The following is a 43,187-nucleotide window of genomic DNA, read 5'->3' as shown; positions in this document are numbered from 1 at the left end:
GTTGAATCACACTGAAGCGTTTCATGTCCTGTTCAGAGTAGCAGACTGACTGTGACATGCCGCCAGCATAGCGGCCGACACGCCAGGGTATGACATAATCGCTCTGCCATTAGCCTATGACATTATCGCTCTGCGGCCACATACTGCCCGGCGGTTATTGACCGAACGTCTTTTCGGGCTATTCTAACAGTCCGCTAAACCCGAACTGATGGATACCTTTCAGCGACCGATGGCGTCCGGCTGCTTGATGCGGCCCGCGTCCGGGGTCGCTTCTTTTTCTCAGGAGACTGGAGGCTAGCGTGGAGATTGCGGTTTGCCTGAAGCGGGTCCCGGATACCGCTGAGGCCGACGTCAAGGTGGACGCCTCGGGCAAGGATATTGTCCGGGACAAGCTGGCGTTCACCATCAACGAGGCGGACAACTACGCCCTCGAAGAGGCGCTCCTTGCCAAAGAGAAGCACAACGCCAATGTGACTCTCGTCTCGGTTGGCGCCAAGGAGTCGGAAGAGGTCCTCCGGATGGGACTCGCCAAGGGCGCGACCGCGGCGGCGCGCATCGACAGCGCCGGCCTGGGCGAGACCGACGGAATCGGGATTGCGCGGGTGCTGGCGGGGTGGTTCCAGGGCAAGACGTTCGATCTGATCGTTACCGGTGCTATCGCGTCGGACGACGGCAATTCGCAGGTCGGCCCGGCCCTGGCCGAGCTTCTCGGCCTGCCGCACGCGGCCTACGTGACGAAGCTCGACATCCAGGCCGGCACGGCGACTGTGAAGCGTGAGCTTGAGGGCGGGTTCCTCGAGGTGAAGGAGCTGGCCACTCCGTGCGTCGTGACCATCCAGACCGGCGGGAACGCGCCGCGCTATGCCTCGATCATGGGCATCAAGCGGGCCGGGGCCAAGCCGATTGAGCAGGCTGCGCCTGCCAAGGCGGAGTCGAAGACCCAGCTCATCAAGGTCTACGTGCCGGAGATCGTCGGCGCGGCACAGATGGTTGAAGGAACGGTGGACGAGAAGGCGCTGAAGATAGCACAGCTTCTGAAGGAGAAGGGAGCTGTCTGATGCGAATTCCTAATTGCCGATTTCTAATTCCTAGTCAAGTGTCCAAGGTCCAACGTCCAAAGTCCTGCCGGAGGCCGGCATGAGCAACAGCATCATGGTTCTGGTCGAGCATCGTCAGGGAGCTATCCGCGACGTGTCGTTCGAGATGCTGACTGCGGCGCGGAAGCTGGGCGCGGGAAATGTCGAAGCGGTACTGATGGCCGAGAGCTGCGACCTCCTGGCCCCAGCTATCGCTCCGCACGCGAACAAGGTCGTCTGTGTCTCCGGACCGATATTCAGAGATTTCAACTACGAGCCGTATCAGAAAGCACTGGTGAAGCTGGCGGCCGAGCGCAAGCCGGCGGCGATCCTGATTGCCAACTCGGCGTTCGGTACTGACCTGGGGCCGAGCCTGGCAGTCGCCTTGAACGCCGGGCTCGTTTCCGATGCGGTCGCGTGCACCAAGGCGGATAGCGGGTTTTCCGTTTCCCGCGGAATGTACGCGGGCAAGCTGGTTGCGGACTGGGCCGTCAGGTCCGAGCCGTCGGTCATCATGGTCCGGCAGTCGAACTTCAAAGCGGAGCCGGCCAGTCTCGGCGGCACGGTCGAGAAGTGGGACGCCGGGGACGTGGTTTCCGGGGCGAAGACGAAGTTCCTTAGCCTCGAGGAAGTGCCGACCACCGGCATCGATATCACCAAGGCGACGATCGTGGTCGGCATCGGCCGCGGCATCAAGGAAGCGAAGAACATGCCGCTGGCGCAGGAGTTCGCGCAGGACATCGGCGCGGTGCTCGCGGCCTCGCGGCCGGTAGTAGACGCGGGCTGGCTGCCCAAGGAAGTGCAGATTGGCTCCTCGGGCAAGACCATCAAGCCGAAGCTGTACATCGCTCTCGGTATCTCGGGCGCGTTCCAGCACATCGCCGGTATGAAAGGCGCGGATACGATCATCGCCGTGAACAAGGACCCAAAGGCGCCGATTTTCTCGGTGGCTCACTACGGCATCGTGGACGACCTGCACAAAGTGGTCCCCGCGCTGCGGACGAAGATCAAGGAAATGAAGACGTAATGGCGGGATTGGACAGTCCAGAGCTCAGAAACCAGAGACCAGAGCTCAGAACTGAGAGCGGGGAGTAGGTATGGCGAAGAACGCTCCGAAGATAGGCGTCTATGTCTGCCACTGCGGCATCAACATTGCCCAGACCGTCGACGTGAAGGCGGTGGCCGAGTACGCGATGACCCTGCCCAACGTCGTCATCGGCCGCGACTACATGTACATGTGCTCGGATCCGGGCCAGGACCTGGTCAAGAGAGACATCAAGGAGTTGGGGCTGACCCGCGTCGTCGTGGCGGCCTGTTCTCCGCGCATGCACGAGCCGACGTTCCGCGGCGCGGTGTTCGGCTCCGGAATGAACCCGTACCTCTTCGAGATGTGCAATATCCGCGAGCAGTGTTCGTGGGTGCACGTAGACAGGGCTGAGGCGACCGAGAAGGCGAAGGACCTGGTCCGCAGTTCGGTGGCGCGGGCGAACCTGCTCGAGCCGCTGGAGGACCGATACGCGGATGTGACCAAGGCGGTGATGGTGGTCGGGGCGGGCATTTCCGGCATCCAGGCTGCCCTCGACATCGCCGAGGCCGGGCACAAGGTCTACCTGGTCGAGAAAGAACCGTCCATCGGCGGGCACATGGCCCAGCTCGACAAGACCTTTCCGACCCTCGACTGCTCGGCCTGCATTCTCACGCCGAAGATGGTGGATGTATCGCGCCACCCGAATGTAGAACTGCTGACGCTGTCGACCGTGAAGAAGGTCTCCGGATTCGTCGGCAACTTCACGGTAACCGTGCACCAGAAGGCGCGGTTCGTGGACGTGAAGCAGTGCACGGCGTGCGGGGACTGCGCCAAGGTCTGCCCGCAGCGGTTCCCGAACGAGTTCGACCTGGGGCTGGCGACCCGCACCGCCGTCTACCAGCCGTTCCCTCAGGCGGTGCCGTCGGCCTTCGTGCGGAATGAGAAACAGTGCCTGGGCAGCCTGCCGCTGGCTTGCGGCAAGTGCCTGCAGGCCTGCGAGAAGAAGTGCATTGACTTCGACCAGAAGGACGTTGACCGCGAGATCGAGGTCGGGGCTATAGTGATAGCAACCGGGACCGATGTGTTCGACGCCACGACCCTGCCCGAGTACGGGTACGGCAAGTACCCGGACGTTCTGACATCGCTTGAGTTCGAGCGGCTCAGCTCGGCGGGCGGGCCTACCGGCGGCCACATCACGAAGATCAGCGACGGCGAGGAGCCGAAAGACGTGGTTTTCATCCACTGCGTCGGCTCGCGCGACAAGGCGGTAGGCAACGAGTACTGCTCGCGCGTCTGTTGCATGTTCGTTATCAAGCAGGCCCATCTGCTCAAGGACAAGATGCCCGGCTGCGAAGTCACCAGCTACTACATGGACATTCGCGCCTACGGCAAGGGATTCGAGGAGTTCTACGACCGGGTGAGAGATGAGGGCGTCAGGTTCAAGCGCGGCAAGCCATCCGAGATATTCCGGCGCAAGGGCAAGCTCGTGGTGCGAGTGGATGACACCCTGCTCGGCAAGGTCATCGAGCACGAGACCGACATGGTCGTGCTCGGGGTCGGGCTGGTCCCGGCCGAAGGCTACCTGGAGCTCGCCCAGACCCTCAAGCTCTCGCTTTCGTCGGACCGGTTCTATCTCGAGGCCCATCCCAAGCTGCGGCCCGTGGATACCAACATCGACGGCGTCTACCTCGCCGGGTGCGCCCAGGGGCCCAAGGATATCCCGGATACGGTGGCCCAGGCCAAGGGTGCGGCGTCGTCCGCCATAGGTCTGCTCAACAAGGGCAAGGTGAAGGTTGATCCGATCGTAGCTGAGATCAAGGAAGAGGCTTGTTCGTCCTGCCACATCTGCGAGGCGCTCTGTCCCTATCAGGCGCTTGTCTACGACGAGCAGAAGCACGTGATGACAGTGAACCAGATTCTCTGCAAGGGCTGCGGCGTCTGCCCGGCGGCCTGCCCGTCCGCGGCCATCACGCTGAAGCACTACACCAGCGTGCAAATCGACGCGCAGCTTGACGCTTTGCTGAGCAAGGCGGCTGGCAGTGAGCAGCTGGCAGTCAGCGGTACGGGGACGGAGGCGTAGATGGCTGAGTTCAACCCTACAATCATCGGTTTCGCCTGTAACTGGTGCTGCTACGCGGGCGCCGACCTGGCCGGGACATCGCGCATGAAGTACCCGGCCAACCTGCGCATCATCCGCGTGATGTGCTCGGGCAGGATTGACCCGCAGTTCCTGCTCAAGGCATTCAAAGACGGTGCGGACGGCGTTTTCATCGGCGGCTGCCATCCCGGTGACTGCCACTACGTTTCCGGCAACTACAAGACCGAGAAGCGGGTATTCCTGCTCAAGAACCTGCTGGACGGGCTCGGCATCGAGCCGGAGCGGCTGGAGCTCAACTGGGTGTCGGCGTCCGAAGGTCAACGGTTCGCGGATGCCGTTACCGCGTTCACGACCCGTATCCGGGAACTTGGGCCGCTGGGGCTTAACCAGCCCCAGCTAGTGGTTCACGGCTAGCGGCCGTCTGTTCCCGGATTCCGGAACCGAGTCCGCCTTCAGATTGTCTCGGGTGGGACGAGCGAATCGAGCAGGTTGATGAGTTCCGGGATGCGCTGAGTGGCGTACAGCCACAGACGCTCTACCAGTACCTCACCATAATCGTGCGCCAGCACGTTACGCAGTCCGACGACGCCGCGCCACGGCACTTCCGGATGCTGTTCCCGGAACTCGGGCGAGATCTGCCGCGCAGCCTCACCGATGATGAGGAACTGGCGTTCGACCGCGGAACGTACCATCTTGTCGCCCTCGAACTTGACAAAGCTCACGCCCAGCATGAACGTGCCGATGGCGTGCGCCGCCTCGCGCATGTCCCAGAGCAGGGCCGCGTCCTTATCCTCAGGACGCATACACGAGCTCGGCAGTATCCAGAATGGACTTTTTCCGGAACGGGTTGCGCAGGCCGGCCTTCTCGACGAGGTCTACATCCCGGCCCACCATCTCCTTCAGTTCCTCGCTCATCTCCGCCAGGTCGAAGAGGCTCGGGCGGGCATCGGGTTCGAACTCGACCAGCACGTCAACGTCCGAGTCCGGCCGGAAATCGTCCCGGAGGACCGATCCGAAAACGGCCAGGCTCCGGACGTGATGTTTCCGACAGAGCTGGGCGATCTTCCCTCGGTCAAACTGAATACGTGGGTTCACGGGTCTAGTCTATGTGCATTCCCTGCCAGCGTCAAGCGCGTCCGGCAGTTCGGCCTACTCGCCTTGACTGAGCCGGCAACGCGTACTGACGCTCTCTCAGTCGCGTCGCGAGTCATCCTCGCAGTCGCCTTCGAGGTGGCTCGGCAAACCGCATTCCCGTTCTAGCCGGAAGTCGCCGCCGCAATCCTCCCGCGACTGACTTTGCGAGTTCACTCGCGAATCGCCGCGGAAATCGCCCTGCTCGTGCATCTCCAAATCGCACGGCAACAGGCCCCGTCCGTGCCCATCAGAATAGCCGCGCAAGTCCCTGCTGGAGGGGTCTTCCGAACCGCCTCCCGAACCGTTCCGGGAACGGTTCCCAAGGCGATTCCAGAGATCGCCGCTTAGGCTACGTTGCCCGCGTCTAACGGCTTGCTTGTCAGCCAGTTAGGTATGCTGCAGCGCGCCTAACCACATGAAGAAGCGCGCCGGACACGCTAGGCTCACCATCGGCGTATTACCTCGGTCGGGTCGCCGCGGAAGTATGACGGCCATCCGGGGTCGCTACGTTGCCGACTCCGTCCCCTCGCGGCCGTCCGTGCGCGTCAGGGTGGAGGTACTTGCCCCGCTCGCCGTCCGACTTGGCTACCTCCACCTGCACACGGTGGGCATTCGCGTATGGGTCCTTTCTGATGCCCGTCACCTGCCAGGATACTGCGGTCAGTGGTACGCTCGTCCGGATGACGAACGCGTTGTTCTTCACCCCCCGCACGACCTTGGCCTGCGCGAACCCGTCGCCGTCACCTTCATCAATCACCGTCAACTGGTAGCGGAAGTCTCGGTTCAGCGCCTCGAACCAGTCCGGTAGAGCGACTGTGGCATGCCCGGAAGCATCCGTCCGAGTGTTGCCGTTGTAGATGTTCATCATGTCCGGGCTCTCGACAAAGGAGTGGAACAGGTATTTGTTCTCGGGGTCGAGCGGGTGGTCGATCTGGAATGAGCCACCGCCCTTGGAGAGATTGCCTGTGACCGTGACGTCGCCGCTGAAGTAGCCGGCGTAGTTCGACGCCCCGCCGCTTGCGGTTCCGTACACGCCACAGTTGGAGCCGATGCCCGTTGCTTCTCCATACAGACCGTAGCTGTTGCCACCGCTTGCAGAGCCGCGCACGCCATAGTTGGAGCTGCCGCCGGAGGCGTCGCCCCTGACGGCATAGTTGATAAGACTCCCGTCGGCCAAACCACGTGCGCCGGTGCAGGTGCCTCCGCCGTTAGCGTGCCCAAACACTCCGGTACCTCCGCTCCCGTGCGCGATTCCCGCCACGCCGCTCTGGTTTGTCCCTGCGGTCGCGCCGTAGACGCCAGTGGAGCTGCCACTCGAGTCATAGGCGCCGTAGGAGCCCATGCTTATGCCTGCAACGCCAGGACCGGTGGCACTTCTACCGATGACGCCGTAGCCGGCGTTGCTTTTGCCGTACACACCACTGCTGTCGTAACTGACACCGTACACACCATGCCCCAGGCTGTCTTCGCCCCAGACGCCATACCCGGCACCACTCGCAGTTGACTTGCCGTGCACGCCGGCACAGCCGGCTGCGATTGACGTTCCATAGACTCCATCGTTGCCAGTGCTCTGGCCGGCTACTCCGCAACTGCCTGAGCTCGCACCGTGGATGCCATAGCCGCCGGAGCTCCCGCCGTAGACACCATCGCCGCTGTTGCTGTTGCCGACCACGCCATGGCTGCTGCCGCTGCTTCCGTATACGCCCGGGCCGGAGGTAGCCGAACCGAAGACGCCCCGGCCGGTGATACTGCTGCCGTAGACGCCGAGATTGTCGGTGCTGCTGCCCCAGACGCCATAGCCAGTGGGGCTGGCGTTTGTACCCTTGAGCGCGCCATCGCCTGCCGAGTTGGCCGAACAAGACCCTTGACCGGCGATGCGCCAACTGGCGAACTGATTCGACGCGAACTGGTTCTTGATATAGCGGCTGTCGCCGTAGGACGTGTCGAATCTCACTGTACCAGAGTCGGTAATGGGGTTGGGCGAGCACACAACGCCGGTGGACTGCACCACCTTCCTGACCGTTCCGTTGCCACCGGTACCCACGCTGTCGTTGCGCGGAGCCCAAGCCGAGCCGGTCCATTTCATCACCTGCCCTGTTGCTGCCCCCATCTGGTCAAGGTCAGTCGCAACAATCGTCCCGTCGACGAGCATGCCGGTCGTAACCGAGTTGACCTGCCCGGTCCGTACGAACGCGGTCGTGTCCTTGCCTTGGAGCAGGTCGGTATTCGCTGATTTGCCGGCAAGGTAGCTGTAGGCGCTGCCGACCAGCCGCAGGCGCGGCGATAGCTCCGCCCCACCGGCGACAGCCATGCCGAGATACAGTTTGCCCGAGATCGGAACCGACTCTATCTGTGCGACCGAGCCGAGCAGGGCCGAAAATAGCCCGCCCCGGGTCCGCACCGTCTGCGTCTCGTTCCAGAACCAAACGCCGCCGGTCGCAACGGTATAGAGCCGGAACGTAGCCTGATAGGTCGTATCGCCCACCGGCACGCCCAAGGTGTCGGTCAGCTTGCCCTGATACGACAGCATCTGCGGAATCGTGATCGACTCCGCTCCGTAGCTTGTGGTCTGGAGTCTGTGGATTGCGTCTGTCTGCGGCGAAACCCCTGGGCTATCCGCAGCGACGGCGAAGGAGCTGGTGAACACTAGCAGCGTAAGCACACTTCTCATTGGCCCTCCCACATGCAATGGTCTCCTGGTACCGTGGCGACTGACCTCTTCATGGACGAGCCGGGGACGCCGCCATTGGGGACTTCGGGGACAGGCGGTCGTGGTAGCCGGCGTGTCATCTGAACCTCGCTAGGATTCTAGACCGCGCCGAGCGATCGTCAACAGCAGCGCCGGCGTTGACCTTGGAACCGCAGCGAAGGACTCAGTTGGTTGACCCACGACGACGCGCGGATAGAATCAAGCAGTGAAAGCTGAGCAGCACAAGGCCACGCGGAAGCTGGACGAGGGCGCGCTGGAGCGGGCATTGCTCAGCCGGGTGAACAACCTTGTCATCGAGCTCTGCGAGACCCGCAGGACAATCAACCTGATGGAGGTCTGCGGCACGCACACGATGGCGATCTCCGGATTCGGCATCCGGCGGGCGGTGGACCCGCGCCTGCGGCTGCTATCCGGACCGGGGTGTCCGGTCTGCGTGACCGCGCAGGCGGAGATTGACGCGGCAATCGGCATCGCCGGCGAGCAGGGCGTGGCAGTTGTCACATTCGGAGATATGATGCGGGTGCCGGGCACACGGACCTCGCTGGAGCACGAGAAGGCGATAGGAGCCGACGTCCGCGTTGTGTATTCGCCGCTCGATGCCATGCGTCTAGCCGAGGCCGAGCCGGACCGGCAGTTCGTCTTTCTCGGGGTGGGTTTTGAAACGACCGCTCCGACCGTGGCCGCGACCGTAATCGCGGCACAGGAATCGAAGGTCTCGAACTTCTACGTACTGTCTATGTTCAAGACCATTCCGCGCGCGCTAGAAGCCATTGCATCTTCTGACCGCGTGAACGTGGACGGGTTCATCCTGCCCGGTCACGTCTCGACCATCATCGGGACTCGGCCCTACGAGTTCCTACGCGACAAGTACCACCTGCCGAGTTGTGTGGTCGGGTTCGAGGCGCTGGACGTGCTGCAGGGGATTCACATGCTGCTCGAGCAGGTGAAGTCCGGTCCGAGAGTGGAGATTCAGTACACCCGGAGCGTGAAGCCGGAAGGTAACCGGACGGCGATACAGGTAATGGAAACGGTTTTCGAGCCCGGTGACGCGGAGTGGCGCGGGCTCGGCACGATACGCGGCAGTGGTCTCGGGTTCCGGCAGGGATTCCGCGAGTTCGATGCCCGGAAGCGGTTCAGAATCGCCGAACTCCGAACGCCAAACGCCAAACGCCAGACGCGCTGCCGGTGCGGCGACGTGATGCTCGGAGTCATCGTGCCGCCGGAGTGCAAGCTTTTTGCCAAGACGTGCTCGCCGGAGTCGCCGGTCGGGCCGTGCATGGTGTCGACCGAGGGGGCTTGTGCTGCGTACTACAAATATGAGAGATAGCTTTCGGTGTGGAGTTCGCGGCGCGCTTGGGACACGATCCGAAATCGCCGGATGGGGACAGTCCCCGCCGCGCAGGAACGCGGCGCAATCCGTTACAGTCCCCGCGATTTCGGTCATGTCCCTTCGCGTGTGCGGCGTACTACAAGTATGAGCGGGCGTAGTAACGCAAGTCCGAAGTCCAAAGTGGAAATGACGAAGTTGGCCGAGCCGGAGTGGAATCCGCCGGTGATAGTGGGCGACATCGTTGACTCGCGTATCGTGATGGGGCACGGCGCCGGTGGCAAGAAGATGCACCGACTGATAAAGAATGTGTTCGTGAAGCACTTCGGCAGTCCGGCGCTGCGGAATCTCGCCGATGCCGCGGTCCTGCCTGGACTGCAAGTGAAAACGGGGACAGTCCCCCGGAGCACGAGGACGCGCGGTACAGTCCCCGTTTTCGGTGAGCTGGTGATGACGACGGATTCATACGTCGTGCAGCCGATCTTCTTCCCGGGCGGCGACATCGGCAAGCTCGCGGTCTGCGGCACGGTCAACGACCTGGCGGTGATGGGGGCGAAGCCCCGCTTCATCTCGCTGGCGTTCGTGCTCCGCGAGGGTCTCGAGGTCACGAAGCTCGAAGCCATCTGCCGTTCGATTGCGGCGGAGTGTCGGAAGGCGGGCATCCAGGTCGTGACCGGCGACACCAAGGTGATTGAGCGGGGAGAGGCCGACGAGTTGTACATCAACACAACGGGAATCGGTACGCGGCTGCCCGGCGCGCAACTTGGGCCGGAGCAGGTGAAGCCGGGTGATGTGATTCTCATCAACGGGCCGATCGGCGAGCACGAAGCCGCGATTGCGGTTGCGCGCGGGGCATATCGTTTCAAGGGCAAGGCGGAGAGTGACTGCGCCGCGCTCGACGGCCTGGTTCTGCCGCTGCTCGCAAAGCCGGGCGTGAGGCTGATGCGGGACCCGACAAGAGGCGGGCTGGCCACGACCCTTAACGAGTTCGCGGAGGCGACCGGGCGCGGGTTCGTAGTCGACGAAGCGGCCCTGCCGGTATCGAAGCACGTGCTTGGCGTTGCCGAGTTGCTCGGACTGAGCCCATTCTACATGGCGAATGAGGGTAAGGTCGTCGTGGTTGCTGACCCAAAGGCTGAGGCGAGAGTTCTGGGCGGTATGCGACGGCACCGGCTCGGCAGGCAGGCTGCAATGATCGGTGAGGTCGTGAAGAAGCCGGAAGGCGTCTGGCTCAGAACCCGGATCGGGTCGCTGCGGCCCTTGATAATGCTCGAGGCAGAGCAGTTGCCGAGAATCTGCTAGATACAAGAGACAAAGCGATCAAGGGATCAAGTGACCGAGTCTCTGCGGGTGGGAGCGCAGTCAAATACCTATGCCTCCTGACGAACAGCTAGTTGCCGAAGGCCGCGAGTTCAGCTTAGACGATTTGAGCCGGTATATGCAGATTGAAGGCATCCGGGGTAATCGGATAACCGGGCGCATACACGAACCGGTGGCCGAGAACCTTGCCGCGATCAAGAGGGTGTTCCGGGATGCCGGCAGCATCGCCTGTTTCGAGCTGACGCCGGAAGGCCATGCCATAACATGGGGCTACGCTCCGCCGAAGCGCAAGCGCGGGCTGTGGGTGAACTTGCTGTTGTTTGCGCTTACCATTGTCACGACCTTGCTCGTCGGTTCAATCAACAACGGCGGAGATCCCTTCCGGCGTCCGCTCGACATGTTGCTGCTGGGATGGCCGTTTTCCCTGAGCATCATCCTGGTGCTCGGGAGCCACGAACTGGCGCACTACTTCACAGCCCGACGCCTTGGGGTTGCCGCCACGCCTCCGTACTTCCTGCCGGTTCCGCATCCCATGACCGGAACCATGGGCGCGTTCATCCGTATAGACTCGCCAGTCCCGACCAAGAGTGCGCTGGTGCGGGTCGGAGTTTCCGGGCCGCTGATCGGGTTCCTAGTTGCGCTGCCCGTCTGCTTCATCGGGCTGATGCTGTCGAAGCCCGTTGACGTCATCGCGTCAAAGGGGATACAGCTTGGTTCCCCTCTCATCTTCTGGGCGATATCGGAACTGCTCCATCCCAACCTCGGGCCGGGCAAGGACCTGATGCTGCACCCGGCAGCATTCGCCGGCTGGCTCGGGTTGTTCGTGACCGCGATGAACCTGCTACCTATCGGGCAGCTCGACGGCGGGCATGTCGCCTATGCGGTGTTCGGCCGGCGTTGGCGCAAACTGAGCTGGTTCGTTATCGCCGCCCTGGTTCTGATGGGTTTCTTCTGGGCGGGGTGGCCGTTCTGGGCCGTGCTGGCAGTCATGCTTGGATTGAGACACCCGCCGCCGCTCGACGATATCACTCCGCTGAACAGAGCAGATTGGCGGCTCGTCGCGGTCGCAGTGATCATCATCGTGCTGACGCTGACGCCCGCGCCGTTCGGCTCGGTCCGGTTCTAGTACGCTTGACGCATCACGCACAACGCATGACGCCCAAGTTTGGCGTATCGCGTGATGCTTGCAGCGTTGCGCGCGTGTCCCCTTTTCTTGACTAGCATGGCCTTCTGCCTAGGATAGAGTCTGATGTTCCCCACAGTTCTGAGGCTCGGCAACCTGCACATCTACTCCTATGGCGTCATGCTCTTCATATCGTTCGTATGCGGCATCGCGATAGTCGAGCACCGGGCGAAGAAGTTCGGCGTCGACCCAAAGAAGGTGACCGACCTCGCGCTCTGGGTGCTGCTGGCAGTTGTCATTGGCTCACGGCTCTTCTACGTAGCCTTCCACTGGAGCGAGTTCAGCAACGATCTCATCGCTATCATCGCGTTCTGGCGCGGCGGGCTGGCCGGATTGATGTTCTACGGCGGGTTCCTGGGCGGCATCATAGCGGGAGTCCTGTTCGTCTGGCTCAACAAGCTGCCGGTGCGGAGGCTGATGGATGCCGTCGCACCGGCGATAATGCTCGGAGAGGGGTTTACGCGCATAGGCTGCTTCCTGAACGGCTGCTGTTTCGGCGGGCATACGTCCAGCCCCTTCGGAGTGGTGTTCCCGCCCGAGTCGCCGGCCGGTGCGACGTTCCTCGGCCAACCGATTCACCCGACGCAGCTCTACTCGTCAGCAGCCGGGTTCGCGTTGTTCCTTCTCGCGCTCTGGCTTGAGAGACGACAGCTGAGGCCGGGCGTGCTGGCCGCAATCCTGCTTATTTTCTACTCGCTCTTCCGGTTCGGCATTGACTTCGTGCGCTACTACGAGAATAGCGCGAACCTCTGGGGCAACCAGGTCGTGGCGCTGGGATTGACCGCGCTCGGGGTCGTCTTGCTCATCCTGTTCCTCCGCTGGCCGGCCAAGGGCGCAAGCACAAGCAGCGGCACGCGTCGCTGAGTTTGGACTTGAGCTTCCTTGCTTGAGCTCGGGCTCTCCCGGTAGTGTCCGTTTTCTCCTCAAGTCGCTCGCCGATTTCATCTACCCACCGATATGCTATGGCTGCGATAGCGAGGTCGAAGAGGGGCTAGTTTGCGAGGGCTGCCGCCTCGCGCTCTTCACGCACGAACTAGCGGTCTGTCCGAAGTGCCACCGGCCCTGCACCAGGACTGCGGAGACCTGCGGCCAGTGCCGGACCCCATTCAGCCTGAGCCGCGTTCGGGCGCTGGGGCTATACGTTCCACCCTTCGACAAGCTGGTCCATGCCTTCAAGTACTCGGGCAAGACCAAGGTGGGCGAGTTGCTCGGACAAGCCCTGGCGGCGCTGGTTCAGCAGGACGAGGTACTATCAGCCGCGGACGCGGTCTGCCCGGTTCCGCTGCACCCGGCGCGTCTGCGCGAGCGCGGGTTCAACCAGTCTCTGCTCCTGGCCGCGGCCATCTCGATGAGCACGCGCATGCGGCTGGTTGAGTGCCTGACGCGGACCAGATACACACCAACCCAGACGTTGAAGACAAACCCCGAGAAACGGCTGAAGAATGTTGCCGGCGCTTTCCGACTGCGACCCGACTCGAAGGTCGCCGGAAAGAGAATCCTGCTTGTGGATGACGTGATGACGACGGGGGCGACACTAGACCAGGCGGCCCAGGCGTTGCTGAAGGGTGGCGCGACTAGCGTGCTGGGAGCGGTCGTGGCGGCTGCCCACGCCGGCGGTTCGTCATGATTGCCGCGAGCGAATCCCGTACCTGAGCAAACAGGGGCAGGATCTCTTTTGTGACCGGGCTGCGTCGCGGCGGGTTGAGCCTGAGCGGGTTGACGGCCGAACCGAACTTCCGTACTTCGTAGTGCAAGTGAGGTCCGGTTGACAGTCCGGTCGAACCAACGTATCCGACCACCTGGCCCTGACGGACCGGCGCGTCCGACCTGACCCCTTTCCCGAATCCCGACAAGTGTCCGTAGCGCGTCTGGTACCCCTCGGCGTGGCCGAGGACGACCAGCCTGCCGTATCCACCCGACCAGCCGGCCGAAACCACGCGACCGTCGGAGACAGCCTCGACCGGCGTCCCTTGTGGTGCCACGTAGTCAACCCCGGCGTGCTGACGAACGACCCGGCGGATGGGGTGGAAGCGCCGGCCGAAGAACGAAGAGACGCGCGAGAATCGGAGCGGTGACTTCTGGAAGGTCTTGCGCAGGTTCTGGCCTTCGGCGTTGTAGTAATCGGTGGTGCCATCCGGGTTGGAGAACCGGTATCCCGTGAAAGATCCGACCTGACCCGAGTAGCTGGCTGCGAGAATCACGCCGTAGCCGATGCAGACTGAGTCGCAGTACTTCCGCTCGAAAAGAATCGCGAAGCTGTCGTTGGGTTGCACTTCGGAGAAGAAGTCGACCTCCCAGCCGAAGATGTCGGTGTAGTTCATGATCAGCTCGGGGGTCTCGCCCATGGCCATCATCGTTTCGTACAATGATCCGGAGATGGTCCCTTTGACAAAGGCGGTGGTCTTGCTGATATACTTGCGGAGCATCGAGACACGCACTTCGAACGAGTCAAGGTCAACGCGGTAGATCGCCTCGATGTTCTGCCGGTAGAGCAGCCGCCGCGGGACCGAGTCACGCGACAGGACGATGAGGCTGTCACCCGGGCGCATTGCCTGGAAGTTGAAGCCCGCACCACGCAACGCGGGTACGATGCGGCCGACGTCGACAGATGACAGCCCGGCGCGAACGAGCACGGTCGCCATTATCTCATTGGGCCTGACCGCGCAGGCCGTCGTGTCATAGGCCGCCGCCGCTGTCTGGGCTTGCGCTTGAGCTTGTGCCTTCTTCTTGTTCTCGCGCGCCCGATGCCCGCGGGGAACGAACACGGCCAGCAGGATCAGGGCGACGATGAAGCTCAGAGTCACACTGACCGCGGCCCAGCGACCGTAGCGGGGCGGCTCTTTGGGCTTGGGAGGAACCGGCCGACCTGGGAAGGGTGGCAGAGGTCCGAGCTGATGCTGAGGAGAAGCCGGGTTTTCGGGCACGGACCAGATGATACAGCGACAATACCACCGTTCAACTGCGGCTGGCACAGACATGGCCGCCACGGTCCTGTTTCTTGACAGTGAGGGTTTTGGTAGTAGCCTAACTGAGGTTAGAAAGCGGAGCAGAGCCGAAGCTCTGCGAGACGATAAGGAGTGCCACATGAAGTGTTTGACATTGACCGTCCTGACCGGCGTGGCGGCGCTGGTCGTGATCCAGGGCTGTGGAGTGCTGGGCGGACCTCCGAGCGGCGTTACAGTGAGTGCCGGGCCGGGCGAATCGGACAGCACTGTCCTTGTATCGTGGACCGTACCGTCCGAAGGCGCGGCGGACAAGTATGTGATCCACTTCCGGCCCGCCACGGACTCCGGGTACACAGTCGTCGGCGAAACGACGGCGATATCCTACGCTCACAACCCCCACGGTGTAACCGGCCAGTACAAGGTCTCGGCCGTCTTCGGCGGAGATTCGTACGACGCTGCAGAGATGCCGACCACGGTCCCGGTTCAGAGCGAGGCCGAGCTTTTTGAGATCAACGCGGATTCGGCTCGGTGCGGGTTCGGGTGGAAACGTGATTCGGGAGTCGGCGGCGTGTTCGCTATGACCGAGAGTGCCAACTGCGCGTCGGTTGACTTCTACGTTTCCGACCTGCTGGTCGGAACCGGAGGACCACTCAGCATCGTGAGTCCAAACAAGGCAGACTCGATTGACTCCGGTGCGGTCGGAATCGTACCTTCCGCCGCCTGGCGGGCGAACGGCTTCTCGAATCCGGTGCTGGCCGATACCGTGCCCAGCTACAAGGCGCCCCCGAGTGCTACCTACTTCATCTACACCACGCTTACCAGCCAGCCGTGCCGTTTTGGGTGCTACACGGCCGGCGACACGGTGAAGCACTATGCCATGGTCAAGGTCGACAGCTTCAACCTGGTGTCCGGTCGGGTTTGGCTGAAGACTTGGTACCAGCTCGTGCCCGGGCTGAGGCTTGTGCATTACTAGATGGGAGGCGGCCGCACGCCGCGTGCCGGACTCGGTGCGTGCGTGGTCGCCGGTCTGCTTTCGCTGGCCGGCTGCGGCGTGAGCGGGAAGGCGCCATCGAACCTGAGGCTGGAAGCGGATACCGACAGTACCGTGAGGGTCCTCTGGAACGTGCCTGTCGACGCCACTCCGCACAAGTACCTGGTCTTTTTCCAGGCGACCGGCGAAACGAGCTACAGACTGGTCGCGGAGACCACAGCGAATCTGTGGGTTCACAACCCGAGTGGAGCGACCGGCAGGTACAGGGCAGAGGCCCATTACGGTGCCGAGAGCTATGCGGCGAGTATGACACCGGGTACGGTTCCGGTGTGGACCGACACCTTGGCGCTGGATGAACTCAACGCCTCGGGCAATTCCGGCTTCGGCTGGGATCCGCACACTGGGCGCGGACGCACTTGCTCGATGGCTGACATCCGCAGCGCGGGCCTGGCTGATCTCTACATCACGGATTTCAAGGCTGCGCAACTTAGCCAGCAGACCTATTCAATCGCCAGCCCGGACATGGGACCGAGCGATCCCGCAAACATCGTGCCGGCCGACTCCTGGCGAGTCAGTAAGTTCACCGATTCCCAATCCGGTGAGTACGTGCTGCTCCCGTCGGTCTCGCCAACGTCGTATTTCAACTATGCCGGTATCCTGAACGTGCCGTGCAGCATCGGCTGCTACACCGCTGACGGGCACTATGCGCTGGTGAAGGTCGTATCCGTGGACACCGAGAACCGTCGCGTGCTGCTGGAAACCTGGTACCAGCTGCTTCCCGGGCTGCGGCTGACAACACACTAGCAGGAGAAACCCGAAGCCCGAAACCCGAATGACGAAGTCTGACACCGGACTGGATCAGCCCAGTCACCGCGATTCGCCGGCAGCGCAAGAAGGGCCTTCGCCGGAGCTCGTGGAGCAGTTTCGGCAGTTTGAGGTCAGGGTCGATGAGGCCGTCAGCTTGATCGCACGGCTGAAACAGGACAAACAGGAGCTTGCAGCCAGACTCGAAGAGGCAACCCGGGCCAGGACCGAGGCGGTGCGACGGATCGAGGATCTGATTGACAAGATTGACGGCCTGCTATAGAGTGAAGTCGATGGGAGCCGATGAAGTCAGTTGTCGTTAGTGTCTTTGGCAGTGACTATAATGTTAGAGCCGACAGTGACGGCGAACGCGTTCAGGAAATCGCGGGGATCGTTGACCGGAAGATGAGGGAGATCGACCGCCAGTTCAATCAGGGCTCGAGCACGCGTACGGCGGTGCTGACCTGCATGAACCTGGTGGATGATCACCTCCTGCAACGCCGGGAGGACGCCCGTTGGGTGTCGCGCCGGGTCGGTGTGCTCGTCAGAAAACTGGAGTCCGTTCTTGGGGGCCGGTAGCCGGCCCCGATAATCTAAGGCTCCCTGCTGTACTCGTGATAGTTGGCTGAGTCTTGAGCCAACACCCGTGATGCGGGCGCTGACATAGGGCAGTGGACTGCCACTCTTAACTGAGAGGCGCGAAGCCGCCCTGAAGTGCCCCCTCTTACGACGGGTTCATAGACTTGTCACTACACGGTACTGCGGGGTTTTGCTTTGCTTGGAGGAAGTATGGATTGGGTGAGAATCGTAGTTCCGGCGATTGCCGGCTTCTTAGTTCTGGGAGTTGCGGGATTCTGGGTCGGGTTCGTTGTCAGCCGTCGGGCCGCCCGGCAACTGGTGAGCGGTGCGGAGCAGGAGCGCGAGCGGACTGTGAGGCTGGCACAGGAGGAGGCAGACCGGGCGCGCGAGAAGTCCGAGGCAGCGGCCAAGATCGAGTGGGGGCACGAGAAGCTCAAGTTCGAGACCCAGACCGCGACCACGCGGCGTGAGCTCGAGCGGCTCGAAGCGAAGCTATCCGAACGCGAGAGCTTCCTCGCCCGCCGGGACAGTGTCCTCACACAGAAGGAAGCGGACCTTATCCGCAAGGACCGTGACATCGGGGCGAGGGACAAGATCGTCCGGGCGAAGATGGAGCGGCTGGACCAACTCATCAGCCAGGAGAACTCGAAGCTCGAGCGCATCGCCGGCCTCTCTTCCGAGGAGGCACGCCGTGAGCTGTGCCGCAACCTTGAGAACCAGGCGCGGCTGGAGGCAGCCCAGATCGTCAGAGACATTAAGGAGGAAGCTCGGGGACAGGCCGAGGAAGAGGCGCGGGAGATCATCATCCGGGCGATCCAGCGCTGTGCTGTATCACACGCGGCCGAAACAACGGTCTCGGTCGTCAGCCTTCCTTCGGATGAGCTCAAGGGACGGATCATCGGACGCGAAGGTCGAAACATCCGCACTTTTGAGACCCTGACCGGGGTCGAGGTGATGATTGACGACACGCCGGGCGCGATAATCATCTCCGGGTTTGATCCGGTCCGACGAGAGGTTGCCAAGCTGGCGATGGAGAAACTCGTGGCCGACGGCCGGATTCACCCGGCACGGATCGAGGAGATAGTGGGTCGAACTCGTGATGAGATGAACGCCATCATCAAGTCTACCGGCGAAGCGGTCGTGCTTGAACTCGGCATCGTCGGTCTCCACCCGGAACTCGCCAAGCTGCTCGGGCGGCTGAAGTACAGGACGAGCTACGGTCAGAACGTGCTCGTCCATTCGAAGGAGGTCGCGTACCTGGCTGCGCTGATGGCGCAAGAGCTGGACATGGACCCGGCGCTGGCCAAGCGGTCCGGGCTGTTGCACGATATCGGCAAGGCCGCTGACCAGTCAATTGAGGGGCCCCACGCGAGCATCGGCGCGGAGCTCGCGCGCCGGTACGGCGAGGAGGAGTTGGTGGCGAACGCTATTGCCGCACACCACGAAGAGGCGACGCTCGATTCGCCCTACGCCTTCCTGGTCGCGGCTGCGGACAGCGTTTCCGGCTCCCGGCCCGGCGCCAGGCGAGAGAGCTTCGAGACCTACGTCAAACGGGTCGAGGAGCTCGAGACGATCGCATCCTCAATGGATGGTGTCGAGCGGGCCTATGCCATTCAGGCCGGCCGCGAAATACGTGTGCTGGTCGAGCCGGACAAGGTCACAGACAGGGATTCGGCAGAGCTTGCTGCCAAGGTCGCGGCTCAGATCCAGACCGAGCTGAAATACCCGGGGCAGATCAAGGTTACCGTTATCCGTGAGACACGGGCGGTAGACTACGCAAGGTAGAGCACGTAGAGGCCAAGGCTAAGGTCAAGACAGGAAATGAGTCACTCCGAATCCCAGCCTCATTCTATGTCCGTCCCCCAACCTCTCCGCGGGGCGTTGCGCGTGCTCTTTCTCGGCGACATATGCGCGGAGCCGGGGCGGAAGGCGGTCGAGCAGGAGCTCGTAGTTCTGCGGCAACAGCTTGGTGTTGACTTCGTCATCGCCAACGCAGAGAATGCTGCAGGCGGCTACGGAATCACGCCGGCCATCGCCGGCGCACTGCTGAAGGCCGGCGTCGGCTGTATCACGACCGGGGATCACGCGTACGATCGTAAAGAGGTCTGGGAGTACCTTGGTACCGAGCCGAGGATTCTCCGGCCGCTCAACTTCCCGCCCCAGGCGCCCGGCCGGGGCTATGGGGTCTACGAACTGGGACAGGAGACCAAAGGGACTGATGCGGCCAGGGTCAAAGTCGCGGTGGTGAACCTGCAGGGGCGGGTGTTCATGAAGGCACTGGACTGTCCGTTTCGCACAACTCTGCCAGCGCTGGACGAAATCCGGCGTGAAACCCAGGTTGTGTTCGTAGACTTACATGCCGAGGCAACTGCCGAGAAGCAGGCGATGGGCTGGTTCCTGGACGGCCGGGTTTCGGCCGTGCTCGGCAGCCACACCCACGTCCAGACCGCGGATGAAGCGATTCTGGCGGGCGGTACTGCCTACATCACCGATGCAGGCATGAGCGGCTCGTTCGACTCGGTACTGGGTATGAGCAAGGACTTGTCCTTGCGCCGGATGGTCGAAATGGTGCCGGTGCGACTCCACCCGGCGACCGGCGACGTGCGCATCAACGGTGTGTGGGTGGACGTCGAGCCCGCCAGCGGCAGGGCTTTGGCAGTCGGGCGGCTGTCACACATGGTCGTGCCCGCCGGGAATCAGACGTCGCTGGCCGGCGTCTAACAATAGCAATGGATAGGTTACGGCATTTCACCGGCATAGTATCCGTTAGCCACGACATTGATGAGCTGTTCGAGCGGTTCTTCGGAGTCGAAGAGAGCAATGCCGTCTGGGAGCCCCCGGTTGATCTTTTCGTAAGCGAAGCCAAGATCTACCTGATGGCTGAAGTTCCCGGCGTCCCGGGGTCAGAGGTTCACGTCCGGGTCGGGGCCAGGATGGTCCAGATTCTCGGCATCAAGCGCCCGCCGGAGAAGGTCCGGCGCGGGGTTACCTTCTATGAATCCCAGATCCCGTATGGAGGGTTTGAGAAGCGGGTGAACCTGCCGTTCACAGTCAGCCCCGACAGCATCAAGGTAAACATCAAGGACGGAGTGCTGAGCCTGGAGCTCGACCGAACCGGTGTCAGCACCGTGAGGGTGATACGAGTTGAGTGACAATCCCGAGACAACAGTCAAGGCCGAAGTCAAAACCGATGAGCAGTTGAAGCTGGGCCAGTTCCCGGGCGAGCTGCCTGTGCTCGTAGTCAAGGGCGGCATCGTCTTCCCAAGCCTCGTGTCGCCGCTGGTAGTTTCGACCGAGCGCTCGGCCAAGTTGGTGGACGACGCGCTGGCCGGTGACAAGCTGGTCTGCGCGGTTACGCAGCGCGACACGGCGCTGGAGCGAGAGGCCGAACCCCCCGACCTGTTCGAAGTCGGCACCATCTCGGTCATCCTGAAGATGCTCCGGTTCCCGGACGGGACGATGCGGCTGCTGCTGCAGGGGATGCGGCGGGCACGGGTCGAAGAGTACCTTCCGGGCGCCCCGTACCTGCGGGCCAGGGTGGCCCCGCTTGAGGAGACCGGGCAGAAGGACACCGCGACCCGGGCATTGATGCGAAGTGTGACCGATACATTCGGCAAGCTGGCCGAGCTGGCGCCGTACCTGCCCGACGACGTCAACACCGTGGTGCGGAACTTCGAGTCGCCGGGCCGGCTGGCCGACTTCGCGGCGACCTACGTCAACTTCGACCTGTCGGAGAAGCAGCGGCTGCTGGAGATGCTGGATGTGAAGGAACGTCTGCAGGCGCTGCTGCCGATGCTCTCGAAGGAGATAGGCATCCTCGAACTGGGCGCGAAGATCCGCGACCAGGTCAAGGGCGAGCTCGACAAGTCGCAGCGCGAGTACTTCCTGCGCGAGCAGATGAAGGCGATCCAGAAGGAGCTGGGCGAGTCGGACCAGACCCAGGCGGAAATCGATGAGTTGCGGAAGAAGGTCGAGGAGGCAGGCATGCCTCAGGCCGCGCTGGAAGCGGCCCGCCGGGAACTCGACCGGCTGTCGCGCATGTCACCCGCGGCATCCGAGTACTCGGTCACGCGCAACTACTTTGACTGGCTGCTGGCCGTGCCGTGGAAGGTGCGGACCGAGGACATCCTCGACGTGAGACAGGCCGGCAAGATACTCAACGAGGACCACTACAATCTCGACAAGGTAAAGCAGAGGATTCTCGAGTACCTGTCGGTGCGGAAGCTTATGCAGGACTCCAAGGGGCCGATACTGTGCTTCATCGGACCGCCGGGTGTGGGTAAGACGTCGCTTGGTCGCTCGATCGCTCGGGCCCTGGGTCGGAAGTTCCAGCGCTTCTCCCTGGGCGGAATCAGGGACGAGGCCGAAATCCGCGGCCACCGCCGGACCTACGTTGGGGCGCTGCCCGGAAGAATCGTGCAGGGACTGCGCACCGCCGGATCTATGAACCCGGTTTTCATGCTCGACGAAATCGACAAGGTCGGGACCGACTTCCGCGGAGACCCGTCGTCGGCCCTGCTCGAGGTGCTCGACCCGGAGCAGAACTTCAGCTTCTCCGACCACTACCTGGAAGTGCCGGTCGACCTGTCGCAGGTGATGTTCATCACCACCGCCAATGTGGCCGACACGATCATCCCCGCGCTTCGCGACCGGATGGAGATACTCGAGTTGCCGGGCTACACCGACGAGGAGAAGATCTCGATTGCCAAAGGCTTCCTGGTGCCGAGGCAGCTCACGCAGAATGGTCTGACCAAAGAGCAGGTCCAGTTCAAAGACGAAGCCCTGAAGCTGATTGTGAGCGAGTACACCCGCGAAGCCGGGGTCAGGAACCTGGAGCGGGAGGTCGGGTCGGTGATGCGCAAGCTCGCGCGACGGTTCGCTGAGGGCCGGAGCAAGCTCTCGACCATCGACTCGCCCGAGGTAAGGAAGCTGCTCGGGCCGCGCCGTTTCTCTTCCGAAGTCGCGGCACGACGGATGCACGCCGGCGTTTCGACCGGGCTTGCGGTCACGCCCTTCGGCGGTGAGATACTCTTCATCGAGTCATCGCTTATGAAGGGTAAAAAGCAGCTGCTGCTGACCGGTTTGCTGGGTGACGTAATGAAGGAATCGGCCGAGGCCGCGCTCACCTACGTGAGGGCACACGCACGGCAGCTAGGAATCGACGAGAAGTTCTTCGAGGAGTCTGACCTCCATATCCATATCCCGGCGGGCGCGACCCCGAAAGACGGACCATCGGCCGGCATCGCTATCGCGGCCTCGGTGATTTCCCTGCTCCGCCGGGAGTCGCTCGACCCGCGCATCGCCATGACCGGAGAGATAACGCTCACCGGCCGGGTGCTGCCCATCGGCGGCGTGAAAGAGAAGGTGCTGGCTGCGAGCCGGGCCGGGATCAAGGCCGTCATCCTGCCGGTCGAGAATCGCCGCGACCTGAGGGACGTCCCGGCCAATGTCAGGAAAGGGCTCAAGTTCCGCTTCGTGAAGTCGGTCGGTGACCTCTGTCGAGTGTTGTTTCCGAAAACCTGCGCCCAACGCTCTACGCAGGACGCCGGACCCAGGACGCCGAAAGCAGCGTGCGTGGCGCGGCAGGCTGCTGGCGTCGGTCGTGACGCGTCTGGCGTCTAGCGTCTAAGCAGCGGTTTCAGGTACTTGCCGGTGTGCGAGGATTCGCACGAGGCGACCTTTTCCGGCGTTCCGGCCACGACAACCGTACCGCCTTCGTCCCCGCCCTCGGGCCCAAGGTCGATTATCCAGTCAGCACACTTGATGACTTCGAGGTTGTGCTCGATGACGAGCACGGTGTTGCCGCGGGCAACCAGCCGGTCGAGCACGCCGAGCAGCAGCCGGACGTCCTCGAAGTGGAGCCCGGTCGTGGGTTCATCGAGAAGGTAGAGGGTACGGCCGGTGGCAATCTTCGATAGCTCGCGGGCCAGCTTGATACGCTGGGCCTCGCCACCGGAGAGCGTTGTCGCCGACTGGCCGAGTTTGACGTAGCCGAGGCCCACCTCCTCCAGCAGCCGGACCTTGCGCGCGACCGCCGGGACGTTCGCGAAGAACAGGTCCGCCTCCAGGACTGACATTTCCAGCACGTCGCTGATGCTCTTCGTCTTGTACTTCACCTCCAGCGTCTCGCGGTTGTAGCGCCTGCCCCGGCAGACCTCGCAGGTGACGTAGACGTCGGGCAGGAAGTGCATCTCTACCTTGATGATGCCGTCGCCGCCGCACGCCTCACACCGGCCGCCCTTCACGTTGAAAGAGAACCGCCCCGGCTTGTACCCGCGCATCCGCGCATCCTTGGTTCTGGCGAACAGCTCGCGGATCGGCCCGAACGCACCGGTATAGGTCGCGGGGTTTGAGCGCGGGGTGCGGCCGATCGGCGACTGGTCGATGTTGATGACCTTGTCGATCTTCTCGATGCCGGCGATGTGGTCGTGGGCGCCGGGCTTCTCCCGCGAGTCGTAGAAGTGGCGGGCGAGCGCCCGGTACAGGATGTCGGACACGAACGTGCTCTTGCCTGAGCCGGAGACACCGGTCACGGCCACGAACAGGCCGAGCGGCACCGATATGTCCGTGTTCTTGAGGTTGTTCTCCTTGCAGCCTTGGACAGTGAGAGCGCCGATTCGGGGTTCGCGCCGTTCGGCCGGCAGCGCGATGCTCTTCCGGCCCGACAGGTAGGCGCCGGTCAGCGAGTCCGGGTTGCGTTTGATCTCTTGGGGTGGGCCCTGGGCCACGACTCTGCCGCCGGTGTCGCCCGCGCCCGGGCCGAGGTCGATGACGTGGTCGGCTTCAAGGATTGTCTCCTCATCGTGCTCGACCACGATGACCGTGTTGCCGAGGTCGCGCAGCCGGGTCAGTGTTCCAAGCAGCTTTCGGTTGTCCCGCTGGTGCAGGCCGATGGAAGGTTCGTCGAGGATGTAGACGACGCCGACGAGCCCGGAGCCGATCTGCGTGGCGAGGCGTACGCGCTGGGCCTCGCCGCCGCCCAGGGTCTCGGCGGTGCGGTCCAGGGTCAAGTAGTCGATTCCGACCGCGGTGAGAAAGCCGAGCCGCTTGCGGAGCTCCTTGATGACCTCGCGGGACACTTCCTCGTCCCGGCCCGTGAGCTTCAGTTCACGCATGAAGTACTCGTGGCAGCGGCGGATGGAGAAAGCGCTCAGTTCGGCGATGTTCACGTCGCCGATGCGCACCGCCAGGGCTTCTGGCTTCAGCCGCCGGCCCTGGCAATCGGGGCAAGGGAGCAGGGTCATGAATCCTTCAATCCACTCGCGTCGTGACTCGGACTCGGTCTCATGGTATAGACGGAGCAGGTTCGGCATCAGGCCCTCGAACTTGTGCTGCCAGTAGAACTCGCTGTCGTCCCAGCGCGTGTACTTGACCTTGAGGTCCTCCTCGGAGCCGTAGAGAATCAGCCGCCTGGCAAAGGCGGGAAGTTTCTTCCACGGCGTGTCGAGCTTGAAGCCGTGCCGGCGTGCCAGAGTCTTGAGCGGCGCGGTGAACCACTGGCTTCGTTCCCGTGCCTCGCCCCAGGGCTGGAGCGCACCGTCCATCACCGACAGGTCAGGGTTGGAGATGACCCGGTCCGGGTCGATTTCCATCTTGGTGCCGAGTCCGTGGCAGGTCGGGCAGGCGCCCTGCGGCGCGTTGAACGAGAAGAGACGGGGTGAAATCTCGCCCAGGCTGTACCCGCACTCCGGGCAGGCCAAGGCTGCCGAGAACACAAGGTCGCCACCTTCGGCGCGGCTCTCGGGACTTGGGACTTTTGACTTGGGACTTTGGACTTCGGTCGCGGCCCTTTGGGTCGCGACGATACACAGCCCATTGCCCTCTTTCAGCGCCAGCTCGACCGAGTCGGCCAGGCGCTTCCTTGCATCCGGTTTCACCTGCAGCCGATCAACCACGACTTCGATGTCGTGCTTCTTGTAGCGCTCGAGGTCCGGCACCTCATCAACTTCGAAGAGCTTTCCGTCGACTCGCACACGGATGTAACCCCGGCGCTTGGCCTTGACCAGCAGCTCCTTGTACTCGCCTTTGCGGGCGCGTATCAACGGGGCGAGGATGATGAGGTTCGTGCCTTCGGTCAGGGCGAGCAGATTGTCTACGATCTGGTCGGTGGTTTGGGATGAGATCGGCTTACCGCATTTGGGGCAGTAGGGCTTACCGATACGGGCAAAGAGCAGGCGCAGGTAGTCGTAGATCTCCGTGACTGTGCCGACAGTGGAACGCGGGTTGCGGGCCGAGGTACGTTGCTCGATGGCGATGGCCGGGGAGAGGCCGGTAATCTGGTCGCAATCCGGCTTCTCCAGCATGCCGAGGAACTGCCGGGCATAGGCCGAGAGCGACTCGATGTACCGGCGCTGGCCCTCGGCGTAGATGGTGTCGAACGCGAGCGACGACTTGCCCGAGCCGGACAGGCCGGTGATGACTACCAGCTTGTTGCGCGGGATGTCGAGGCTGATGTTCTTCAGGTTGTGCTCCCGCGCCCCGCGGATGCTGATCACATCGTCGCGGGACATGACCGAATCCGCAGCGGATTCGGATCGTGTCCCAAGCCCGGCCGGCGTTTGGCGTTCGGCATTCGGCGCTCGCACTTTGCTTTCTGGCATGGGAAAGAAAGCGTAGCTGACCGTAACCACAGGGTCAAGGAACAGGGCGGTGCGAAGCATCCACTCGACGGTCTGACGGGGCTGAGAGGCTGGCGCGCTTGACTGGCTGGGTGCTCCTGATAGACTGCCAGAGACCCAGTAGATGAAGATAAGCTCAAGGAACAACGGTCCTGTACGGGTAGTGATGGAGCTGCTGTTCCTGTTGCTCGCCATCACCATTCTCAGGAACACGTTCGTACAGGACTCGGCATCCGTGACTACGGTCGTCGCCGTCTGGATCATCCTCATCGGCGCGAGCTACGTGGCCGGAGAGTTCGAAGCGACCTCCCGCGCCAATTTCGGCCTCACGCTAAGAACCCAGGCCGCGTTCGGCCTGGCCTACGCCGGATACAGCTTCCTGCACGGCGTATGGCCTTGGGCCGAGGCGGTAACGGTCAAGTTCTGGCTGGCGCTCTGGGTCTACCTGAACGCTCTCGCACCGTTGATCGGCCTTTGCCTGCGTTACCTTACCCGTCAGCCCGTGCTGCTCGTCACCGATCTGCACTTCACCAAGACTAGGCTGCTGCGCTGGTGGGGCTTCGAATGCGTTGAGGTCATCACGCTCGAAGACCTCCCGGCATGGCTCAAGGCGAACTCGGACGACCGGGGACGAGTCGCCAAGTACGACACGATCATCGTCGACAGTTCGAATCCGAAGACCGAGTACATTGTGGCCGGCCTGTCGAGTGACTACTTCGTCGATTTCATCGGCGTTCCTTCTTTCAAGATGTCAACGTATCTGTCCGGACCCCATCCGCGGCCGATTGCCTCGTATTCGCTCTCCGGTGTGGGCCGAAGGCTGAAGCGCGTCGTGGACCTGGTGCTGTCCGCGCTGACCATTATCATCCTGAGTCCGGTCTATATCGTCACAAGTGTCGTCATCAAGCTGGACAGCCCGGGCCCGGTCTTCTACCGGCACCGACGGCTGGGGCGGAACATGCGCGACCTCAGGATACTCAAGTTCCGGACCATGCACCGGGACGCAGACCTGCGGCTGAAGGCCCTGCTTGACTCCAGCCCTGCGCTTAAGCAGGAGTTCGAGGAGAAGTTCAAGCTGAAGAACGACCCGCGCGTCACCCGCGTGGGCAGGTTCCTGCGCGATTTCAGCATCGACGAACTGCCGCAGTTCTTCAACATCGTGGCGGGCCAGATGAGTTTCGTCGGGCCGCGGCCAATTGTGGACGATGAGGTGAAGTACTACAAAGAGCATTCGCTGGTGATGTTCCGCGTCCCGCCCGGGGCCACGGGCCGGTGGCAGGTATCGGGCAGAAACGACACGAGCTACGACTCGCGCGTGCAGATGGACACGAGCTACGTGCAGGAGTGGACTTTCTGGGAGGACCTGAAGATCATACTCAGGACCCCGAGTGCGGTGCTGTCGAGGAAGGGGTCGTACTAGAGAGATGACGAAGTCCGAATTCCTAATGACGAAGTACGGGATACTCCTCATCCCGTCCCTCTCCTCTCAGAGGAGAGGGAGAGCGGAGCGAGGGTGAGGAGGCGGCCGGTACGACGAAGTCCGGATTCCGAATGACGAATGCGGACCCGAGCAGGAGGCGTGATGATACTTGAGAAGAGCGACGTTGCGGCGCTGAGGCTGGCCGAGACCCGAGGGTGGTTTCCCACTGACGGCGAGGTGACGACGGCAGGGCTTAAGCCGGCGGACTACGCGGAGCGCCTGCGGCGGCTCATCTCGCTCGGCGTGATCCGTGGGTTCAAGACCACGCTCGTAGTGCCGCCGCTCCTGGGCGGCGACTGGGTCTGGGCCGCCGTGCTTGCCAACTCAAGAAGTGGCCTGGGTCTCGCGAACGCGCTCGCGGCCAAGCTGCCGTTCGTGAGCGAAATCGTGCTGAACGCAAGCCTGCCAGACCAGGTGGGGCCGAACCTGGCGGTGCTGTTCTACTCGCGCGACTTCGACAAGGAGGCCGACTTCATCCGCAAAGCGCCGGGCATCGACTACCACGAGGTGTACCGGGTCGCCGAATACTCTTTCCCGGTTGCCCTGCCTCTTTCCAGAGACGAGAAGGACCTGGTACGCTACCTGGTCGAGCACCCGGAGTCCGGGATTCCCGAAGTCGGCCTGGCCATGGACCGAACCCAGACCTGGGTGCGGGCCAAGCTCGACCGGCTGCTTTGGAGCGACACCAATCGCACGGGAGTCCTGCGCGTCCTGCCGGAGGTGAACTGGGCGCCGGTTGAAAACTTCGGCCATTTCCACTTTCTGATAGAGACCGGGCACCGTCCGGACCGGCTGGAGCGGCTTGTCGCCGAGGCCGGGCTCAGGGTCGTGTTTTCCGGCAAGACCTATCGCGACCGCTACATGCAGGTTGAGGGCGACGTATGGGGAATCGGGAGGTTGCTTGACACCGTCGCTTTCCTGGACCAGATTGTCGGAGTACGGGTCGCCGCGGTGATGTGGAACCGCGAGGTGGTAATCAACACGAAGTGGGTTCCCGGGCTGGTGTAGCCGGGAGGAATCCACGCTGGAGAGATACAAGGCATCCGGTGCCGGGCAACTGCAGGCCCGGTTCCATTGCTCCTTGATTTCCTGCCCGACCCGCTAGCGCGCGATCACCAGTTTGCCGGTTTCGGGCGGCAGATTGCCGGAGGAAAGCCGGTAGAGGTAGACTCCGGGCGACAGAAGCGGCAACTGCGGTGGCCCCGACCTGGGAACGAGTACCTCGAATACCTGTCTGCCATCGATGGCGAAAACCGCCAGGTTCCAGCCGGGCCGATGGGGCAGCGCAAACGCCGTCCTCGGGACTGCTCTTCGAGGAACAGCCGTGTCCGACTCTGCAACGCCGGGGCCAATGCCGGCGATTCCGCCCCGCACAGCGACGGCAAACGGCTGGAGAGGTGTGTAGACGTTGCGGCCGATGACGCGTGCGGTCCAGCGTCCGGTCAGGGGATGTGGGACACGGCACACTTCCACGACGTTGCGACTATCCCAGTCCGGCGGATTCGTCCAAGACCAGCCTCTGTAGAACTGGTTGCCGCGGTAATGGTTTCCATCCGGGCTGGTCAGCTCCAGGTCGAGGTCGTTGACAATCGCAATTGCCGCCCCGGGCGCGGCAGCGGTGTCGGTCCAGGCCAGTACGACATGGATCGGCGCGCGTCCGGCCAGCTCGAACTGAAAGGTCATGTCCTGCCCGGTTGCGACCCCGACCGGCTGGTCGCCGAACGCAAGTCCGTTGCTGTCGCCGGGAAAGTGCATGATGGTTGAGACATCAAGCCGGCCCCATCCCGCGGCATCGTTGGGCATGTATTCGTCGCCGACATTCGAGTCGGCAGCCGCAACTGCCATTGCGCGCATCAGCGCCGAGCTGAGCTGGGTGATGCGACGTGCCGAATCGGGCGTCCCGGTCGGATAGCGGCCTTCGGCGAAGTACTGGCGCAGCAGCATCAGAGCACCGCTCGCGGCCGGCGCGGACAGGCTGGTGCCGCTGGACGTTACGTAGGAGTGAGGAGCGCGGCCGTCGGCAGTGGCAACATCCACGCCCGGAGCGAGGATGTCAGGCTTGATGCGTTCGTCCCGGCACGGGCCGCGGGATGATTGAAACCAGACGCTGTTGCTCTGCGTGCCGTTGTGGCAGGCGCCGACGGTCAGGACGTTTTTGGCTACGGCCGGGTGGCCGATGTTGTAGCGGGGTCCTCGGCGATTGGCCGCGGCCCAGAGCACCAGGAATTGCTTGTCTTTCCAGCAAACCGCGTCGACCGACGACTCCTCGATCCGGTAGTAGCTCAGGCTTTCTTCGGTGCCGAACGAGCCGGACACCTGACGGACCGGCTCGATCAGTCCGTTGCTCAGACGAACCGAGTCGAGGAGCGCGGTGAAGTCGGTGTCGAACACGTGGAAGCCGAAGGCGCTTCCCTCGTCGACGAAGTAGAGGCGGCAGTCCGGCGCGACTCCGTCGAGGTCGGACGCGTTGCCTGCGACCGAGTCGTTGCCGCAGAGGGTCCCGGCGACCGCTGTGCCGTGATGACTGCCCGCATCGCCGAAGGCGGCGCCTTCGTAGAGCTTGTACGCGACTATCTTGCGGTGCCCGGGGAAGAGACCGGGCGCTGTTATCGGTACGGACGAGTCGATGAACATGTCATGCTCGGTGGATATTCCGGTGTCGAACAAGCCGACGACCATATTCTGGCCGCGGATGCCGTGCTGCCAGAGGGGGCGGCCGGTGATTTCGTCGGGACGCTCCGGTCGCCAGCCGATCTGCATGACCCACTGCACATCGCGGTTGAAGCTCCGGGCCGGACTGCATTCCTGAATCCAGGCGACGGCTTCCATCTCAGCCAGTTCAGAAACGCGCGAGGCATCAAACCGGAAACGGACGGAGTGGCCTGCCACCTTGGTGACCTCTCCGCCGGCTGAGGTTATCGCCAGAGCGACGGCGTTCGGGTCGCAACCCGGCCAGACGGAGAGGATAAAGAGGGATGAGGGATGAGGGATGAGGGAGGAGCCGGTAGCAAAGGCAGTCAATTCAGGGGCGAGTTTGGCTGCCGCTGGCAAGGGACCGAGCCAGTCGACGAAGTCCAGCCCTCTCACCTCGCTGGCCGGTATGTCTCGCCACGGCCTGCACACAAGCGTCTGGTACGCGAGGTAACAGACCGGATCGGCTCCGAGGCGCCTGAGCTTTGCCAGCCATTCCTGCCGCACCGGGCCGGTCAGGTGCACAAGCCAGCAGGTCCCAGTCTCCAGGTGCGAGCCCGGCTCAGGCAAGGGAGTGACGCGGGTGTCGATGTTCATGCCGTTGGCGAAGCGGATGACCGCCGCGTCCGCATAGGGTTCGGTCGCGCGCGAACCGACGGTTCCGACCCGGAGAAAGGTGCCCAGCAGCAAGACCACCAACGCCAGTTCGCTCATTGATGAAACCGTCTGCAGACGTCACCCCGACGGAGTGCAGCGGTTGGAGGCGTCTCGCCTGAGGGGTCTCCTAGGTCGACACCGGGCGGCTCTCCTGGAATAGCCGGCCGTAGAAACGTCTGACGCCCCACCGCCGGGTATCGGCCGCGAGGCGTCAGGGTCGTCAGGCCAGTCGTGTTACTACAACTTGAGCACGTCCACGATGGCGGTGGTCACTTCCTTCATGTCCGCCATTGTGAGGTCGCCCATGTGCGCAATGCGGAAGGTCTTTTCCTTGATGTCGCCGTAGCCGTTGGAGATCTGCATGCCCCGCTTGCCGAGCTCGCTGTTCAGGTCCTTGACCACGATGTTGCGCGTGTTGGCAGCCGTGGTCAAGGTGACCGACTCATAGCCGGGCTCCGCGTAGACCTTGAAGTACTTCGCGGTCCAGTCGCGGGTGAACCTCGCCATTTCCAGGTGGCGCTGGTAGCGGTTCTGCATTCCTTCCTTCAGGATGGCATCGAGCTGGAGGTCAAGGGCCCAGAAGAGCGACACCGCGGGCGTGGTCGGGGTTTGGAAGTCCTTCTCGTAGCGTTTGAGCATCGCATCGTAGTCGAAGTAGTAACCGCGGTCGGTCACCGTGCGGCACTTGTCGAGCGCGCGCTGGGAGATAACGGAGATGGCCAGGCCGGGCGGCAGCGCGACCGCCTTCTGTGACGATGCGACCACGATGTCGAGTCCCAGGCCGTCGATGTCGAACCAGTCGCCCATGATGCCGGACACTGCGTCGACCAGGATGAGCACGTCCGGGTACTTGGTGCGAACCAGCTTGGCGATATCCTCAATCGGATTGCGCACGCCGGTCGAGGTTTCGTTCTGGGTGATGGTGACTGCCTGGTAGCCGCCCTTGGCGAGTTCGGCGTCGACCATCTCCGGCTTGATCGCCTTGCCCCACTCGACCGCCAAGGAGCTTGCCTGCTTGCCGCAGGCTTTGGAGATCTTGAACCAGCGGTCCGAGAACGCGCCGTTGACGGTGTGGAGTATCTTTCCGGTCACGACGTTGCGGAGCGCGCCTTCCATGCAGCCGGTGCCGGAAGACGTGTACCAGAACAGATAGTTCTTGGTGTTCAGTATCTGCTTGCTCTTGTCAATGCAGCGTTTGTTGAGCTCGCCGAAATCCTTCGAGCGATGCCCGATCATCCACTGCCCCTGTGCTTTGAGGACTTCTTCCCGGACCTCGGTCGGGCCCGGGATGAAGAGCTTCTTATGTGCCAACGGACCTCCTTTAGAGAGAAGGGATCGAGGGATCAAGGGATCGAGGGATCAAGTGCGCGGAATCCGTCACTCTATCCCTTTGTCCCTTCATCTCTTGTCCCTCATTTGCCTGTTACCTGTACCTGGACCCGCCTTTGCCGCGGGCCGTCGAATTCGCAGAAAAAGACTCCCTGCCACCGGCCGAGAGTCAGCCGGCCATCCTCGACCGGCATTGCCTGGCAGGAGCCGACCATTGCCGCCTTAATGTGCGCGTCGGAATTGCCCTCGGAATGGGCGTACCCGCCGCGATGGGGGACAAGCTTCGATAGAGCTTCCGTGATGTCGCGAGCCACGTCCGAGTCGTAACTCTCATTCACGGTTACTCCCGCGGTCGTGTGTGGCACGTAGACAAAACACATCCCCGAGCCGACCTGGGATTGAGCGACGGCGTCCCTCACCTTGTCGGTGATATCGAGAAGCTCCGTGCGGACATGCGTTGTCACCTCGAAACTCGTCATTCGGACTGGGCAATCTTACCCACGGCCGCTACCGCTGTCAACCGCGCAGGCCGCGCGGAATGACGGCGTCCATGTCTTTGTGTGCTAGCTGCTGTCCGGAAGCGGCGCCAGGCGGGCGACGGGGAGCGAGCGGTACCACGCGAGCAGCGGCGGAATCTCGTCCGGGCGTCCGAACTCCGCGAGCGCATTCGCGCGGCGAATGACGAAGTGCCGGTAGACGGACAGCACAGCCCGGGTCAGTGAGTCAGGTTCGTTCCGCGGCAGGCGGACGACGAGCTTGGCATAGTCGAAATCAGGCAGGACTGAGTCGCGCCTGATCTGGAACAGCACTCCGACCGGCGCGCGGCGCACGCCGACAAACATCAAACCGGCGTCGGCGCCGCGCCGTTTAGTCACATCAAAGGTCGTATAGGCCGGCCGTTCCGGGCTGCGGTCGACGAAGCTCTCAAGCAGAGCGATGTAACGACGCTGAATCTCGGCGGTGTTCTTGATCTGGCCGTGTACAAACTGCTCAACGTACGGTCGGTACGCCTCGATCTCGGCCCGAGAGCGCTCAACCAACCAGGGATAGTCGCGCTCGAGGTAGTGGAGGTACCATGGTTCTCGAAGCAGCTCTTTGTCGATGAAGCACACGTCCGGCCGGACGTGCTCGGCGTGCTGCAGGTAGAACATGGGCCCGGAGAGGTCCCGCCAGTTGGTGATGATGGTGGCGTTCTGCCCGGCGGATGTCAGCATGTTCATCATGTAATCGTGGGCGACGTAGTCGCCCTGCTTGCCCGCAACCGGGAAGTTCAGGACCAGCGCTGCAATTCCGAGAAGCCAGGGTGCCTGTCGGAGCGCAGTCCTGGCTACAGGGCTCCGCGCTCGACGTTCGACGTTCGAGATCAACCCTTCGAGCCCGACCGCGGCGAGCAGAATGAGCGCAAACACGCAGGGTATGTAGTAGGGTTTGATATCCGGAATGTTGTAGTTGACTGCATAGCCAAAGAGCAGCACGGTTGCCACAATGAGTCCGATGGCCAGGTTTCGCCGCTGGCGGAACAGCCGGACCGCGCCATAGAAGACGACCGGAACCAGCACATACACGAGGCTGCGGGCCAGGAGCGCTGCCCCGCGGACGGCATTGTGCACAACCGCCGGGAACGGCAGGGAGAACATCCGGATCTGAAACTCCCTCCCCGTCACGGTCCACCAGAAGCGCTCAAGATTGTCGGGATTGCCCCACGGGAACAGGGGGCCGGCCCGGGAGCGCAACACCAGAAACACGTATACCGACAACCCGAGAATCAACAGCAAGGCCAGCGCGGGAAGCCTGCGCACGAGGTCCTTCCGATAGCTCAGGACTACGACCAGCGCCACTCCAAGAACCGTGCTGGCCGCGGTCAGGTGGTTGGTCATAGCGAGGCCGGCGACGTAGGCAAGAACCGGCAGCGACCTTCCCGACCCGGCCGATTCGGCCAGGAGCCACAGCAGCGAAACCATGAGGAGCGTCAGGCCGAACAACTCGACGTCGACCGCCGAACTCCATACCGGAAACGAGAAACCCAATAGCAGCGCGGCGGCACCGGCCACCGGTCTTGACAGGCCAAGCCGAAGCCCGAGCAAGAGCAAGAGCGCCACGCCAAGAGCAGCCGGAACCGCGCTCAACATCGCCACCCGGTGAAACACCGTCCCCAGCGGTACCAGGCTCGCCAGTCGTCCGAGCAGCGTATACAGCGGGTATCCAGTCGAGTGCAGGGTGTTCAAGAGGAGGCATCCGGCTGCCAACTCGCCTGAGTCAATCATGCCGACGGCGGGGGAAAGCGTGAGGAAGTAGACGCCGAACGTCAGTGGGACAGCAAGCCAGACGAGATGTTGCGAGCGGTTACGCGTCATTCAACCGCCATTGGTTGTGATGTCGGAACTCGTCATTCGGGCTCGGCAATCTTACCCACGGCCGCTACCGGTGTCAACCGCGCGGCGGCGGGGACATGACCGGAAAACCGGGTCTGTACCGCGCGTCCTCGCGCTCCGAGGGACTGTCCCGGCTTTCCGGAATCGTGTCCCAAGCCGGTCCAGGGCTCTGCGCTAGCGAGCCACCACCAGCCGAGTTGAGTGTCTTGCGGCTCCTGCCTCCAGGCGCAGGAAGTAGACGCCGTTGGCTAGACGCAGCGTGTCCAGCGGTGAAATGCCGTCGGGCACGCTGATGGGTCTGGCTCATGGGCAGATGGTGGCATCTACAAGAACCCGACGCGCGCACGGATCGCACGGATCGCTCGTTGACAGCGCGGGCAGGGGGGCTATAATTCGCACAGGGTCGTGAAGACCCAGCAAGAGGAGGTTCTATGTCTCAGCGCAGCTTAGTAGCAGCTCTGCTGCTGGCCGCAATCGCGGCTGCACCTGCTGACCCGACCGGTTGGCAGGACGAAGTACTGGTGGCCGCCGGCTCGCGTGTGTCCAGTCGAACCGGGCTCGCGATCAGCACCAGTAGCGGGGCCATCCACGTCGCCGGAGCGACATCGCAATGCCCTCAAGACTGCAACTTCCCGTGGTATTGTCGCTCGTTGGACGGCGGTCTGAGTTGGTCTACAGCGGTTGTGATCGCCGGCGGGCCTATCGTCTGGAATGACAATGCGATAGCACTCGAGGCGCGCGGCGGAACAGTCACCGCACTTGCCCCCTGCCAGCAGACCATATACCGTGACGTCTCTACGGACAATGGGGCAAAGTGGCAGGGCAGCGGATCCATGGGTCAGGGCAGCAGACCCGCGCTGACCTCGCTGTTTGGTAGTCGGTATGCAGTTTGGGACGACGACAGGTACGGTGCCGAAAGCACCGAGATTTTCTTCAAACGTTCCCCTGATGGAGGCTCGACTTGGAGCCCACCGCCGGGTCAGGGCGTGCCGCCGGACAATGCGATGCGTCTTACTTACCTGCCCGGCCGCTCCGAGGAGGCCGACATCTGTACGGAGCTTCCGATAACACAAGAGGCTCCGCCGCCACTGGGTGGATTCATTGTCGTAGTCTGGGCTGATAACTGCCCAGGGGGGCCGAGTGCCGACTTCGACCTGCGCACCAACTGGTCAGGGACCGGTGGCGAAAGCTGGTTCTATGGCACAAGCGGGCGGCCAGTCTTGGCAACCGGAGGAGACTCCCGTTACCCGGCGATCGACTGCTATGAGGCAGTCTATCCGTGGACGCTGCATCTGGTCTGGCAGGAAGGCGGGAACAGCATCTGTTATACACGCTCGACAGACCGCGGAGCAAGCTGGGACTCGCTCCAGTGGATTGGCACAGGGTATCATCCTGATGTCGTGGCTGACCAGTACGGAGTTCACGTGGTTTGGTGGACTCACGGGATGTATACCGACGTCATCAAGTACCGCCGCTCTACTGACTTCGGGACCAATTGGGACCGAGAGGTTCAGCTTACATCGCTCCAGCCCAGCAGGATATACTCGGACTCCCGTTGGCCGAAGATAACCGCCGACCTGCAGGGCCGGCACGTTGTGTTCGGCGACTCGCGCGAGGCCGGCGACGCACTGGCCGTCTGGTACAAGCAGAATCCAAATGTCCACCGGGCCGGAGGCGGTCAGTCTGCGGGTGTAGTTGCGGCGGAACCCGCATCAGTCGCGGTCTGGCCAAATCCGACCAGTGGGCCTGTATTCATCCACCTGTCGCGGACCCTTGGCGAAGGGGTTTCGGTCGTCGCATTTGATGCCCAGGGCCGTGTAGTCAAGAGGCTCATTTGCTCCGGTTCGGAAGCCCGCTGGGACGGTCGCGACGAATCCGGCCGACGGCTGGCGGCGGGGGTGTACTACCTCAGGCCGGAAGGTCTGGATAGCGGAGCACGAACACAGGTGCTCGTACTGCGGTAGTTGGCGCTAGAGCTCTTGGACGGTCATGCTACCGCCCCAAGAGGAAGTGGTGTGCCGCAGCAAATGGGACTCCTGCTGGCGCTGCTCATAGCCTATCCGGATTCGGCTCGCTTTGTCGACCGAACCGCTTGGGAGTACGCGCCCGGATACGCTACTCTGCGGTGTTCCGCACGCGACAGCACGGGCGCTCTCCATGTGGTCTATTCCAACAACTTCGGCAACGGGCCCGGCCAAATCAGCGACATCTACTACAAGCGCTCGACAGACAATGGGCTCACGTGGAGCGACACGTTCAACGTGAGCGAAACCGGCAGGCCCAGGTCAGTCTACCCGGCACTGGCAATTGACCGCCGGGGCCGGCTGCACTGCTCTTGGTGGGAAGACGAGGTGGAGGGTGAGTACGAAGAGGTTTTCTACCGCTGTCGTGACAGCATCGGCTGGCAGCCGGTGGAACGAGTGTCGTACTTGCGGCAGAGAGCCGGTGACCCTTACTCCTCGCTCGTCTGCGATACCATGAACCGCGCGCATTTGGTCTGGAATCTGCCACCGAGCCCTGTGGAACCGCGTGAAGTCTGGTACAGCGTCCGAGACGATTCCGGCTGGACAACTCCCGAGAACCTCACCCGGAACCCCGCTGACGACTGCGCGCCGCTAGTCACGATGGACCGGTTTGACAACATTCTCCTAACATGGAACGAGCGTGCCGACCGGGACCGGGTGGCATATCGTCTCAAGCGCGGCGGCCAGTGGTCGTCAAGGCAGATCTTGGATACAACCTGGGAGACAGGCAGCGCCAGCACGGCAGCAGACACTGCGGGCCGCTTCCATGCGACGTGGTGCCGCGGATATCTGCGGACGACGGATACGTTGGTTCTGCTCTACTACGCGGCATACGACACGGCCTGGTCGCAGCCGGTCCTGGTCAGCGAGTCAATCCACGGTAGCGGGATGGTACGCCCCCACAGCATGACCGTTGACAGTGCTGGCAAAGTCTACGTGGCCTGGCCCCGGAAGTTCCTCCGGCCCCACGACAAGGTCCAGTACGATATACTATACCGGACGTTCAATGGTCAGAAGTGGTCGCCAATTGTGAACCTGACCAGCGACACAGTCTACTCCTATTGCCCGCATCTCGGCTATCCGGTAACCGATGCCGGGGTCGATTTGTTCTGGACCAGCCAGGTGCCGAACGCGCCAAACCGCTGGGACGTGATGTTCTTGCAGCTCTCGCCTGCTTCTTCTGCGGTCATGGCGCCCTGGCGGGCCCGGGACCCAATCTCCGATATGCGGGTATGGCCCAGCATCACGGCCGGCCAGCTTCATCTTGAGGGCACCGAACCGGCCGCGGTATATGACCTTTCCGGCCGGAGGCTGCTTGACCTCATGCCGGGCGCAAACGCCGTCGGGCACCTGGCCCCCGGTGTGTATTTCCTGCGGCCCGAAACCGCCCAGACCACCAAGTTCATCATCCAGAGATAGGTAGGCTGCATGTCGAGAATGCTCGGAGTCCTATTCTGCACCGCCGGCTTGGCCGTGGGACAGGTTGGCAGGATTGACACGGTCGGCACTACGACCTATGACTGGCAGACAGGTGGGCCGGCCTATCGGATGCTCGTCAACGCGGCGGTCAGCGGGCTTCACGCCGGCTGGATTTACTCTATCGACAGCATCCCGTTTCCGGACCGCAACATGCGCTACAACTTCTACGACTACCAGTCCGGTTCATGGCGTTGGTCCCTGGACGGCATCTCAGTGTTCGCCGAACGTAGCGGGTTTGGCAATCTTGACTGCGACCCGACAACGGGCGCGGCATTGGTGTCGGCGCATGCTGGCAGGCCCATTGTGGTAGCGCGCGACACGGCGCCGGGGGCCGGGGTTTTTGAGTACTGCACCGGACCGAGCGAGTCACCCGAGCGCGCGGCCCTTGCAGTAGGCGCAAATCGTCGGCTGCACGCGGCCGCGATTGACGACTACGGCCAGTTGTGGTACAGCCGGTGCACGACCTGGGGCACTTGGAGTGTGCCGATGCACGTGCCACCGCCCGAGCCAGACCCCGGCTTCCCGAGCCACAGCATCACCGCCTCCAAGGTCAGCCCTAAGCTGACGCTGACCTGGGTGAAGTACTGGGTAGATTCGCCGCAGGAGGGTTTCTATCGGACGTCAAGCGATGGCGGCACAAGTTGGGACTCGTCCGCGCAGTTGCCGGCGCCGCCGGCATTTGGCGGGGACACTGCTCCGTCGTTTTATCTCGGCGTGTTTCCCTACTATGACCGGCATGACCGGTTGCACGTCGTGGCTGAAGTAGTGCCCCTCCGCGGCGGCCAACAATACGTGATGCCGGCCGAAATCTGGCACTGGTGTGAGGAGAATAATCCGCAATGGAGTCGGGTTCACCGAGCCGGAACCGCACTGAGCACCACGTCGAGACTGGGATACAATGCGGTTCTCGCCGGCCGACCGAGCATTGGCGAGGACCGGAATGGCGGGCTCTACGTCGCGTGGGAGCAGTTCGACACCGCGAATATCGAGCCTTCGACTGACCGGGCGCGCGCCGACGTCTGGTATGCCAGTGACAATTATGACAACGGCGCTAGCTGGGTCTCGGCTGTCAGAACCACGGTCCCGGACTTGAGTTCCAAGCGGTTCCCTTCTGTCGTTGACCTGCTGGCCCGCGACACCCTGTGCGTTCTCTACACGGTTGACTCGGTCGCAGGTTTCTTCGTACACGGCGAGGGGCCCGCGACCCAGAATCCGGTTGTTGTGCAGTTTGTGCCGGTTGAAGTCGGCGGGCTTGAGACTAGACAGGACCAGAGCGGGGACTGCGGATTGGAGGTTTGGCCTAATCCGTCCCTGGGACATGTTCGTCTCAGGTTCAGTCTGATTGCTCCCTCCCAAGCTCGATTGGAGGTCTTTGACTTCGCCGGCCGGCTGGTCAAGACCGCTGTCCAGGCTCGGCTGCATTCGGGTTCCCATGTAGTCGACTGGGACGGGACTGACAGCCGCGGTCATTACGTGCCAGCAGGCGTCTACTTCTGCAACCTCGTCGCTGAGGACAGGCGCTTCAGCCGCAAGGTGGTGCTGACCGACTAGTTTTTACGCGGGTCTGCCGCAAGGAACCTGCCCGCGACAGCGCGGGCAGTCTTTCTCCCAGTCGGGCCACTTGAGGTGGATGGGCTGCGGTCCAGAGCAAACCCGGCGCGGGCCGCTAACCCGGTGCTTGACCGGCCGGGTGGCGGCTGTAGATTGAGGCGTGGCCGAGAAGAGTCTGGCCGATGTGCTCACGAAAGAGGCGCTTGAGCGTGTCGCATACGGGCAGTCGTTTGAGCGGGGGAGGCGGTATTTCGAGCAGGGCCGCGTGAAGGCGCTGAAGGAGAGCGACGGCGTCGTCACGGCGCGAGTGCGCGGGTCGCGCTGGTATGACGTAGAGTTGCGGGCCGAACCCGTGGGGCTACGCGGCAGGTGTTCGTGTCCTGTGGGTCAGGACGGCCTGTTCTGCAAGCACTGCGTGGCGACCGGCGCGGCGTGGCTGGTGCGGCAGGCGTTGACCGATACCCCGCAGTCGCTTTCCGCCAGCCCCGAGGCGGTGAAGGGCTACCTAACTGGTCTCGCAAAGGAAAAGCTCGTGGACATGGTCATGGAGCAGGCGCAGACCGACGAGCGGCTGAGACAGCGACTCGTTCTTGCTACTGCGCGTACGCGCCGGGACGGACCTGACGTGGCCGCGATTAGGCTCGCCATCGACGATGCGACCCGCAGCGGTGAGGCATGGTCGGACCGCCGCGATTCGGGTCGGGTGGAGAAGCTCACCGCCGTGCTCGACACTCTGCATGAGCTGCTGAAGGCCGGCCACGCCGGAGCAGTTGCGGAGCTGGCTGCGTTCGGCCTTGAGCGTGCGGACAGTGTCGCCGGCCGGTCGTACTACCCAGGGGCAGAGCTGCAGCAGGTCGTCGGCCAGTTCGTCTCTTTGCACGCGAAGGCGTGCGCCGAGTCACACCATGACCCGGAGAAGCTGGCCCGGTGGCTTTTCGAGTTCGAGTTGAGTTCCGACCAGGCGACCCGCGATGGTATCTACGCGCGGTATGTCGGGTTGATTGGGGAGAAGGGGCTGGCGGTCTATCACAGGCTGGCCGTGGCCGAGTTGCGGGGAAGGGCGGCCGCGCGCGGCAAGACCGCGGCTGACTATCGAGTGCGTGAGATTGCCCGCCACGCCGCGCTGCTGACGGTCAACCTGGATCTGATGGCCGAAGTCTGCAGGCAGGACATGCGTATCCTGTGGGCCTACCTTTTCGCCGCACGCGAGTGCATGGACATGGGCCAGCCGGACAAGGCGGTCGCGTGGGCCGAGGCAGGCCTGAAATCGTCGGCGGTCGGCGGCGCGGCCGAACTCCACGAGCTCCTGGCCGAAGAGTACGCGCGACGCGGACAAACGACCGAGGCCCTGAATCACGCCTGGGCCCTGTTCACCGAAAGGTCGGGAATCGACACCTACGCGCGGCTGCGCGCCGTCGCGAAGAAGGCGGGACAGCCGTCGGTCTTTAGGGACGAGGCCCTCGAGTACCTCAAGGAGCGGGTAGCCCGCGCTCCGAAACCGGCGCCCGGCTATGAGTTCGCTGACGAGCGGCTGCGCTGCGGGTCATTGATAGTCGAGATACTGCTGAAGGAGAAGAACGTTGACGCCGCCTGGCGAGAGGCTCAGGCCGGCGGATGCCACGAGGAGACGTGGCTCAAGCTGGCGCGCGCGAGAGAGGCGCAGCATCCGGCCGACGCGATAGGCGTCTACCAGCGGCTCGCCGAAGATGTCGTGCAGGGGGCGGACAACGAGGCGTACAAGGCGGCGGTGCGGTGTCTGCGCCGCGCCGAGGGCGTCATCGCCGGGCTTGGGCAGAGCCGGAAGTTCCGCGAGTACCTGGCCGGTTTCCGCGAACGGCACAGGCGGAAGAAGAACCTGCTCTGGCTGCTGGACCGGGAGTTCGGGGAGTAGGAACAGGTCAAGGCCAAGGCCAAGGCCAAGGCCAAGGCTAAGGTCGAGTTAGCGGCCTTCCCGTCTGAACCTTGACCTCAACCTGAACGTGGATCCCGGCGGCTTCCTCAGGCCGGGTCTGGAATCGCCAGTGTGTCCTTCCGCAGGTGGTCAAGCACCTCGCGCTTCAACTCTCGCGCCACCCATTTGTCCTCGATGATCATTACCTCTCGGTTCAGGGTCTCGCCGCTGAAACGCTTCGACTTTTTCCACACCTCCCGACAGAAGTTCAGATAGGCGGGGTAGGTGTACGTTGGCACCCCATGTGTGCCGATGACGACCTTGGCCTGCTCCTCAAGGTTGGCCAGCTCGACCTGCGCCGTATGCTGCTTGGACAGCATCCGGTCCCGTCGCTTGTCCGTCTGCTTCTTGATGACCTCGGTATCGTGCTTCAGGGTGTAGTTGTACAGCCTGTCATCTGACGACCTCACGCTCATCCTGACCTCCAGTTCTCCGTTTTCACCAGCATGCTCCCCGCATAGTCTCGTGTTCGTGAGCTTACAGCGCACTCCGTTCTGAACTGCGGAAAGCGGCAAGCGCTTCTACGCGTGAAAGAGCATAACCAAGAACAGACATCTTGGCAAGGGTAGATACTCTGCACGAGACTCAGCGGGCAACTTGGAGGGCCGATTGTCGGTCAGCTACTACAACTGCCGTGTTAGCAGGATATTACGCTAGCTACCACGCTAGCCCCAGGGCTAGCCCCCCGGCTACATACCGAGTGGCCCACAGGCTAGCCTAGAACACGTCCCAACATACAGCCATGTGTATGGCCCATAAGATAGCATAGACCCCTGATGGTTATTCGGCTTATCCGGTAGATATCACTGTCGCCTAATCCATTCCCCAGTCTACAACAGGGTGAGTCTTATGCGAAGTCACTGTTCGGAGCGCCGTTGCCGGCTCTACTGGAGAGGCAGGTAGTGGGGCGTATGAGGTTGAATCGGCCGTCTTGCCGACGGGCTAGTGCGAGGCAGCGCTGAGAACTTCGGCAGGCAGCGCAGGCGAGGGCCGGCCGTCTGCTAGGCAGTTCGTGCCGGCTGGCGGCGCGTCTCCGTGCGCGTTCTCGGTCTTAGTCGGCGGACGCCCAGATGTCGCGGCTGGAGATCAATGCCCAGGCGCAATCCGGTCTTCTCCTGCCGGAGCGGACCCAGGCAAAACCTAGCGGTTGGTAATGGCGAGCTTGCGGGAAGGCTTCTAGCTCGCAGCTCTCTCGACAAGGGCGGCGATTCGCGTTTCTTCGGCCGGGGTCAACTCTGTCAGCGCGAAGGCGACTGGCCACATGTTGCCGTCGTCGAGGTTCGCCGAGTCGTTGAAGCCGAGAGTCATGTACCTCTCTTTGAACTTGTCCGCGCCGCGGAAGAAGCAGATGACCTTGCCGTTCTTGGCATAGGCGGGCATGCCGTACCAGACTCGCGGCGTCAGGGTCGGCGCGCCGGCCTTGATGATGGCATGTAGTCGCTCGCCCATGGCGCGATACGGGTGTTCCATCTTGGATATTGCCGCGAGCACCGCGTTCTCGCCATCGACTTTCGCGACTGCCGCTACGGGCTTTGGTCGTCTGGGCGCTGCTGTCTTTCTGGTCTCTCTCATCGTTTGCTCCTTGCGTTTCTCCATTTGACCCGGCGATTCCTGGTTCCGTTGCGGTCGAGGCGGGCCTGAAGTTGACTTGAAGGCGGGCGGCTCTATGATTCGCGAGCGGAAATGAACACGCCCACGAACGGACACGGACGAGCAGGTATGGAGTCAAGCCGTGCGTTAGCTGTCTCGCTTTCAGTAGAGTTATCTTCCGACGGTCCTGCTTCGCCTGACCGCCAGTTCTGTCGGTCTCGCCAGTGGGTTGCCCCCACTTTCGGGCGCTC

General features: G+C 62.8%; 35 protein-coding genes and 1 other RNA gene. 24 read left to right on the top strand and 12 right to left on the bottom strand.

Translation table 11 applies throughout. The annotated features are described in order from the left end of the window. The first annotated feature begins 287 nt into the window (after positions 1-287). The 4 genes from FJY68_04150 to FJY68_04135 all read left to right on the top strand — a co-directional run bounded on the left by FJY68_04150 (position 288) and on the right by FJY68_04135 (position 4,615). Positions 288-1,058 (top strand): electron transfer flavoprotein subunit beta/FixA family protein, encoded by a 771-nt coding sequence (locus FJY68_04150; protein MBM3331028.1) that lies wholly within the window; start codon positions 288-290, stop codon positions 1,056-1,058. 79 nt (positions 1,059-1,137) lie between these two features. Then, positions 1,138-2,103 (top strand): electron transfer flavoprotein subunit alpha/FixB family protein, encoded by a 966-nt coding sequence (locus FJY68_04145; GenBank protein ID MBM3331027.1) that lies wholly within the window; start codon positions 1,138-1,140, stop codon positions 2,101-2,103. A gap of 70 nt (positions 2,104-2,173) precedes the next feature. After that, on the top strand, positions 2,174-4,183 hold the full coding sequence (locus FJY68_04140; protein ID MBM3331026.1) for a CoB--CoM heterodisulfide reductase iron-sulfur subunit A family protein: 2,010 nt from the start codon (positions 2,174-2,176) through the stop codon (positions 4,181-4,183). After that, positions 4,184-4,615 (top strand): hydrogenase iron-sulfur subunit, encoded by a 432-nt coding sequence (locus FJY68_04135; GenBank protein MBM3331025.1) that lies wholly within the window; start codon positions 4,184-4,186, stop codon positions 4,613-4,615. Positions 4,616-4,653: 38 nt separating this feature from the next. On the opposite strand, the gene FJY68_04130 is transcribed toward FJY68_04135, so the two are convergent. From FJY68_04130 to FJY68_04120, 3 genes are all read right to left on the bottom strand, one after another. Beyond that, a complete protein-coding gene (locus FJY68_04130) occupies positions 4,654-5,004 on the bottom strand; it encodes a DUF86 domain-containing protein (GenBank protein MBM3331024.1) in 351 nt (116 codons plus the stop codon). Continuing rightward, complete coding sequence (locus tag FJY68_04125; protein MBM3331023.1) at positions 4,994-5,296, bottom strand: nucleotidyltransferase family protein; 303 nt, start codon at positions 5,294-5,296, stop codon at positions 4,994-4,996. Before FJY68_04125 ends, FJY68_04130 begins: the two co-directional genes overlap by 11 nt. A gap of 496 nt (positions 5,297-5,792) precedes the next feature. Continuing rightward, positions 5,793-8,006 carry a hypothetical protein gene (locus FJY68_04120; protein MBM3331022.1) on the bottom strand — a complete coding sequence of 738 codons (2,214 nt, stop codon included), beginning with the start codon at positions 8,004-8,006 and terminating at the stop codon, positions 5,793-5,795. Positions 8,007-8,283: 277 nt separating this feature from the next. Between FJY68_04120 and hypD the strand changes: the two genes are divergently transcribed. The 5 genes from hypD (at position 8,284) to FJY68_04095 (ending at position 13,502) form a co-directional block, all read left to right on the top strand. Next, a complete protein-coding gene (gene hypD, locus FJY68_04115) occupies positions 8,284-9,372 on the top strand; it encodes a hydrogenase formation protein HypD (GenBank protein ID MBM3331021.1) in 1,089 nt (362 codons plus the stop codon). 189 nt (positions 9,373-9,561) lie between these two features. Continuing rightward, a complete protein-coding gene (hypE, locus tag FJY68_04110) occupies positions 9,562-10,674 on the top strand; it encodes a hydrogenase expression/formation protein HypE (GenBank protein MBM3331020.1) in 1,113 nt (370 codons plus the stop codon). Positions 10,675-10,744: 70 nt separating this feature from the next. Next, complete coding sequence (locus tag FJY68_04105; GenBank protein MBM3331019.1) at positions 10,745-11,818, top strand: site-2 protease family protein; 1,074 nt, start codon at positions 10,745-10,747, stop codon at positions 11,816-11,818. Between the two features lie 123 nt (positions 11,819-11,941). Continuing rightward, complete coding sequence (gene lgt / locus FJY68_04100) at positions 11,942-12,739, top strand: prolipoprotein diacylglyceryl transferase (GenBank protein ID MBM3331018.1); 798 nt, start codon at positions 11,942-11,944, stop codon at positions 12,737-12,739. Positions 12,740-12,761: 22 nt separating this feature from the next. Continuing rightward, positions 12,762-13,502 carry a ComF family protein gene (locus tag FJY68_04095; GenBank protein MBM3331017.1) on the top strand — a complete coding sequence of 247 codons (741 nt, stop codon included), beginning with the start codon at positions 12,762-12,764 and terminating at the stop codon, positions 13,500-13,502. Here FJY68_04095 and FJY68_04090 read toward each other — a convergent pair. After that, positions 13,450-14,961, bottom strand: a complete 1,512-nt coding sequence (locus FJY68_04090) for a hypothetical protein (protein ID MBM3331016.1) — start codon at positions 14,959-14,961, stop codon at positions 13,450-13,452. The genes FJY68_04095 and FJY68_04090 overlap by 53 nt on opposite strands. On the opposite strand from FJY68_04090, the gene FJY68_04085 reads away from it, so the two are divergent. The 9 genes from FJY68_04085 to lon all read left to right on the top strand — a co-directional run bounded on the left by FJY68_04085 (position 14,960) and on the right by lon (position 22,816). After that, complete coding sequence (locus tag FJY68_04085; protein ID MBM3331015.1) at positions 14,960-15,793, top strand: fibronectin type III domain-containing protein; 834 nt, start codon at positions 14,960-14,962, stop codon at positions 15,791-15,793. The genes FJY68_04090 and FJY68_04085 overlap by 2 nt on opposite strands. After that, complete coding sequence (locus FJY68_04080) at positions 15,794-16,615, top strand: hypothetical protein (GenBank protein ID MBM3331014.1); 822 nt, start codon at positions 15,794-15,796, stop codon at positions 16,613-16,615. It begins immediately after the preceding gene. A 28-nt stretch (positions 16,616-16,643) separates the two neighbouring features. After that, positions 16,644-16,898: a hypothetical protein gene (locus FJY68_04075; protein ID MBM3331013.1), complete on the top strand. Its 255-nt coding sequence runs from the start codon at positions 16,644-16,646 to the stop codon at positions 16,896-16,898. Positions 16,899-16,918: 20 nt separating this feature from the next. Next, complete coding sequence (locus FJY68_04070) at positions 16,919-17,194, top strand: cell division protein ZapA (protein ID MBM3331012.1); 276 nt, start codon at positions 16,919-16,921, stop codon at positions 17,192-17,194. Positions 17,195-17,212: 18 nt separating this feature from the next. After that, a non-coding RNA gene (gene ssrS / locus FJY68_04065) (6S RNA) lies at positions 17,213-17,387 on the top strand. Positions 17,388-17,404: 17 nt separating this feature from the next. Further along, on the top strand, positions 17,405-18,979 hold the full coding sequence (rny, locus tag FJY68_04060) for a ribonuclease Y (GenBank protein ID MBM3331011.1): 1,575 nt from the start codon (positions 17,405-17,407) through the stop codon (positions 18,977-18,979). A 66-nt stretch (positions 18,980-19,045) separates the two neighbouring features. Next, complete coding sequence (locus FJY68_04055) at positions 19,046-19,915, top strand: TIGR00282 family metallophosphoesterase (GenBank protein ID MBM3331010.1); 870 nt, start codon at positions 19,046-19,048, stop codon at positions 19,913-19,915. An 8-nt stretch (positions 19,916-19,923) separates the two neighbouring features. Then, positions 19,924-20,346 (top strand): Hsp20/alpha crystallin family protein, encoded by a 423-nt coding sequence (locus FJY68_04050; GenBank protein MBM3331009.1) that lies wholly within the window; start codon positions 19,924-19,926, stop codon positions 20,344-20,346. After that, positions 20,339-22,816: an endopeptidase La gene (gene lon / locus FJY68_04045; protein MBM3331008.1), complete on the top strand. Its 2,478-nt coding sequence runs from the start codon at positions 20,339-20,341 to the stop codon at positions 22,814-22,816. Before FJY68_04050 ends, lon begins: the two co-directional genes overlap by 8 nt. On the opposite strand, the gene uvrA is transcribed toward lon, so the two are convergent. Continuing rightward, a complete protein-coding gene (gene uvrA / locus FJY68_04040; protein MBM3331007.1) occupies positions 22,813-25,704 on the bottom strand; it encodes an excinuclease ABC subunit UvrA in 2,892 nt (963 codons plus the stop codon). The two genes, lon and uvrA, sit on opposite strands and share 4 nt — an antisense overlap. Before the next feature lie 232 nt (positions 25,705-25,936). Here uvrA and FJY68_04035 point away from each other — a divergent pair, with 232 nt between their 5' ends. Together FJY68_04035 and FJY68_04030 are read left to right on the top strand one after the other, a co-directional pair. Then, positions 25,937-27,232, top strand: coding sequence for a hypothetical protein (locus FJY68_04035; protein ID MBM3331006.1), 1,296 nt, complete (start codon positions 25,937-25,939; stop codon positions 27,230-27,232). 162 nt (positions 27,233-27,394) lie between these two features. Further along, the gene (locus FJY68_04030; protein ID MBM3331005.1) at positions 27,395-28,300 is read left to right on the top strand and encodes a hypothetical protein; all 906 of its coding nucleotides are present in this window, start codon (positions 27,395-27,397) and stop codon (positions 28,298-28,300) included. Between the two features lie 93 nt (positions 28,301-28,393). On the opposite strand, the gene FJY68_04025 is transcribed toward FJY68_04030, so the two are convergent. The 5 genes from FJY68_04025 to FJY68_04005 form a co-directional block, all read right to left on the bottom strand. Then, entirely contained in the window at positions 28,394-30,697 is a 2,304-nt protein-coding gene (locus FJY68_04025) for a hypothetical protein (GenBank protein ID MBM3331004.1), read from the bottom strand. 180 nt (positions 30,698-30,877) lie between these two features. Then, positions 30,878-31,951, bottom strand: a complete 1,074-nt coding sequence (locus FJY68_04020) for an alanine--glyoxylate aminotransferase family protein (protein MBM3331003.1) — start codon at positions 31,949-31,951, stop codon at positions 30,878-30,880. A gap of 101 nt (positions 31,952-32,052) precedes the next feature. Then, complete coding sequence (locus tag FJY68_04015; protein ID MBM3331002.1) at positions 32,053-32,448, bottom strand: YjbQ family protein; 396 nt, start codon at positions 32,446-32,448, stop codon at positions 32,053-32,055. Positions 32,449-32,532: 84 nt separating this feature from the next. After that, positions 32,533-34,323, bottom strand: a complete 1,791-nt coding sequence (locus tag FJY68_04010) for a DUF2723 domain-containing protein (protein ID MBM3331001.1) — start codon at positions 34,321-34,323, stop codon at positions 32,533-32,535. Between the two features lie 192 nt (positions 34,324-34,515). Then, positions 34,516-34,629 carry a T9SS type A sorting domain-containing protein gene (locus FJY68_04005; GenBank protein ID MBM3331000.1) on the bottom strand — a complete coding sequence of 38 codons (114 nt, stop codon included), beginning with the start codon at positions 34,627-34,629 and terminating at the stop codon, positions 34,516-34,518. Positions 34,630-34,772: 143 nt separating this feature from the next. On the opposite strand from FJY68_04005, the gene FJY68_04000 reads away from it, so the two are divergent. The 4 genes from FJY68_04000 (at position 34,773) to FJY68_03985 (ending at position 41,286) form a co-directional block, all read left to right on the top strand. Beyond that, positions 34,773-36,305, top strand: coding sequence for a hypothetical protein (locus FJY68_04000; protein ID MBM3330999.1), 1,533 nt, complete (start codon positions 34,773-34,775; stop codon positions 36,303-36,305). A 51-nt stretch (positions 36,306-36,356) separates the two neighbouring features. Next, positions 36,357-37,784: a T9SS type A sorting domain-containing protein gene (locus FJY68_03995; protein ID MBM3330998.1), complete on the top strand. Its 1,428-nt coding sequence runs from the start codon at positions 36,357-36,359 to the stop codon at positions 37,782-37,784. Positions 37,785-37,793: 9 nt separating this feature from the next. Next, positions 37,794-39,395: a T9SS type A sorting domain-containing protein gene (locus tag FJY68_03990; GenBank protein ID MBM3330997.1), complete on the top strand. Its 1,602-nt coding sequence runs from the start codon at positions 37,794-37,796 to the stop codon at positions 39,393-39,395. A 160-nt stretch (positions 39,396-39,555) separates the two neighbouring features. Continuing rightward, the gene (locus FJY68_03985) at positions 39,556-41,286 is read left to right on the top strand and encodes a hypothetical protein (GenBank protein ID MBM3330996.1); all 1,731 of its coding nucleotides are present in this window, start codon (positions 39,556-39,558) and stop codon (positions 41,284-41,286) included. A 107-nt stretch (positions 41,287-41,393) separates the two neighbouring features. Here the strand turns inward: FJY68_03985 and FJY68_03980 are convergent, their stop codons facing one another. Both FJY68_03980 and FJY68_03975 read right to left on the bottom strand, forming a co-directional pair. Continuing rightward, a complete protein-coding gene (locus FJY68_03980; GenBank protein ID MBM3330995.1) occupies positions 41,394-41,762 on the bottom strand; it encodes a hypothetical protein in 369 nt (122 codons plus the stop codon). Between the two features lie 760 nt (positions 41,763-42,522). After that, positions 42,523-42,918 (bottom strand): DUF1801 domain-containing protein, encoded by a 396-nt coding sequence (locus tag FJY68_03975; GenBank protein MBM3330994.1) that lies wholly within the window; start codon positions 42,916-42,918, stop codon positions 42,523-42,525. Between the last annotated feature and the right edge of the window lie 269 nt (positions 42,919-43,187).

The organism is candidate division WOR-3 bacterium (assembly GCA_016867815.1).
Taxonomy (GTDB): Bacteria; Hydrothermota; Tepidihabitantia; order Tepidihabitantales; family Tepidihabitantaceae; genus UBA2258.
Note: the sequence above shows the minus strand (reverse complement) of the source record. Positions and strands in the feature narration are given on the sequence as shown.

Bases quoted from the DNA above. Each gene is read 5' to 3' on its own strand.
- FJY68_04025 (MBM3331004.1), bottom strand. From the start codon at position 30,697: ATGAGCGAACTGGCGTTGGTGGTCTTGCTGCTGGGCACCTTTCTCCGG.
- FJY68_04055 (MBM3331010.1), top strand. From the start codon at position 19,046: ATGTCCGTCCCCCAACCTCTCCGCGGGGCGTTGCGCGTGCTCTTTCTC.
- FJY68_04015 (MBM3331002.1), bottom strand. From the start codon at position 32,448: ATGACGAGTTTCGAGGTGACAACGCATGTCCGCACGGAGCTTCTCGAT.
- FJY68_04085 (MBM3331015.1), top strand. From the start codon at position 14,960: ATGAAGTGTTTGACATTGACCGTCCTGACCGGCGTGGCGGCGCTGGTC.
- hypE (MBM3331020.1), top strand. From the start codon at position 9,562: ATGACGAAGTTGGCCGAGCCGGAGTGGAATCCGCCGGTGATAGTGGGC.
- FJY68_04140 (MBM3331026.1), top strand. From the start codon at position 2,174: ATGGCGAAGAACGCTCCGAAGATAGGCGTCTATGTCTGCCACTGCGGC.
- FJY68_04030 (MBM3331005.1), top strand. From the start codon at position 27,395: ATGATACTTGAGAAGAGCGACGTTGCGGCGCTGAGGCTGGCCGAGACC.
- FJY68_03990 (MBM3330997.1), top strand. From the start codon at position 37,794: ATGTCGAGAATGCTCGGAGTCCTATTCTGCACCGCCGGCTTGGCCGTG.
- FJY68_04070 (MBM3331012.1), top strand. From the start codon at position 16,919: ATGAAGTCAGTTGTCGTTAGTGTCTTTGGCAGTGACTATAATGTTAGA.
- FJY68_04010 (MBM3331001.1), bottom strand. From the start codon at position 34,323: ATGACGCGTAACCGCTCGCAACATCTCGTCTGGCTTGCTGTCCCACTG.
- FJY68_04090 (MBM3331016.1), bottom strand. From the start codon at position 14,961: ATGTGGCACTCCTTATCGTCTCGCAGAGCTTCGGCTCTGCTCCGCTTT.
- FJY68_04135 (MBM3331025.1), top strand. From the start codon at position 4,184: ATGGCTGAGTTCAACCCTACAATCATCGGTTTCGCCTGTAACTGGTGC.
- uvrA (MBM3331007.1), bottom strand. From the start codon at position 25,704: ATGTCCCGCGACGATGTGATCAGCATCCGCGGGGCGCGGGAGCACAAC.
- FJY68_03980 (MBM3330995.1), bottom strand. From the start codon at position 41,762: ATGAGCGTGAGGTCGTCAGATGACAGGCTGTACAACTACACCCTGAAG.
- FJY68_04050 (MBM3331009.1), top strand. From the start codon at position 19,924: ATGGATAGGTTACGGCATTTCACCGGCATAGTATCCGTTAGCCACGAC.
- FJY68_03975 (MBM3330994.1), bottom strand. From the start codon at position 42,918: ATGAGAGAGACCAGAAAGACAGCAGCGCCCAGACGACCAAAGCCCGTA.
- FJY68_04120 (MBM3331022.1), bottom strand. From the start codon at position 8,006: ATGAGAAGTGTGCTTACGCTGCTAGTGTTCACCAGCTCCTTCGCCGTC.
- FJY68_04075 (MBM3331013.1), top strand. From the start codon at position 16,644: ATGACGAAGTCTGACACCGGACTGGATCAGCCCAGTCACCGCGATTCG.
- rny (MBM3331011.1), top strand. From the start codon at position 17,405: ATGGATTGGGTGAGAATCGTAGTTCCGGCGATTGCCGGCTTCTTAGTT.
- FJY68_04145 (MBM3331027.1), top strand. From the start codon at position 1,138: ATGAGCAACAGCATCATGGTTCTGGTCGAGCATCGTCAGGGAGCTATC.
- FJY68_04105 (MBM3331019.1), top strand. From the start codon at position 10,745: ATGCCTCCTGACGAACAGCTAGTTGCCGAAGGCCGCGAGTTCAGCTTA.
- FJY68_04035 (MBM3331006.1), top strand. From the start codon at position 25,937: ATGAAGATAAGCTCAAGGAACAACGGTCCTGTACGGGTAGTGATGGAG.
- FJY68_04080 (MBM3331014.1), top strand. From the start codon at position 15,794: ATGGGAGGCGGCCGCACGCCGCGTGCCGGACTCGGTGCGTGCGTGGTC.
- FJY68_04130 (MBM3331024.1), bottom strand. From the start codon at position 5,004: ATGCGTCCTGAGGATAAGGACGCGGCCCTGCTCTGGGACATGCGCGAG.
- FJY68_04000 (MBM3330999.1), top strand. From the start codon at position 34,773: ATGTCTCAGCGCAGCTTAGTAGCAGCTCTGCTGCTGGCCGCAATCGCG.
- lgt (MBM3331018.1), top strand. From the start codon at position 11,942: ATGTTCCCCACAGTTCTGAGGCTCGGCAACCTGCACATCTACTCCTAT.